The 43614-nt window shown below is 37.6% G+C and carries 42 protein-coding genes, 1 tRNA gene and 1 pseudogene (1 of these 44 cut by a window edge); 33 read left to right on the plus strand and 11 right to left on the minus strand.

From position 1 onward, the window contains the following. The 4 genes in view from R3F25_05430 to R3F25_05445 are tightly spaced (at most 16 nt apart) and all read left to right on the plus strand, a layout consistent with a single transcriptional unit that may run on beyond the window. On the plus strand, positions 1–2479 hold the 3' portion of the coding sequence (locus R3F25_05430; protein ID MEZ5496256.1) for a right-handed parallel beta-helix repeat-containing protein. Its footprint begins 110 nt before the window's first position; only the last 2479 of its 2589 coding nucleotides appear in the window; its start codon lies off the left edge, out of view; its stop codon occupies positions 2477–2479. Further along, positions 2469–3224, plus strand: a complete 756-nt coding sequence (locus R3F25_05435; GenBank protein ID MEZ5496257.1) for a polyphosphate polymerase domain-containing protein — start codon at positions 2469–2471, stop codon at positions 3222–3224. The genes R3F25_05430 and R3F25_05435 overlap by 11 nt, the downstream gene beginning before the upstream one ends. 16 nt (positions 3225–3240) lie before the next feature. Beyond that, positions 3241–3924, plus strand: a complete 684-nt coding sequence (locus tag R3F25_05440) for a DUF4956 domain-containing protein (GenBank protein ID MEZ5496258.1) — start codon at positions 3241–3243, stop codon at positions 3922–3924. Continuing rightward, positions 3908–4633 carry an inorganic diphosphatase gene (locus tag R3F25_05445; protein MEZ5496259.1) on the plus strand — a complete coding sequence of 242 codons (726 nt, stop codon included), beginning with the start codon at positions 3908–3910 and terminating at the stop codon, positions 4631–4633. Before R3F25_05440 ends, R3F25_05445 begins: the two co-directional genes overlap by 17 nt. A gap of 6 nt (positions 4634–4639) precedes the next feature. On the opposite strand, the gene R3F25_05450 is transcribed toward R3F25_05445, so the two are convergent. From R3F25_05450 to R3F25_05460, 3 genes are read right to left on the minus strand one after another with little or no spacing between them, the layout of a single operon-like run. Further along, complete coding sequence (locus R3F25_05450) at positions 4640–5755, minus strand: hypothetical protein (GenBank protein MEZ5496260.1); 1116 nt, start codon at positions 5753–5755, stop codon at positions 4640–4642. Positions 5756–5814: 59 nt separating this feature from the next. Continuing rightward, a complete protein-coding gene (locus R3F25_05455; protein ID MEZ5496261.1) occupies positions 5815–7221 on the minus strand; it encodes an MBOAT family O-acyltransferase in 1407 nt (468 codons plus the stop codon). Between the two features lies 1 nt (position 7222). Continuing rightward, positions 7223–8053: a glycerophosphodiester phosphodiesterase family protein gene (locus R3F25_05460; GenBank protein ID MEZ5496262.1), complete on the minus strand. Its 831-nt coding sequence runs from the start codon at positions 8051–8053 to the stop codon at positions 7223–7225. A 134-nt stretch (positions 8054–8187) separates the two neighbouring features. On the opposite strand from R3F25_05460, the gene R3F25_05465 reads away from it, so the two are divergent. After that, positions 8188–9681, plus strand: coding sequence for an exopolyphosphatase (locus R3F25_05465; GenBank protein ID MEZ5496263.1), 1494 nt, complete (start codon positions 8188–8190; stop codon positions 9679–9681). Here the strand turns inward: R3F25_05465 and R3F25_05470 are convergent. Next, the gene (locus tag R3F25_05470) at positions 9670–10551 is read right to left on the minus strand and encodes a hypothetical protein (GenBank protein MEZ5496264.1); all 882 of its coding nucleotides are present in this window, start codon (positions 10549–10551) and stop codon (positions 9670–9672) included. The two genes, R3F25_05465 and R3F25_05470, sit on opposite strands and share 12 nt — an antisense overlap. A gap of 155 nt (positions 10552–10706) precedes the next feature. Here R3F25_05470 and R3F25_05475 point away from each other — a divergent pair, with 155 nt between their 5' ends. From R3F25_05475 to R3F25_05500, 6 genes are all read left to right on the plus strand, one after another. Beyond that, positions 10707–11279 carry a TIGR00730 family Rossman fold protein gene (locus R3F25_05475; protein MEZ5496265.1) on the plus strand — a complete coding sequence of 191 codons (573 nt, stop codon included), beginning with the start codon at positions 10707–10709 and terminating at the stop codon, positions 11277–11279. A gap of 147 nt (positions 11280–11426) precedes the next feature. Next, positions 11427–12104, plus strand: a complete 678-nt coding sequence (locus R3F25_05480; GenBank protein ID MEZ5496266.1) for a TIGR00153 family protein — start codon at positions 11427–11429, stop codon at positions 12102–12104. A 66-nt stretch (positions 12105–12170) separates the two neighbouring features. Beyond that, on the plus strand, positions 12171–13373 hold the full coding sequence (locus tag R3F25_05485; protein ID MEZ5496267.1) for an anion permease: 1203 nt from the start codon (positions 12171–12173) through the stop codon (positions 13371–13373). Positions 13374–13486: 113 nt separating this feature from the next. Continuing rightward, on the plus strand, positions 13487–14431 hold the full coding sequence (locus R3F25_05490) for a hypothetical protein (protein MEZ5496268.1): 945 nt from the start codon (positions 13487–13489) through the stop codon (positions 14429–14431). Position 14432: 1 nt separating this feature from the next. Then, positions 14433–14909: a histidine phosphatase family protein gene (locus R3F25_05495; protein MEZ5496269.1), complete on the plus strand. Its 477-nt coding sequence runs from the start codon at positions 14433–14435 to the stop codon at positions 14907–14909. Continuing rightward, positions 14902–15525 carry a rhomboid family intramembrane serine protease gene (locus tag R3F25_05500; protein MEZ5496270.1) on the plus strand — a complete coding sequence of 208 codons (624 nt, stop codon included), beginning with the start codon at positions 14902–14904 and terminating at the stop codon, positions 15523–15525. Before R3F25_05495 ends, R3F25_05500 begins: the two co-directional genes overlap by 8 nt. 54 nt (positions 15526–15579) lie before the next feature. Here the strand turns inward: R3F25_05500 and R3F25_05505 are convergent, their stop codons facing one another. Next, positions 15580–16770, minus strand: a complete 1191-nt coding sequence (locus tag R3F25_05505; protein ID MEZ5496271.1) for a hypothetical protein — start codon at positions 16768–16770, stop codon at positions 15580–15582. 250 nt (positions 16771–17020) lie between these two features. On the opposite strand from R3F25_05505, the gene R3F25_05510 reads away from it, so the two are divergent. From R3F25_05510 to truB, 15 genes are all read left to right on the plus strand, one after another. Continuing rightward, positions 17021–17401 carry an ATP synthase subunit I gene (locus tag R3F25_05510; protein ID MEZ5496272.1) on the plus strand — a complete coding sequence of 127 codons (381 nt, stop codon included), beginning with the start codon at positions 17021–17023 and terminating at the stop codon, positions 17399–17401. A 12-nt stretch (positions 17402–17413) separates the two neighbouring features. Continuing rightward, positions 17414–18265 (plus strand): F0F1 ATP synthase subunit A, encoded by an 852-nt coding sequence (gene atpB, locus R3F25_05515; GenBank protein MEZ5496273.1) that lies wholly within the window; start codon positions 17414–17416, stop codon positions 18263–18265. A gap of 59 nt (positions 18266–18324) precedes the next feature. Then, a complete protein-coding gene (gene atpE, locus R3F25_05520) occupies positions 18325–18603 on the plus strand; it encodes a F0F1 ATP synthase subunit C (GenBank protein ID MEZ5496274.1) in 279 nt (92 codons plus the stop codon). 49 nt (positions 18604–18652) lie between these two features. Next, on the plus strand, positions 18653–19123 hold the full coding sequence (locus R3F25_05525; GenBank protein ID MEZ5496275.1) for a F0F1 ATP synthase subunit B: 471 nt from the start codon (positions 18653–18655) through the stop codon (positions 19121–19123). Between the two features lies 1 nt (position 19124). Next, entirely contained in the window at positions 19125–19652 is a 528-nt protein-coding gene (locus R3F25_05530) for a F0F1 ATP synthase subunit delta (protein ID MEZ5496276.1), read from the plus strand. A 55-nt stretch (positions 19653–19707) separates the two neighbouring features. Next, on the plus strand, positions 19708–21255 hold the full coding sequence (gene atpA / locus R3F25_05535) for a F0F1 ATP synthase subunit alpha (GenBank protein MEZ5496277.1): 1548 nt from the start codon (positions 19708–19710) through the stop codon (positions 21253–21255). Between the two features lie 48 nt (positions 21256–21303). Next, positions 21304–22164, plus strand: a complete 861-nt coding sequence (gene atpG / locus R3F25_05540; GenBank protein MEZ5496278.1) for a F0F1 ATP synthase subunit gamma — start codon at positions 21304–21306, stop codon at positions 22162–22164. Between the two features lie 17 nt (positions 22165–22181). Continuing rightward, positions 22182–23573, plus strand: a complete 1392-nt coding sequence (gene atpD / locus R3F25_05545; protein MEZ5496279.1) for a F0F1 ATP synthase subunit beta — start codon at positions 22182–22184, stop codon at positions 23571–23573. A gap of 16 nt (positions 23574–23589) precedes the next feature. Then, positions 23590–24018 carry a F0F1 ATP synthase subunit epsilon gene (locus R3F25_05550; GenBank protein ID MEZ5496280.1) on the plus strand — a complete coding sequence of 143 codons (429 nt, stop codon included), beginning with the start codon at positions 23590–23592 and terminating at the stop codon, positions 24016–24018. Positions 24019–24173: 155 nt separating this feature from the next. Further along, positions 24174–24250 (plus strand) — tRNA-Met (locus R3F25_05555). A 79-nt stretch (positions 24251–24329) separates the two neighbouring features. Continuing rightward, positions 24330–24785: a ribosome maturation factor RimP gene (gene rimP, locus R3F25_05560; protein ID MEZ5496281.1), complete on the plus strand. Its 456-nt coding sequence runs from the start codon at positions 24330–24332 to the stop codon at positions 24783–24785. Positions 24786–24797: 12 nt separating this feature from the next. Then, entirely contained in the window at positions 24798–26288 is a 1491-nt protein-coding gene (gene nusA / locus R3F25_05565) for a transcription termination factor NusA (protein MEZ5496282.1), read from the plus strand. Positions 26289–26308: 20 nt separating this feature from the next. Next, the gene (gene infB / locus R3F25_05570; GenBank protein MEZ5496283.1) at positions 26309–28957 is read left to right on the plus strand and encodes a translation initiation factor IF-2; all 2649 of its coding nucleotides are present in this window, start codon (positions 26309–26311) and stop codon (positions 28955–28957) included. Positions 28958–28962: 5 nt separating this feature from the next. Further along, a complete protein-coding gene (gene rbfA / locus R3F25_05575; protein ID MEZ5496284.1) occupies positions 28963–29340 on the plus strand; it encodes a 30S ribosome-binding factor RbfA in 378 nt (125 codons plus the stop codon). A gap of 35 nt (positions 29341–29375) precedes the next feature. After that, positions 29376–30293: a tRNA pseudouridine(55) synthase TruB gene (truB, locus tag R3F25_05580; GenBank protein MEZ5496285.1), complete on the plus strand. Its 918-nt coding sequence runs from the start codon at positions 29376–29378 to the stop codon at positions 30291–30293. A gap of 1 nt (position 30294) precedes the next feature. On the opposite strand, the gene R3F25_05585 is transcribed toward truB, so the two are convergent. Then, on the minus strand, positions 30295–30546 hold the full coding sequence (locus R3F25_05585) for a hypothetical protein (protein MEZ5496286.1): 252 nt from the start codon (positions 30544–30546) through the stop codon (positions 30295–30297). Between the two features lie 248 nt (positions 30547–30794). Here R3F25_05585 and R3F25_05590 point away from each other — a divergent pair. Then, positions 30795–32046 (plus strand): annotated as a pseudogene (locus tag R3F25_05590) (amino acid permease). Here R3F25_05590 and R3F25_05595 read toward each other — a convergent pair. Beyond that, a complete protein-coding gene (locus R3F25_05595) occupies positions 32043–32882 on the minus strand; it encodes a hypothetical protein (GenBank protein ID MEZ5496287.1) in 840 nt (279 codons plus the stop codon). The pseudogene R3F25_05590 and the gene R3F25_05595 overlap by 4 nt on opposite strands. Before the next feature lie 139 nt (positions 32883–33021). Here R3F25_05595 and R3F25_05600 point away from each other — a divergent pair, with 139 nt between their 5' ends. From R3F25_05600 to R3F25_05625, 6 genes are all read left to right on the plus strand, one after another. Further along, positions 33022–33759 carry a pyridoxine 5'-phosphate synthase gene (locus tag R3F25_05600; protein MEZ5496288.1) on the plus strand — a complete coding sequence of 246 codons (738 nt, stop codon included), beginning with the start codon at positions 33022–33024 and terminating at the stop codon, positions 33757–33759. A gap of 390 nt (positions 33760–34149) precedes the next feature. Beyond that, on the plus strand, positions 34150–34902 hold the full coding sequence (locus R3F25_05605; protein ID MEZ5496289.1) for an endonuclease/exonuclease/phosphatase family protein: 753 nt from the start codon (positions 34150–34152) through the stop codon (positions 34900–34902). Positions 34903–34960: 58 nt separating this feature from the next. Further along, on the plus strand, positions 34961–35497 hold the full coding sequence (locus R3F25_05610) for an NUDIX hydrolase (protein ID MEZ5496290.1): 537 nt from the start codon (positions 34961–34963) through the stop codon (positions 35495–35497). Then, positions 35494–36348: a GNAT family N-acetyltransferase gene (locus R3F25_05615; GenBank protein ID MEZ5496291.1), complete on the plus strand. Its 855-nt coding sequence runs from the start codon at positions 35494–35496 to the stop codon at positions 36346–36348. Before R3F25_05610 ends, R3F25_05615 begins: the two co-directional genes overlap by 4 nt. Before the next feature lie 99 nt (positions 36349–36447). Continuing rightward, the gene (locus tag R3F25_05620; GenBank protein MEZ5496292.1) at positions 36448–37242 is read left to right on the plus strand and encodes a class III extradiol ring-cleavage dioxygenase; all 795 of its coding nucleotides are present in this window, start codon (positions 36448–36450) and stop codon (positions 37240–37242) included. A 106-nt stretch (positions 37243–37348) separates the two neighbouring features. Then, positions 37349–37675: a hypothetical protein gene (locus R3F25_05625; GenBank protein MEZ5496293.1), complete on the plus strand. Its 327-nt coding sequence runs from the start codon at positions 37349–37351 to the stop codon at positions 37673–37675. 31 nt (positions 37676–37706) lie between these two features. Here R3F25_05625 and R3F25_05630 read toward each other — a convergent pair whose 3' ends face one another. The 4 genes from R3F25_05630 to R3F25_05645 form a co-directional block, all read right to left on the minus strand. Then, positions 37707–39305, minus strand: a complete 1599-nt coding sequence (locus tag R3F25_05630; protein MEZ5496294.1) for a GDYXXLXY domain-containing protein — start codon at positions 39303–39305, stop codon at positions 37707–37709. Beyond that, on the minus strand, positions 39298–40290 hold the full coding sequence (locus R3F25_05635; GenBank protein ID MEZ5496295.1) for a DUF2157 domain-containing protein: 993 nt from the start codon (positions 40288–40290) through the stop codon (positions 39298–39300). Before R3F25_05635 ends, R3F25_05630 begins: the two co-directional genes overlap by 8 nt. 96 nt (positions 40291–40386) lie before the next feature. Next, entirely contained in the window at positions 40387–40878 is a 492-nt protein-coding gene (locus R3F25_05640; protein ID MEZ5496296.1) for a GAF domain-containing protein, read from the minus strand. A gap of 3 nt (positions 40879–40881) precedes the next feature. Further along, complete coding sequence (locus R3F25_05645; GenBank protein MEZ5496297.1) at positions 40882–43401, minus strand: M14 family zinc carboxypeptidase; 2520 nt, start codon at positions 43399–43401, stop codon at positions 40882–40884. Between the last annotated feature and the right edge of the window lie 213 nt (positions 43402–43614).

Genomic DNA, 43614 nt, shown 5'->3' on the forward strand with positions numbered 1-43614 from the left:
AATCAATCAAAAAGATTTACATGCTTTATTTTCAGATTTACCAAAATCAGGTTTTGATGATAAAGACGATACCTATTTGATAATGGATAATGTTGTACTTAAAGGAAAAACCAGGCTTAGAGGCGATCATATTTATCACTGGGGTCTTGCTGATAAATCATGGCGATTTAAAACCTCGAAAAAAAGTGTTCACAACGGTATCAATAAATTTAATTTTGTTATACCAAAATCATTGGATTTATTATCAAACCATATGTCCTATGCTCTAGCAAAATCATTAGATCTTCTGGCGCCAGAAAGTAAGTTAGTCAGCTTTGCTGTTAATGGTAAAGAAAGAAGAAGCAAGTTGATGGTAGAGCAAATTGATGAAAGCTTTCTTCGAAAAAACCGTCGTATGCCAAACGACATCTACAAAGGCGATAATATCGGACAAAGTAAATACTTTGGCGTTGATGTCAGGTTATTTAATAATCCGGGTATTTGGGATAAGGCATCTTATAACAATCATTTTGATTCTGATAATAAAAAACCACTGCAAACAATGCTCCAAAACCTTTCGATGGGTGACTACAAAACTATGGATTTAAAGAGTTTTGCAGCATTTTCCGCCTTTATTGATTTGGCATCATCTTATCATCATGATCAAACTCACAACTGGATTCTTTATTATGATGGATATTTTGAAAAAATGTTTCCTATCGTATGGGATTCAACAGGTTGGAATAATCAACCAATTGATAAAGTCCACTTGAATATTATGTCATCGGATTTGTTAATAAAATTATTTGAAAACTATCAATTCATAGCGGAAAAATATCGGGTACTTGAGAGATTTTATTCTTCTGAGAAAGAGAGTTTTTTAGAGTCCTTGAAAATAGAAACAGCAAATTCTGAAGAACAGATACGAAGAAACGATAGCTCAATTTCTCTTTACAGTGATAAATTAGAGAGATCAAAAAAATATCTCGCGAAATTCAATTCGAAAATCATCCAAAAACTAGATGAGGTAGAAGCTTATTTTCTCGGCAAAGTGAGCATATCAGATTATAAATATTCTCTACCAGATGATTTATATACAGTCAGATTGCTTGTTGGAGGAAGCAAATTAATTACAAATATCCGGTTCCGGTTTAACGAATCAATTAATGAGCGGCCTCAAAGTGTACATGTTGAATATAAAAAAGGCAATCTCCTGCATACAGTTAATCTGGCGAACCAAACGAAATATGAAAATAACCAATTGAATATAAATATAGATTTGTTACCGAGAACTGAAAAGGATGATGCTTTTTTAGGAATTAAAACTATTTTTACAGAAGCAACTTATGATTTTATTTTTGAAGGAGTTAACACAAAATATATTGATTCGGTTGAACTTACATTTCTAAATTTGGATAAACAAACGATTCAGGTTGAAAAGGTTGAAAATATCGGCTCTATCAGTTTTAGACCGTCAAGTAAAAATATCATCAATAATACCGCTTTTAATCAACAAACCTGGACTGTCGAAAAACACTTTAGCGGATTTACAGAAATCAAAGACGATGTGGTTATTGAGCCGGGAACGCAGTTGGTTTTTGATGAAGCTGCCAGTTTAAGAGTTTTAGGAAAAGTTACAGCGATAGGCACAGCAGAGAACCCGATTGTATTTGATGCCAAGGACTCTTCAAAGCCGTGGGGAGCTTTTGCCTTGAAAGGGAAAAGAGCCGATGAGTCTGTTTTTAAACATGTCATATTCAAGAATGGCAGCGGAGATAAGGGTAGTTTACACGAATACACTGCTATGTTTTCAGTTCATGATGCGGATCGAATCTTAGTTGAAGACTCGGAGTTTTATGACAGCAAGTTAACTGATGACATGGTTCATGTTATCTACTCTGACATCATATTTAGAAACAGCAAATTTGTCCGTTCATTATCCGATGCTGTTGATATTGATATTTCTTCAGCAGTTCTCGACAATTGTGAATTTGTTGGTTCAGGGAATGACTCTATTGATTTGATGACTTCTGATGCTGTTGTGTTAAATACAAAATTTTATAATTCTGGTGATAAGGGAATTTCAATTGGCGAAGGTAGTAATTTACTGGCGATTAACAACTATATAGAAAACAGCGAAATTGGTATGCAGTCTAAGGATACATCGAAGGCATTTATCTATAACACATCATTTATCGGCAACAAAAAAGCCATTGATGCGTATCATAAGAACTGGCGTTATTCTAGTGGTGGCACTATTAATGTCGAAAATTGTGTCATGCAAAACAACTCTGAAAATGCAACCGTAGGCAAGAAATCAAAAGTTGTCATCAATAACTGTGAAATTGACACTCCTCAGAATTTTATAGCAAAAGATATCAAGAATAAAAAAATCACTGTTGGTAATGAGCAAACCATCCAGTTTGATTTTGATAGCGAGTTTTTTCAGAAGTACAGAAATTTAATTAAAGCAGAAGGCAAAGGGTATAATGGCAAATAGTACGAATAAACCCATCAAGGAAAACTTTCTTCGCTATGAGTTTAAGTATATTCTGAGGGATGAATTGAAAGATGCTGTTGAGACAGAGCTGTGTCATTTTATGCAATTGGATCCATTTGTTGAAAGGTTTGAAGATAAGAAATACTTGGTTAGAAGTTTATACTTTGATGATCCGGTTTACAGCTTTTATTATGAAAAAACTGACGGACTGATGCACAGACAAAAGTTTCGTATTCGCACATACTCAGTGCAACATGATGAAAACATACCGATAATGCTTGAGTTAAAAGGGCGGTATAATAATTTTGTTTACAAGAACCGAACAGAAATTTCCCATGATGAAAAGATTGCTAATGATGTCTTTAAATTAACGGAAAACATTATAAAAAAAGATAACAATAATGTTCTTAATCAATTCATCTACGACCGATACAGAAAAAAAATTGCTCCGGTGATGCTGATTGATTACCAAAGAAGAGCCTATCAAAGTAAATATGATTATGAGTTTCGAATCACCTTTGACGGCGAGTTATATGGCACACAGACCAGGCAGCTTTTTCCTAAAGATGATGTGAATAAACGTAAATTGATTGATGGGTTTACCATCATGGAAGTGAAGTTCAGAAAGCATGTTCCGCCATGGTTTCACCGTATAATGATTAAATATCAATTAACCAGGGTTTCTATTTCAAAGTACTGTACAGGAATGGAAGCGACAAATTTAATAAAAAACTTAGAAGATTAAACTAGAAGAGAGAACAATGGAAAATCAGATATTAGATGCCTTGAGTGGCAGTTTTAACTACTCAATTATAGAAGTGATGATTAATTCACTGGTTGCTTTTATTTTAAGTATGTTCATAGCTTACACCTACAAGAAAACACATCAGGGACTGTCATATTCCCAATCATTTGTTTTGACGATTATTTTTATCACAATCATCATTGGATTTGTAATGATGGTTATTGGTAACTCGTTAACACGTGCTTTTGCCTTGGTTGGAGCTTTGAGTATTATCCGCTTCCGAACTGTAGTTAAAGATACCAAAGACACTGCATATATCTTTTTGGCATTAGGCGTGGGAATGGCTGCCGGAACCGGTAATTATTTTATAGCCTTGTATGCGACATTATTCATGTGTTTAATTGCCTGGATATTATATAAATTTAATTTTGGTGTTCAAAGCTCCAGTGATTTTATATTGAGGTTTTATTTTGATAAAACTTCCAAAGAAGACAATTATGTGGAATATATCAATAAACACTCAGAAAACAATGCGCTATTGCATATGGAGCCATCCGGTGATGACAAGCACTTGTACATGACGTTTGATGTATCCTTAAAAGAAGATATCGAAATGAATGATTTTATTGCAGGATTCTCAAAACTTAGCGGCATCAGCGAAGTTGTATTGGTTAGTGCTAAAAATGATATCACTTATTAACAAAAAAACCATTGGTTCGTTCTTCCCGCGCAAGCAGGAACCAACCTCATCGTCATTCCAGCGCAGGCGGGAATCTATATCAGTATTACTTCTGTTGTTCTTCTGCCTAAGTATTTCGGCAAAAGACAACAATATCAGCTACAAGCAGGATGGTCCGTATCGAATTGTTACTGATAAGCATCTAATTAATGATATTCCACTGAAAAATAAGGGTGGCTACCAAATGGTCGTGGAAATTCCCACAGGAACTCGCCAAAAGTGGGAAGTGAATCATAAATCCGGACAAATAGAGTGGGAATTCAAGGATGGAAAACCCAGAGAGGTTAAGTTTTTAGCTTATCCAGGAAATTACGGCTTTCTTCCACAAACACTGAGTGGTGATAATGATCCGCTGGATATCATTGTGTTGAGTGAAGCATTTAATCGTGGTGATATCATCGAAGTAAAAGTCCTGGGAATGCTTAAATTAAGTGACGGAGGAGAAAGCGATAATAAAGTCATTGCTATAACTGAAGGTTCCGGGTTTAAAAAAATAGACTCGTTATCTGAAATGCTCGTCAAAGAACCCAACGTTATTCCAATCATCCGACAATGGTTTGAAGGTTACAAAACTCCCGGGAAAATGGTTTTTTTGGGTTACGAAGATAAAAAGCAAACCATTGAATATATTGAAAAGGCTCATAAAAGATGGAAACTGGAAAAAAATTAAACACCTCTAAACCTTTTCAATCTCTTTCATCAATCTCTCAAGCTTAATTGTACGACCATAGATGCCTCCATCGTGCATTAGATGTAATAAATGTGTTGGCTTAACTTCTTTCACAATCCACTCATAGAACTTGAACTGTTCATCAAGGGATAAGTTGTTAATATTAATGACTATTACCTCAGGGAATCCTAGAATAAAATTTTTCGCAATATATTGTCCAAATGAATCTGCTAATACTACCAGTTTAGTATCGGAATTTATCAAAGGGTTGGAGTATACATAACTAATATTATTTTTATAGACACTTTGAATTCCATTAATACAGTTTTTTCCCTCACAAATAACTATATTAAATTCATCAAAATTATATTTTACAGAAGAATCATAAAGTTTTAACCCAAGCGTATGAGTTCTCAAGTCCGTACTTACATTAACTTTCTCACTTTCAATATTCTGTATTGAATCAATACTCCATAAAGACTTCATAATATCTTTAGCAATTATATTAGGTAGAATGCCATGCCAATGAAAGTGTTTTGGCAAATATACTTGAACCGAAGATTTTAAATCCAGCATTTTTTTCAGAGGGTAATAAATTCTGTAATGTTTTTCATTCATAAAGAGTGATTCCCACCATGCTGGTGAGTTTCTGGTACACCAACTTTTTTGTGGCTCTGGTAAGTTCTCTGGGTATATCTTTCCTTTGGTAGGGATAATAGCAATATCCGAAATAATATCTAGCCGTTTTGAATAATTTAATAATCCTTTAAAAAGACTGATAGTTTTTTGTTGAAACGTTTTTGGCAGTGATTGCACATTGCACACCGATTTAATGAGTAAGTTGGGGTTATCAGCAATGTGTGAATTGAAGTAAATAAAACCATTGTTTCCAACGGTTATTTGTTTTGATGAAATCTCATTGAACAATTGATATCGAAGTTTATTGGAACTACGAATAAAAATTTTTCGGAACCCAAATTGATCAGATAGATAATTATCAATTTGGTTTGTATACCCTTTAATATCATCTATTTTTTTCGGAAAAGAAGGTTTTTGAACTAACACTCTATTTTCATCACTTTTCAGTTTGTCTTTAGTAAATATATGTTTAACTGCTGGCATAGATATGACTAACATGAAAAGTGCTATGAATATTATCTGGTATATCTTTTTAAGCATGTTCAAAATCTGAAATAAATAAATGGGTTGTAGCTACCACTGGCGATATTTAACAATGATAAAAGAAAAATTGATATATAATACATTTCAAACATGATTTTTAAGATTGTAACTTTGATATCAATTTGTAAATATTCTTTCATGTTCATCTGCCTGAATAAAAAATGATAGATTGGCATTGAAAAAACTGTAGCAAATATAAGCGTTACAGATAACGAACTAGTTAAGTATAGAGAGGGTACAAACTCAATCGTTTGACCTTGTCCTAATCCAAACATTGTCTTGAGGAAATAAACCAAGTGATTGAAGTCCTCTGCTCTAAATATAACCCAACCTATTACTACTACGAACAATGTATAGGTATGGCTAAACAACCGCCAACTGGTATCAAGAAGTTTTTTAAATCCCAATCGTTCGAGTATTAAAAAAAATCCATGATATGCCCCCCAAATTATAAAAGTCCACGCAGCACCATGCCATAATCCGCACAACAAGAAAACTACCATTAAGTTGATATAAGTGCGAAAAGGTGAAACCCTGTTACCTCCAAGAGGGATGTATAAATAATCTCTAAACCATGATGACAAACTCATGTGCCATCTACGCCAAAACTCAGTAATTGATTTTGAAATGTAAGGATAATTAAAGTTTTGAGGAAAACTAAAACCCATGATTAAACCTAAGCCAATCGCCATGTTTGAATATCCGGCAAAGTCGAAATAGATTTGTAATGAATAACTAAAAGCACCCAACCAAGCAGTTGAGGTTGTAAGGCTTGCTTGATTTAATGCAAAAATAGCATCTGCTGATACAGCAACAGTATTGGCAATCAGTGCTTTTTGAGCCAGTCCTATAATAAATATCCGGACTCCTTTAGAAATGTTATCGAGGGTGTGAAACCTTGTATGAATTTGTTCAGCAACAGTTTTAAATCGTACGATAGGACCGGCAATTAACTGAGGAAACATCGAAATATAAAGTGCCAGATTAAAAATGTTTTTCTCAACCCGAGCCTCCTTACGATAAACATCAAACAAATAGGATATCGCCTGAAAGGTAAAAAAAGAAATTCCTAATGGTAAATGCACCTGTGATTCTGCTTTGAAAAAACTGATGTTTTCACCCAAAAAATTAAAATACTTGTAGTACCCAAGTAACACTAAATTAATTACAATCCCGGAAACAAGAACGGTCTTTTTAGTGAGATTAAAATTTTTATCAATCAATATTCCAAAAAGATAGTTGAGTCCAATAGATACCAATAAAAGAAGAACATACCCGGCTTCGCCCCAAGCATAAAACAACAAACTGGCGATTAACAAAACCGTATTTTTAAAAGGAGTAATAAAATATAAAACCAAAAACAGCGGGAGAAAATAGAATAAAAATGTAATTGAACTAAAAACCATATTAATTTAGAACCTGATTTCTATGAGATAGAATTTTATTGTCAGACAAATACATATAATCCGTAACCGTGCCATCAACACCTTCATTTACAAGTTTTTGAAATTCTTCCGGGTTATTAAGAGTCAGAGTATAGATAGTTAAATCCCTAAATCCAAATTGTTTTAACAAAGTCTCAAAATATTCTTTTTTGGGCTGGACAGAAATTGCATAAAGTTCTTTAGTTTTTAAAAATTCAACGATATCAGAGTTCAACTCCAAAGTTTTATACATAGCAAACATTATGTTTTTCTTGTTAAATCCCAGATTAATAATTTGTTGATATTCTTCCAGTTTGTACATTTGCGGGATGATTCTTTGATATGGATTTTTAATTGTTTTTATGATTTTTTTTAATCCCTCGAGATTATTTTTTTTTATATCAGCAACCAATATCGCATCAGGATGATTTTCCATCCAGTTGGCAAACTGATTGAGCGAAAGTTGAGTTTGGCTAAAACTCATTTCAAATGTCATAAACTCCTTTAAAGTAGGAGGTTCTTTAGAACTCTTACCAAACAATCGTTGATATGTACGACTCCAGTCATGAATTAATACGAGCTCATTATCACTGGTCCAGTTGAAATCCATTTCAAAATATCGAAGTCCAAATTCATAGTTATGATTTATGGCTTCCAGTGAGTTGAGATAGATCAGACCATTAATGCCACCACCTGCGTGGGCTATAAAAAGGGGTTTTCTTATTGGTTTGACATCAAAAAACCTATTGAAAATAATAAATGCTAACAAGAAAATGATTATTGAAACAATTATGATTCTCGTAGGTTTTTTCATTATTTCTTGAAGTTAATTTAAACTCTTATTATGTTGAGGCAAAAAAAGGCCTAATTATAAACATTTATCCAGACTAAACAAGAAATTGGCTATAATGTAGGGACTCGGGAAAATAGCATATCAGTTTTTAAAAAATGTCTGAACAATTAAAAAATTATTACGCAGCTGTGGATTTGGGTTCCAACTCCTTTCATATGATTGTAGCTGAGATGATTGATAACCAGATGCATGTTATTGATAGTCATAAGGATATGGTTCGGTTGGCTGACGGTTTGGATGCCAAAGGGAATCTTAGTGAAGAGAAAATGAAGTTTGCCATCCAATCACTGCGAAAAATTGGTCAAAGAATAAAACACATTCCCAAATCACATGTTCGGATTGTCGGAACGAACACACTTCGATTGGCAAAAAATGCCAAGGTTTTTATGAAAAGAGCTCAAAAAGCTTTGGGCAAGTCTATTGAGGTGATCTCAGGCCGTGAAGAAGCAAGAATTTTGTATCTGGGCGTGGCTCATAGTATTCAAAATGATGAACACAATCGATTGGTGATTGACATTGGTGGTGGTTCGACAGAGTTAATTATTGGCAATGATTTTACTCCGATATTACGAGAAAGTTTACACATGGGATGTGTGAGCTATACCAACAAATTTTTTTCTGATGGTTTAATTACGCCTGAAAACTGGAATAAGGCTGTGTTGCATGCTCACAGACAGGTAGTTCCGATTGCTTTGGAGTATAAACAATTGGGTTGGGACTTGGCAGTTGGCGCGTCAGGAACTCTGAGAGCGACTGTGAGTGTTCTTACAGAGAATGGACTAACAAATGAGGGAATTGATCCGCAAAGTTTAAATCAGTTGATTGAAAAATGCTTGCAACTTGGAAGTATTAAGAAACTAAGTCGAATAAAAGGATTAAGTCTGCAACGAATGCCGGTGTTTATTGGTGGATTGGCAATTATCAAGGGTTTATTTGATGCTTTGGACATCAAGCGTATGATTGGTTGTAACGGAGCCTTGCGAGAAGGTTTGATTTATGATTTGAGTGGTCGCCTCAATCACAATGATATTCGCAAAAGAACAATCGAAAAGTTATGCAAACAGTTTGAGGTTAATATCTTTCAATCTGAGCTTGTGCGAGCGAGCTTGAATAAAATGCTAGATATCCTTAATCTAAAGTTAAGCGACAAACAAAAAAGATTGTTAAGGTGGGCGACAAAACTCCATGAGCTTGGTCTGAAAATATCCCATTCGCACTTTGAAGAACATGCTGCATATATTTTGAATCATGCGGATATGCCGGGATTTGCTCAACACGAACAAGATAAACTGGCAGCAATTATTGCATCACAAAGACGAAAAATTAAGACAGAGTGGTTACAGAGACTTTCACGAGAGCAAAAAGAAAAAGTGATTCCTTTGATAGTACTGTTTCGTTTGGCGGTTTTATTGAATCGTTCCCGTGTTGAAATTGAGTTTGGACTCGAGAGAATTGAAATAGATAACAAGAATGTTTCCGTCTATTTCAACCAAAACTGGCTGGAGGAACATCCTCTCACCCAAGAAGATATGTATGCTGAAATAAATTATATGAAAGCACTGAATATAAATTATAAATTATTCAGTTAAGTCCCATGCATTAACCCAGTCAGTTTTCACCGGTTTGAAATTAAAGTCGGTAATAAGCAGTTCTTCCATTTCAGGCATGTGTGCAGCGCCATAGAAAATAGCGAGCTTTTTATGGCCTTTATCCAATTGTTCTCTTAATACTTTTAATGCTTTCAGGTTTCTTGTTGTTAGAATGGTTGAGCCTTCCTTGCCCTCTAGAGCATTCATTACCGGATCCATCTCAATAAACTGAACAGCCACTAATTGCTTTAGCTTAGCTTCTCTGTTGTTTGAAAACATGGCAAATATCAAATCCATATCGTTAATTGCATTTGGGTTTGTCGCTTGCTGTTGCATACCAACTAGCCACATACGCAAAAACATGGATAAAAACGATTCTCCTTTTTCATCCATGCTTTTGACAAAATCGTCCGGTGAAATGTCTGCATGGACAAAGTTTTCAGCATCATAATCCACCTCATCCAGCTGAAAAGTCAAACCAAGAACATTTTTCATACCATGCTGAAGCGCTGACAACATGCTTTTGCCCTCACCTGCACTTTTATCGCTAACTTTTGTACCCTCAGGAGCTACTAATTCATAGAGCACAGCATCATAGTTTTTAAATAAGGAGTTGAGAGACTCATAATATGACTTATCACCAACATGAACAGCACTGATTAAGTCCACATAAACATTTGAGGGGTAATTGTTGGCTGGAGCGTATCTCACATTAGCCAATTGTAGATACTGAGGGGCATTGTTTTCATTATACTGAATTCGTAAAAACTGAGTTTTATCATTTTCGACTTGTGAAGAAACGTTAGTTTGCTCCTGAGAGTTGACAATGAGTGCTGTTAACAGGGAGTAAAATAAAACAAATAATTTCATGTGGTTAATAGATACAAACAGAACACCAATTCTAAGGTCTTATGATTAGACTTCAAGGTTTATCTGTTGATTCTTTGTATATCAATGAGTTATTGGTAAAGTTTTTCGATTGTAAAAATGTTGTTATAATGCTCTTTTTTTCAAATTCGAATATTATGAAATCATTAGCCGTTTATTGTTCGTCCAGCAATATCATTCACCAAGACTACTTCGAGGCTGCGAGAATGCTTGGAAAAGCGATGGCTGAGAAAAGTTTTCAATTGGTTTATGGCGGAGGAATGGTTGGATTGATGGGAGAAGTTGCCCGTAGTGTCAAACAACACGGTGGTAAAACTCTGGGCGTGGTCCCTGAAGCTCTCAATTTAGATAATGTTGTTAACGATATTGATGACGAGCTCATTATTACAACAGGAATGAGGGAAAGAAAAGCCATTATGGATGACAGGGCTGATGCTTTTCTGGGCTTGCCCGGTGGTTTTGGAACTTTTGAAGAAATGTTTGAAGTTTTGACCTTGAAGCAACTTGGCTATCATAATAAACCGATTGTGTTTCTTAATATCAGAGGATATTACGATAAATTGCTCGATATGTTTGATCATATTTATTCAGAACAGTTTGCGAAACCGGAATACCGACAGCTTTATCATGTTTCAGAAAATGTGTTGGATGTGATTGATTATTTGTCAGAATATCAACCTCCTCAACTGCCTGATAAATGGTTTGTATAGGCTTTCTAAAATCAAATATGACATTTATGTTACAAAATTGAAGTATTTGTTATATTTGTAATAAGTCTCGAAATTATTGTTTCCAAATAAAAATGCCTGAAGGTCGTTTTGAGGTAAAATGAACTATTCATTTTATCGAGAGAAACAATGGTCAAAAATATTATTTCTGAAATGTTGGGAAAATCACCTGTTTTTCCAATTCAGGGGCATATAAAAACAGCTTATAAAAGTGCTGAGTTATTGCCGGATTTATTTCGTGCTGCCAATTTGAATGACTGGAGCAAAGTTGAATCTATCAATGCAGAGATTCGCAAATTAGAAAATGAGGCGGATGAGCAAAAATTGAAAATTCGCTCCAATCTTCCGAAAAGTCTTTTTATGCCGGTTCCGAGACAAGATTTGCTTGAGCTCGTTTTGGTACAAGATCGAATTGCTAATTTGTCTAAAAGCATATCCGCTATGGTCAAACAAAGAAAAATCCAGATTCCCGCAGAATTCTTTGATGAGTTTATGGAGTTTGTTGAGCTTTGTGTGAATGCAGCGAAATCAGCACGTAAAAGTGTCAATGAATTGGATGAGTTGTATGAAACTGGTTTCAGAGGTGCAGAAGTCGACCTCGTTCAAAAGTTGATTGATAAACTTGATGTGCTCGAAACAGAAACAGATAACAAACAAGACTCTGTGCAACAAGCTTTATTTAAAATTGAAAAGCAGTTGGATGCAGTTGAAGTTATGTTTTTATACAAATTAATTGACAAGGTTGGCGGAATCGCTGATCAATCGGAAAGAGTGGGTCGTCGCTTAGAAATCTTATTGGCGAAGTAATCAAGAGGAAATATTGTGGATTATCAAACTGTTTTTATCACCCTTGCAGGTGTTTTTGGGCTTTTTATGGCCTGGGGTATTGGAGCAAACGATGTTGCAAATGCGATGGCAACTTCAGTTGGTTCAAAAGCAATTAGTATTAAAACAGCAATTATTATTGCGGCAATTTTTGAATTTGGCGGAGCAGTTCTTGCCGGCGGAGAAGTAACATCAACCATTCGTAAAGGAATTGTTGACTCAGCAACTTTTGAAGGGGCACCTGAGCTATTAATATACGGAATGCTGGCATCATTACTGGCGGCCGGTATCTGGTTGTTGATTGCGTCCAAAAAAGGTTGGCCGGTTTCTACAACTCACTCAATCGTCGGAGCAGTTGTAGGTTTTGCCGCAATTGGCGTCGGAATGGATGCTGTGAATTGGGGTCAGGTGGGAAGTATTGTAATGAGCTGGGTAGTCTCTCCACTTACTTCCGGAGTTATTGCTTTCTTGTTATTCCAAAGCGTTCAGGTTTTGATTCTTCGTACTGATGATCCTTTAACAAAAGCAAAAAGATATGTGCCGTTTTATATCTTTTTAACAGCTTTTTTTATGACATTAGTAACAATCAAAAAGGGTTTGAAACACGTTTCAGATATTAGTTTTAGTTCACAAGAAGCCTATCTCTATGCAGCATTGATTGGCGTGGTAGTGGCTGTAATCGGTGCAATTTTCATTAGTAAAATTCAACCCAACAAGAAGAAAGAAAAAGATTTCCACTTTTACACTGTAGAAAAAGTTTTCGCAGTACTCATGGTCATTACCGCGAGTGGTTTGGCGTTTGCACATGGCTCAAATGATGTGGCTAATGCGGTAGGTCCTCTTGCAGCGGTTGTATCAACAGCAAAAACCGGAATGATTACAGGGAAATCAGCATTGGATTCATGGATATTGCTGGTTGGTGGTATCGGTATCGTTATCGGTCTGGCTACTTATGGTAGAAAAGTGATTGCCACTGTTGGTAAAAAAATCACCCATCTGACTCCTTCAAGGGGATTTGCTGCAGAGTTGGGTGCTTCAATGACGATTGTTGTGGCATCATCAACAGGAATGCCAATTTCAACAACTCACACTTTGGTTGGAGCCGTTCTGGGTGTCGGTTTAGCGAAAGGAATTAGTGCAATTAATCTGACAGTTGTTCGAGGAATTTTTGCATCTTGGTTGATAACAATTCCAGCCGGTGCTGTATTGTCGATTATTTTCTTCTTCATCTTTAAATCCATTTTCGGATAAAATGAACCGTAAGGACTCCTGTGCATTCGTTGCAGGAGTCTTTCTTTGCTTGCATAATTATTATCGCAAGTTAAAATAGTTGGCTATGATTTTAAAAGCCGACTATTTCAACAATGTTTCCACCTGATTTGATAGAGGAAAGAATTGCCTCAATGGCTCAGGCTGAGGCATTATTGCATGATCAGGCGACTGCCACGGATAATTCGTTACGATTGTGGTATCAGTGGTATGAACCAAGAGTTGGTGACAAACATGTACGAAAATTGACAAAAAAAATTGTCACTATTGCTTATGCTAGAATGGCATTACGAAATGGCTCTTTAAGCCTTAATCCTAGAAGTTATCATAGCGAAAAGCATATTGATGACCTATTCAAACGCCTTATAAAAATCTCAGCATTGCAAGAGGGTTCAGAAATTCCAGATTATGGTTGGACATTATTGTCTCTTTTTGTCAGTTGCCATGATTTAAGACAATCCGAGACTCCAAATGTGAGTGATTGCGTCGGTTCAAATGAGCAAGCTAGTTTTCAGGAATTATTAAGACTTTTGGAAAAATATGATACAAAAGATTTAATAACAAAAGAACATAGAAATGTACTCAAACTCATGATTCACGGTAGTACATTTGGACGTAGCGAAGACAACAGAGGCAATATTTATAATGGAAAACTGTTGAAATATCTTCTGGTTGATAATACTGAATTTTCTGATACAGATATAGAATTGGCATATATTGCTTGTGACATTGATACTGCGAATGTTGCTGCGGATCTGAAAGATTATGCCCGATCCAGTATCAATGTTTACAATGAAATTCAAAATGTATCTCCATCAATGATTAGTGCCAGAAAATTTTTTGGCGAACAACAGGAGCAATTTTTCTTTGAACTACAGAAGTTTGACTCTAAACTTTGCGGATTGGCATTTGAAATGGGTAAAGAGAAAAATGCACCTCTGGTCAAACAAATTAGTCAGAAAATCAAGCAGCTTGATAATACCTTAACTAATGACGAGGTGGTAAAGCGATATGTTTCCTTGGTTAAATCGTTAGCTTAAAATGATAAGAAAAACCATTTTTGTAGTCAGACATGGGTATGCAAACTCACATGCGGAAACAGACTTTGCCAGGACTTTAACAGAAAAAGGAATTCAAGCAGTGAAACAAACTGCCGATTTTATAAAAAGCTTTTCAGAAAACTTGTCACAAAAAATACAAGCTTGTATATGTTCGGCTGCGGAGAGAACCTCGCAAACTGCAAAAATAATTTGCAGCCATTGCGTGATTGATTGTGTTGAGACAAAAAAAGAACTCTATTCAACGTATTCCGGAGAGTGGCTCAAACAAGTTGAGAACTCGCCATTTGAAACATTGTTATTGGTTGGGCACAATCCTACATTGAGCGAATTAGTCACCCACCTTTCTGGACAAAGAATCTATATGAGCCCATCGGACTGTGCGGTTGTCTCTCTTGAAATTAAAGAAGATGGCATTATTTATCCAGCTGAACTAATCGCTTTTCACAGCAATGAATAAATATCAAATCGAAAGATTTTTACGAAACGCCAAAAACAATTTCAACTATCACTTAAGAAATATACCGGTGGTTACCCGTTATTTGTTAATTTCTATCATTGTGGTTTTCATTCTGCAACATGTGGTGAATTTATATTTTTTCGTATTACAAAGTTTTAATTACGGATTTAACCCGGTTCAATTGATTAGTTATGCTTTTTTGCATGGTAATTTTGCCCATTTGCTTTTCAATGGTTTAGCATTGTGGATGTTTGGTTCTCAGATTGAGCGATACTGGGGAGCTAAAAGATATTTAACTTTTGTATTTGTTTGTATTGTTGGTGCTGCAATCACTCACATGATATTTGTTAATGCGAATGTAATAGGAATTTCAGGTTTGGTATTTGGCTTGTTGTTGGCTTATGGAATGATGTGGCCGGAACGCGAAATCTTTTTACTTTTACCACCGATGCCGGTAAAGGCTAAATATTTGGTTATTGGATATGGGGTGCTATTATTGCTCAATATTCTAACATCAAGAAACGATGGTATCGCGCACTTTGCCCATTTAGGCGGAGCGCTGAGTGGGTTTTTGTTGATTCAGTATTGGCGAAAAAAACCACCATTTCACAGATAAAAAAACGAACCCCGAAGAGTTCGTTTAGAATTCCAAATAACGTTCACATTGAAACTATCTTATTCCCTTAATTTCAGAACGAGCTCTTGAAGAAGAGTTTCTCTCTGATGATGAGGGTTTGTTATTTCGACTGGATGAGCGATCCGTGTTTGATCGTGTTGGCCTGACAGCAGGTTTGCTATTGTCATTCACAACTGGTTTCGATTGATTTGGTGAGGACGGTTGAACTCTTTGTCCTTGATTCTGAGGAGTTGATATTGTGCTTCTGTAAGTTGGTTTTACAACAGGGCGATTGCTAATCTGAGGTTTAGTTTGTATGTTTCTGTTATAACTACCTTGGTTCTGTTGATTGTTTATGGTTCTGTGGTTATTAGAGTAACTACTACCCCTGCGAATTTCTCTGACCTGATTGTAGCTTGTACTTGAATTTTGGCGCATTTGCTCCTGTGGGCGAGGTTGGTTTTGTGTATATGGCCTATTGCTTGTATTGCCCCTGTACGATGTCTGTGAATTCGAAGAGTTTTGATATCGGTTGTTGTTATATCGGTTATTTGACTCTGTGAAAGGTTGGCGAGTTGTCGGTTGTCTTTGGCTGGAGTATCCCTCAGTTGTTCTTTGCCTGCTGTTGGGTCTGGGCGTGTTTGGTGAAACACGGTTATTCACACTTACACGACTGTTAGGTTCGGTGCTTCTGTATGTGTGTCTTGGGTTGTTGGTGTATCTATTGCTATAGCCATGATTGTTTCTTGCAGCTATACGAGCCACTTCTGAGCGAGCTGAGATGTGTCTGTCGTTGCGATAGCTTCTCCAGTAGTTATCCCAATAACTGGAATAGTAATAGCTGTTATAAGGATTGTAGTAATGATTGTGATGTCTTCTGCTCGGAGAATCCCAAAAAGAATTCCAAAAATAGTCGATTCCAAAACTCCATCCATAATAATCATTGTAGGAAACATATCCCCACGGAGAATAACTTCCCCAGTAGCTATAAGGGCTATAGTAGTAATGGTTATAAAAGCCGACTCTCGGATAACGATATGGGCTGTAATAGACATTGCTGTAGTTGACACCCCAACGATCGGGATAGTAATTGTATGAATAATAGTCATCATAACCGTAATAATCATCGTATCCGTAGTAGTCGTCTTCATAGTAAATATCATCGTAATCACTGTAACGATAATAGTCTGAGACACAGCCTTGTAGCATAAAAATGATAGCTAGAATGGAGAGGATTCTTTTCATGATCATATAACAATATCTTAAAGTATTGAGATTATAGTTTATGGAGAATGAATTTTAACTGAATGTCATCAACTTGTAAAAGATAAGAGTGATACAAAGGTTGGGACTATTTAGTGGCTATTTCATTATATTATTATCTGCTAATGTTGCTTTGTATCCTCTAAACCTATATAATTCACCCGCTTTTAACAGGGGCTAAAAATCGGAAGTAAAATGAATCCGGTTTTTCATGAGAGAAAAAACCAATAGTATGAGTGATAATTTATCTTTCACGCAGGTCAAAAAGAAGGTTTTTCTCATACCGATTTGGCAGTTGCTGGTAGGTCTGATTGTTTTTGCAATTTTGTTTGTTGTTTCTGATTTCACATCAGCAATCGCAGGGTTGTACGGGTCTTTAGTGGGTGTGGTTGGAAGTCTGGTATTTGCCGGAATGGTTTTTGGATTTGGAATTCGTTCAGGGCAATTAACTACCGGAAGAATATTTAAAGCAGAAGCAATAAAATTCCTTGTGGTTGCAATATTGTTTTACTTGGCTTTTGCTGAATTAGCACTTCCTTTTCTCTCAGTGATTGTGGGGTTTTTTGCTACTTTAATAGTATTTATTTTAGCATTGTTAATGTTATTTAGGTGAAGAGTATAAATAATGAGTGATGGCGCAAGCGATATTGGCGGTTATATAGAACACCACCTTAAGAACAATACACTAGAATTAGTGGAAGGTTCGTCATTTTGGTCAATACACATGGATAGTTTGGTCTATACATTAATAACGGCAGTTGTTTACCTATTGTTTTTTGGCATGGTTGCCAAAAAAGTTAAGTCAGGTGTCCCTTCTAAAACACAAAACTTTGTAGAGATGGTGGTTGGTTTTGTTAATGAACAAGTCAAAGATTTGTTTCATTATAAAAGCAAAGTGGTTGCGCCATTGGCTTTAAGTATATTTATATGGGTCTTCCTAATGAATTTCATGGACTTAGTTCCAGTTGATTTGTTACCGGCAACAGGTCAGGTTGTTGGGATAGAATATATGCGGGTAGTTCCCTCTACGGATCCAAATATTACACTTGGCATGTCTTCAGCAGTTATATTGTTAGTAATGTTCTATAATTTTACTAAAAAAGGACTTGGTGGATATGCAAGAGAATACTTTGGCCACCCTTTTGAATCAAAAAACATTGTTGGAAAAATAGTTTTGTTTATACCCAACATGTTACTAAATACAGTTGAAACAGTCGCAAAGCCAATATCTCTTGGTTTGCGTTTGTTTGGAAATTTATATGCAGGCGAGTTGATTTTTATGTTAATCGCTGTGTTTACTTTAGGGTATGGGCTTGAGCAGTTGTTATCATTTGGCGGGGTTATAATGGTAGTTGCACAATTCATCCTAGGTTTAATATGGACATTGTTTCATATAATAATTATTACATTACAAGCGTTTATTTTCATGATGTTGAGTGTGGTATATCTGGCTCAGTCTCATGATACTGGACACTAGTAAAAATTTAATCATTTAACTTTTTTAATTTCGTCAAAATAATATAATCGGAGAAAACGATGGAAAACATGGCATTAATCGCTGACATTCAAGGTATGACAGTAATCGCAGTAGCAATGATAATCGGCATGGCTGCATTAGGAACAGCAATTGGTTTTGCAATATTAGGTGGTAAACTATTAGAATCGTCTGCCAGACAACCAGAATTGGCACCAATGCTACAAGGAAAAATGTTCTTAATCGCTGGTTTGCTAGATGCAATCTCAATGATTGGTATTGGTTTGGCACTGTTCTTCACGTTTGCTAACCCGTTTTTGGGGCCTTTAACTGCAAGCTAATATAAATCTATAGCAAAGTTGTTAATTAGATTTATTTAGGAGTATCGCAATGAGTATAAATGTCACACTACTAATTCAAATGGTTGTTTTCTTTGTTGTTGTTTTAATAACAATGAAATACATCTGGCCGATCATTCTTGGTGCGATGGAAGAGCGCGAAAAGCAGATTGCAGACGGTTTGGCTGCAACCAATAAAGCAGAAGCTGAATTGAAAAAGGCTCAAGAAGAAGCGGAAAGCATTCTGAATGAAGCAAAAGATCAGGCGAGTACAGTTAGGGAATCAGCCAACAAAATGGCAACCAAGATAAAAGATCAGGCAAAAGCGGAAGCTTTGGCAGAAAAAGACCGTCAAATGGCTGCCGCAGTTGCTGAGATTGAGCAAGAGGCAAATCGTGCAAAAGAAAATTTGAGAAAACAAGTTTCAGCTTTGGCATTGGCCGGAACTGAAAAACTGTTAAACAAAGAAGTTGACTCAAAAGTTCACGCCGATTTATTGAATGATTTGGTAAAAGAGATATAACATGGCTGAACTCATTACTCTGGCAAGACCTTATGCTAAAGCAGCTTTTGATTACGCAAAAGGAGAAGGCTTGGTTGAGTCTTGGTTGAAACAATTATCCGTTTCGGCAGGATTGGCTTCTGTTGATGAGGTTATTGATGCTTTTTCATCACCAAACAAAGATTTAGCAAGTTTGGTTGATATGCTATCTGGTTCTGGCGCAGATGAGGGTTATAAAAACTTTATCCAGTTGCTGGCAGACAACAACAGATTGGTGTTATTACCCGATGTTGTCAGTGTTTTTAAAACTATCAGTGAAAATGATGCTAAAACATTGAGTGCCGATGTTTATACAGCAGAAGAAATCAGCAAAGAACAGGTTGAGGCGATAACCGCATCTCTATCAAAAAGAACCGGAAAAACCGTTAAAGTGACTCAGCACATTGATGCTTCATTATTGAGTGGCGCAAGAGTGGTTGCGGGTGATTTGGTGATTGATGGTTCTTTAAAAGCCAAATTAGAAAAGCTGAAAACAGAATTGTTGAATTAATTTAAGATAATCACGAGTGGAAACAAGCCACTCTTAATTGCAAAGAGGACATACAATGCAAACGACATTGAATCCATCAGAAATTAGCGAACTGATTAAAGAGCGCATTAAGAATTTCAAAGTACAATCAGAAGCAAGAACAGAAGGTACAGTTGTTTCTGTATCAGACGGTATTGCCAGAATTCACGGACTTGCAGATGTAATGCAAGGTGAGATGATTGAATTACCTAATAACACTTATGCATTGGCGTTGAACCTTGAGCGTGATTCAGTGGGTGTGGTCATCATGGGTGATTACACAAACATCTCAGAAGGCGATAAAGCGAAATGTACCGGTAAAATTCTTGAAGTGCCGGTTGGACCTGAATTGGTTGGACGTGTTGTGGATGCTTTGGGTAATCCAATTGACGGAAATGGTCCGATTGAAGCTAAAGAAACATCACCAGTGGAGCGTATTGCTCCGGGTGTTATTGAGCGTCAATCAGTTGACCAACCTGTTCAAACGGGCTTGAAGTCTATTGACTCTATGGTTCCAATCGGAAGAGGACAACGTGAGTTGATTATTGGTGATCGACAAACCGGTAAAACAGCAGTTGCAATTGATGCGATTATTAATCAAAAAGGAAAAGGTGTTACCTGTATTTACGTTGCGATTGGTCAAAAACGCTCATCAGTAACAGCGATTGTTCGTAAACTGGAAGAGTTTGGTGCGATGGATCACACAATTATTGTTGCGGCCACAGCTTCTGATTCAGCTGCGATGCAATATATTGCTCCTTATGCCGGTTGTGCGATGGGTGAGTACTTCCGTGACCGCGGTCAGGATGCTTTGATTGTTTATGATGATTTGACAAAACAAGCATGGGCTTACAGACAAGTTTCCCTGTTGTTGAAAAGACCTCCTGGACGTGAGGCTTATCCTGGTGATGTTTTCTACTTGCACTCAAGATTATTAGAGAGAGCGGCTCGTGTGAATGCGGATTACGTTGAAGAATTCACAAAGGGTGAAGTTAAAGGTCAAACAGGTTCATTGACGGCATTGCCAATCATTGAAACCCAAGCCGGTGACGTATCAGCATTCGTACCAACAAACGTAATTTCGATTACTGACGGACAAATTTTCTTGGAAACTGATTTATTTAATGCTGGTATTCGTCCGGCGATTAATGCGGGTCTTTCTGTGTCACGTGTTGGTGGTGCAGCCCAAACTAAAGTAATTAAGAAATTAGGTGGTGGTGTTCGTTTAGCACTGGCTCAATATCGTGAGTTGGCAGCGTTTGCTCAGTTTGCTTCAGATTTGGATGAAGTGACCAGAAGACAGCTTGAGCGTGGTCAAAAAGTAACAGAATTGATGAAGCAAGCACAATACTCTCCTATGAGTGTTGCAGAGATGGCAGTCACTTTGTATGCGGTCGATAAAGGTTACATGGATGACATCGAGCTCAACAAAATCGGAGATTTTGAATCGGCGTTGTTAGATCACATGAATGGATCTCAAGAAGAGTTTATGAATAAACTCAGTGCATCCGGCGATTATAATGATGAAGTTGAAGGAACTATCAAAGCCGGAATTGAAGGGTTCAAAAAAACTGGTACATGGTAGAAAGAAGGTTACTTTAAAAAGTAAAAATTGATTTAAAGAGCAAGTAATATGGCAGTCGGAAGTGAAATTGTAACCAAAATTAAAAGTGTTCAGTCCACCAAAAAGGTGACTTCAGCACTTGAAATGGTTTCGGCAAGTAAAATTAAACGAGCCAAAGACCAAATGATGGAGGCAAGACCTTATGCAACACAGATGAAAAAAATCATCGGGCATATGGCTCATGCTTCTCCTGAATACAGACACCCTTTCATGAAAGAGCGTGAAGTTAAAAGAATTGGTTACATTATTATCTCTACCGACAGAGGTCTTTGTGGTGGCTTGAATACAAACCTTTTCAAAAAAACCGTTGCTGATATGAAACAATGGAAAGATAAAGGTGTTGATATAGACGCTGTGACAATTGGTAACAAGGCATCAACTTTTTTCAAAAGTGTTGATGTTTCGCTGAAAGCGAGCATTAGCTCATTGGGAGACAACCCTGAGTTAACTAAACTGGTTGGCGTTGTTAAGGTTATGTTGGATTTGTTCACAGAAGAAAAAATTGATCGCATAAATTTAGTATTTAATGACTTTGTTAATTCGATTGTTCAAAAGCCAACAGTTCAGCAACTTTTGCCACTTGAAGCAACAGATGATGATGGAGTCAAAAACAACTTTGACTACCTCTATGAGCCGGAAGCACAAGATGTTTTAGAGTTCGTATTAGGTCGTTATGTTGAATCATTGGTGTTTCAGGGGATTTTGGAAAACTTAGCTAGCGAACATGCTGCAAGAATGATAGCGATGAAAAACGCCACAGATAATGCGAGTGAGCTGATTAAAGACTTGCGACTAGTATATAACAAGGCACGTCAAGCTGCCATTACACAAGAAATTTCAGAGATTGTTGGCGGAGCCGCCGCAGTTTAAGTATTGAGGATTTTAAAATGAGTTCAGGTAAAATAGTACAAATTATTGGTGCGGTTGTTGACGTAGAATTCGATCGTAAAGACGTTCCTAAAGTCTATGAGGCTTTGACAATTGCGGAAACAAACACAACTCTTGAAGTTCAACAACAGTTAGGTGACGGAATTGTGAGAACAATTGCGTTGGGTTCAACAGATGGTCTGAAAAGAAATTTAAATGTTGAATCAACCGGTGCTCCTATTAAAGTTCCTGTTGGTAAGAAAACACTTGGTCGTATCATGGATGTATTAGGTAACCCAATTGATCATGCCGGAGAAATTGGCGAAGAAGAGCGATGGGAAATTCACCGTCAAGCTCCAAGTTATGAAGAGCAAGCAGCCAGTAATGACGTGTTGGAAACCGGTATTAAAGTTATCGATTTGGTATGCCCGTTTAACAAAGGTGGTAAAGTTGGATTGTTCGGTGGTGCCGGTGTTGGTAAAACTGTAAACATGATGGAATTGATTCGTAACATTGCGATTGAGCATAGTGGTTATTCCGTTTTCGCCGGTGTGGGAGAGCGTACTCGTGAAGGAAATGACTTCTATCACGAAATGAAAGACTCAAACGTACTTGATAAAGTATCTTTGGTTTACGGTCAGATGAACGAGCCTCCGGGAAACAGATTGCGTGTGGCATTAACTGGGTTGACAATTGCTGAACAGTTCCGTGATGAAGGTCGTGACGTTTTATTGTTTATTGATAATATTTATCGTTATACATTGGCAGGTACTGAAGTTTCAGCTTTGTTGGGTCGTATGCCATCTGCTGTAGGTTACCAACCAACCCTGGCTGAAGAAATGGGTATGTTGCAAGAACGTATTACTTCAACTAAGAAAGGTTCTATTACATCGATTCAAGCGGTTTATGTACCAGCTGATGACTTGACTGACCCTTCTCCTGCAACAACATTTGCTCACTTGGATGCAACTGTTGTATTATCAAGAAATATTGCAGAATTAGGCATTTACCCAGCGGTTGATCCACTAGATTCAACATCACGTCAATTGGATCCAAACATTGTTGGTGAAGAGCACTATAATGTGGCGCGTGCGGTTCAAGGAACATTACAAAGATATAAAGAGCTTAAAGATATTATTGCTATCTTGGGTATGGATGAGTTATCTGAAGAAGATAAACAAGTTGTTTATCGCGCTCGTAAAGTAGAGAGATTCTTCTCTCAACCATTCTTCGTGGCAGAAGTATTTACAGGTTCCCCAGGTAAATATGTTTCATTAGCTGAAACAATCAGAGGGTTCAAAGGAATTATTGAAGGTGAGTATGACGATTTACCGGAACAAGCATTCTATATGGCTGGATCAATTGATGAAGTGATTGAAAAAGCGAAAGCCATGGAGTCTAAAGCAGCATAATCCTGCGGAGTGAAAGATGAGTACAATTCAATGTAACATAGTCAGTGCAGAGAATGAGATTTTTTCAGGTGAAGTGGCAATGGTTTTTGCTACAGGGATAGCTGGCGAACTCGGTATCGCACCTCGACATGCACCGCTGATAACATTACTGAAGCCAGGTGAAGTCAGACTTGAAAAAGCTGATGGCTCCCGCCAGAACTATTATGTTTCAGGTGGAATTTTAGAAGTTCAACCTCATATAGTAACTGTTTTGGCGGATACAGCAACCCGTGCTGAAGACATTGATGAGGCTGCTGCTATAAGAGCCAAAGAAGAAGCTGAAAGATTATTGAAAGACTCAGATAAACGTCAGGATTTGGCAAGAGTTCAGGCTGATTTAGCGAAAGCAGTTGCTCAAATTCAAGCACTTAGTCGTATTAAGAAAAAGCTACAAAAGAAAAGGTAAGTTAACCTTTTACATAATAACAAAGGTTGGCACTTTAGCTAATGCCAACCTTTTTATTTTGTCTGATTTAATAAATTATTAAAATTATCAGCAACTAACAAAAGGAATATGTTGAAATTTATCAAGTTAATGTTAAAATTCAACTCCTTTAATGATGCGGGGTGGAGCAGTCAGGCAGCTCGTCGGGCTCATAACCCGAAGGTCGTAGGTTCGAATCCTGCCCCCGCTACCAAATTTTATGAGACAATTTAATTTGTTTCTACTACTAAAGGCTCCATAGGGAGCCTTTTTTGATTGTTAAAAATGTTAATCTGAATATGAAGCAAAAAGTTCTAACAGAGTTATTGGAACCTGTAATTACAGCAATGGGTTATGTATTTTGGGGAATTGAATACCAAATTCGTAAAGCTGATGCTCTATTAAGAGTTTATATAGACAGTCCGGAAGGAATCTCAGTGGACGATTGTGCAGATGTCAGTTATGAAATTTCAGGGGTGTTGGATGTTGAAGAGCCAATATCAATGGCTTATGTTCTTGAAGTTTCGTCACCAGGCTTAGATAGAATTCTATTCACACCACAACAATTTGAACAATTTATTGGTGAAGAAGCAAAGATAAATTTGAATCATAAAATTGATAATAGAAGAAAAATTAAAGGTAAAATTATCACTGTTGAGGGTGACAAAATAACAATAGAATCAGAAGGTGAACAAATCATTGTTGATTTTGATACGATTATGAAAGCAAGAATTGTTCCTGGTTTTTGATGGAGTTTAAAAATGAGTAAAGAGATTTTATACGTTGCAGAAGCATTATCTAATGAAAAAAATGTTACTAAAGAAGTCATTTATGAAGCTATTGAGTTAGCTTTGGCATCTGCAACACGAAAAAAACATCGTAAAGATATGGATGTTAAAGTGATAATTAACCCACAAACTGGTAACTACCGTAGTTTTAGACGTTGGGAAGTGGTCGCTGATGAAGATTTGGAATTTGAAGATAAGCAAGTTGCGTTATCAGAAGCACAGTCAGACAACCCGGAAGTAGAAATCGGTGATGTTTTAGAAGAAGAAATGGAATCTATTGAGTTTGGCCGAATTGCAGCACAAACGGCTAAACAAGTTATCTTGCAAAAAGTTCGCGAAGCAGAAAGAATGCAAGTAGTCGATAAATATGAAGATCGAGTCGGCGAAGTTTTGAATGGCACAGTGAAGAGAGTAGACAGAGGACATATTTTCCTGGATTTAGGAAATAAAGTGGAAGCTATCATTCCTAAGGATCAGTCAATTCCAAGAGAAATGACTCGTAGAGGAGATCGTTTACGTGGATTACTTATTGAAGTCAACAAGGATAATCGTGGGCCACTATTGACTCTTTCAAGAAGTGCTTCTGAGTTTTTAATTGAGTTATTTAAAGTAGAGGTTCCTGAGATTGATCAAGGTTTGATTAAAATTAAAGGAGCTGCTAGAGACCCGGGATTTCGTGCTAAAATAGCGGTTCACTCAACAGACCCAAAACTAGATCCGATTGGAGCTTGTGTGGGTATGCGAGGATCTCGTGTAATGTCAGTTTCAAACGAACTAGGCGGTGAGAGAATTGATATCGTATTATGGGATGAAGATCCAGCTCATTTTGTCATTAATGCAATGGCGCCTGCGGAAATTGAATCCATAGTCGTTGATGAAGACAGAAATAGCATTGATGTCGCCGTTGCCGAAGATAAATTATCACAAGCCATTGGACGTGGCGGACAAAATGTTCGTTTGGCAAGTGAGTTAACAGGCTGGAATATTAATGTCATGACATCCGAACAAGCGGATGAGAAGAATCAGTCTGAAGCGATGGAATTTGTTGAGAAATTCATGGATCAATTGGATATTGATGAAGACATGGCAGTTATACTCGTACAAGAAGGCTTCAGTTCAATTGATGAAATCGCTTACGTCGATAAATCCGAATTATTAGCAGTTGAAGGATTTGATGAAGATGTTGTGAGTGAGTTGAGACAAAGAGCCAGAGATGCGCTTTTGACGCAATTAATCTCAAAAGAAGAAAAACTGGAAGAAACAAAACCAGCAGATGATTTACTGAATTTAGAAGGAATGGATAGTAAATTAGCATATACATTAGCGTCAAAACAAATTACAACCAGGGATGATTTAGCAGATTTATCAACAGATGAATTGATGGAAATTTCCGAATTATCAGAAGAACAAGCATCACAATTAATCGTAGAAGCTCGTAAACACTGGTTTGAAGAGGAAGAATAAATAAAACAAAGAGGTTCAGAATGTCTGAAGTAACAGTAAAACAATTAGCAGAAGTCCTTGGAATATCGCTTGAACAACTGATGGATCAGTTGTCAGGAGCTGGTATATCCGTTAAAAGTGCAGATGACACAATTAGTAATGAAGACAAAAGACAATTGTTAGCATACTTACGTTCTGCTCATGGAAAAGAAAATAAGGATGAAACACCTAAAAAGAAAGTTGTCTTAAAGCGGAAATCCACCGGGACACTGAAAATCTCCAGTGGTACAGGCGTACGTGCAAAAACAAAAACAGTTAACATTGAAGTTCGTAAAAAAAGGATTGTCAATAAACTGAACAAAGATGAAATGGACGAAATTGCACGAGATCGACAAGAAGCATTAAAAGCTTTAGAAGAAAGAAAAAAACAACTTGCTGCTGAAGAAACAAAAAGAATAGAAGAGGAAAAACTTAGAAAGCAAGAGGAAGAGGAAGCCAGAAAAGCAGAAGAAAGTATAAAACAGCAAGAGCAGGAAGAAGAGCTCGTTGAGGTTGAAGAAACTGAACAGGAAGAAGTTGAAGAGGATAATGATGATTCTTCAGATACTCAAGAAGAACTGACTGAAGAAGAACAAGCCAAAGCCAAAGAGTTGCAAGAGATTGAAGATCAGGTGCAAAGACAAGTTATGGCAGCGGTTGAGAAGAAAAAAAGAGAAAAGGAAAACCTCAAGAAAGGAAAGCATGCGAAGAAAAAAGATGATGAAGAAGAAGATGACGATTTTTCTAAGTCTCGAAATAGAAAGAAACAAGGAAAGTATGGTAGAGAAGAGCTACATGTAAAAGGTGGCAAGAAAGGAGCTTTCGCAAAAGACTTCAAAAAACCTGAAAAACATGGTTTTACCAAACCGGTTGCTGATCAGGTTAAAACAGTCAAAATCTCTAGCGATGGAATTACATTGTCTGAGTTGGCGAAGGATCTGGCAATCAAAGCCGGAGATATTATCAAGGAGCTTATGAAAGAAGGAATGATGGTGACTATTAACCACATTCTTGATCAGGATACAGCTGTATTGGTTGTCGAGGAGCTGGGTCATCAGGCAGAAATCGTTGCAGAGCAAACTCTTGCAGAGGAGCTTTTCTCTGAAGCTGAAGAAAAAGAGGATGAAAGCCTAGCAGAAACTCGTCCACCGGTTGTGACGGTTATGGGTCACGTTGATCATGGTAAAACATCTTTACTTGATTATATTCGTGAAACCAAAGTCACCGATAAAGAAGCCGGTGGAATCACTCAGCATATTGGTGCTTATCACGTCAAAACTGACCATGGTGTGATTTCATTTATAGACACACCGGGACATGCTGCATTTACAGCTATGAGACAACGTGGTGCTCAGGCAACTGATATTGTCATTCTTGTTGTAGCGGCAAATGACGGTGTGATGCCGCAAACTGTCGAAGCAGTTAAACACGCAAAAGCAGCAGGTGTTCCGATTATCGTTGCAGTCAATAAGATGGATCTACAAGGAGCATCAGTTGATAAGGCAAAGAAAGATCTAACCAATTACGAAATCGTCCCGGAAGATTGGGGTGGAGACACTCAATTTGTGCCTGTGTCTGCAAAAACTGGAATGGGAATTGAAGAGTTATTGGAGGCAATAAGCTTACAAGCAGAGGTAATGGAGCTTAAAGCGATAGTCAACAAACCTGCAAAAGGGATTGTAGTTGAGTCCAGTTTAGATAAAGGAAAAGGTCCGGTAGCAACTGTTTTAGTTAAATCAGGTACCTTGAAAAAAGGTGATATGGTACTGAGTGGAGAGCAATTTGGTCGTGCCAGACGTATGCTCAATGAATTGGGCCAAGAAGTTGAAGAAGCAGGTCCTTCTATTCCGGTGGTTATTCAAGGTTTGTCAGGCGTGCCGATAGCCGGTGAAGAGTTTTTGGTCGTTCAAAATGAAAAACTGGCAAAATCAGCAGCCGCGGAACGTAAAGCTCATGAACGAGATGTGCGCCTAAAAGCTCAGCAGGTCGCTAAACTCGAAGAAATGATGTCCAGCATGGGTCAAACTAAAGAAAAACTAATTGTGAATCTGTTGATTAAAGCAGATGTACAAGGTTCGGTTGAAGCCCTTAAAGAGTCATTAACCTCATTAGGTAATGACGATGTTGAAGTTCGTGCAATTTCCACCGGTGTGGGCGGAATCACTAATGCTGATGCACAACTGGCTTTATCTGCGAATGCTATGATTATTGGTTTTAATGTTCGTGCAGATAAACCGGCTCGTGAAGTCATCAAACAAAATGATTTGGACTTGCATTATTACAGCATCATTTATGAAGCCATTGATAATGTAAAGGCAGCCATCACAGGCTTCTTAGGTACAGAAACTAAAGAAGTTATTATTGGTAATGCGGAAGTTAAAGATGTATTCCGTTCATCCAAATTTGGAGCAATTGCCGGTTGTATTGTGCTTGAGGGTTCTGTTAAACGAGATAACCCAATTCGTGTTCTTCGTGATAATGTTGTTATTTTCCAAGGTGAGCTGGAATCATTGCGTCGCCATAAAGATGACGTCAAAGAGGTTCGTGCAGGAACAGAATGCGGAATAGGTGTAAAAGGATACGATGATATTCAACCCGGAGACGAGATTGAATGTTACGAGCGTGTCGAGGTTAAGAAAACTCTGGATTAATCATTATGGCATTCAGAGAATTCACCCGCTCCGATCGTATGGCTTCACAAATATTAAAAGTAATAGCCGTTGCGGTCAGGGAAAAGTTTGAATACGATAAAGAGTTAAAACATGTTGCAATTACTGATGTTGATGTCAGTCGTGACCTGTCAATTGCTAAAGTGTTCTTTAATACATTATTCCCGAAATATGAGCAAGAAGCACAACAAGCATTAAATGAAAATGCCGGCTTTTTGCGTTCGATTGTCGCAAAAAAAATTCACGCTAGAAAAGTTCCGGAACTAAGGTTTTATTATGATGCTTCTTTGGAAAGAGGAGCATCATTAGAATCTCTCATCAGCAAAGCCAGAGAATCTGATCCGGGATTTGATGAAGAGGAATAACCTCAATAATTAATGCAATAATGGAATTTTAAGTCTTGTCAAAGCCAAGAAGTAAAAATCAGCAGGAAGTTCATGGAATTTTGTTGCTGAATAAACCGCAAGGAATCAGTTCCAACGCAGCTCTGCAAAAAGCCAGAAATATATTTCGCGCAAAAAAAGCCGGTCATACAGGCAGTCTTGATCCAATGGCAACCGGATTATTACCTTGTTGTTTTGGCGATGCCACACGAATCGCCGGATTGATGTTGAGTTCTGACAAGGTTTACATTGCGGAATGTGAAATCGGCAGTGAAACAGATACCGGCGATGCCACAGGAATGATTACACAAGAATCTTCCAAACACTTCTTGCAGGATGAAGAAATAGAAAAAGGCATTCAAAACTTTAGCGGTGAAATCGAACAAATTCCTCCGATGTATTCGGCACTTTATCATAATGGTGTACGACTTTACAAATTGGCCCGCTCCGGTGTTGAAGTTGAAAGGCCGTCTCGTAAAATCACTATCCATGATTTTAAACTGTTAAACATCGACAACAGTTCAGATAGGCAAAAGCTTTCTTTTGAAATTCATGTTTCCAAAGGAACATACATCCGCACATTACTTGAGGACTTTGCAAAATATTGCGGAACTTATGCTCACATGACAAAATTGCACCGTATTCAAACCGGAGTATTGAAAGGCAATATGGTGACATTGGAACAACTCCAAGAAACGGAAAACCCATTTGAATTACTTAATGGTATAGATTATGCTTTAACAGAATATACACAAGTGACTCTGACAAAAGAGCAAATCCAGACCCTTATTCATGGACTTAGATTTGAAAGCAAAATGGTAGAAGGAATTTACCGGATTTATGACGAACAAGACCAATTTATTGGACTTGGAGAGGCTCAATCTAACGGACAGTTCAAAGTCAAAAAGCTGTTTTTGAAGTCATACTTAGGTTAATTTACTTTTTATAGTAGAAATAGTCCATAAAGATATTCGTTTTACCTTTCTTTTGGTGGTCATCAATAAAAACATAACCGGACTTTATCACATCATGTGTTTTAAGTTTGCAGATATAATTGTCAGCCATATCATTTTTTTCACAACTATCAACAAACTCACTCTTTTTGTAAAAGTCCAGAATATCTTCAGGTGCTGCCGTAGAACCGAGTTCAACTTGTTTCATTAAAATATCGGGATTACTACTGTCCATTTCTTCGCTAAAAGTAATTTCAGAACTCGGAAAAGGGGGGAACTTCAGGAGGTGTTTCAGATAATACCCAATGCGAAAAAAGAACTATGCAAAAGAATAAAAGTTTTTTCATAATTGAAACCAAGAAGAAAATTTAATTATAAAAATCAAACTTACAATGTACAATAAATTTTTTTATAGAAAATGTTCAATTGCATTCCGATAAAAAATACAGCACTCGTTCGGCGACAGCAGTCATTGTTGCGAATATGATTGGCACCAGTGTTTTTGCATCTTTGGGTTATCAGTTGCTAGATATTCAATCAGGTTTTGTTGTATTACTTCTATGGGCAGTAGGAGGGTTAACAGCTCCTTTTCGGAGCGTTGAGTTATGCGGAATTAGGTCTGCATTGCCACGTTCCGGTGGCGAGTATCATTTTCTCAGCAAAATATATGGTCATCCGGCTGCCGGCTTTGTGACCGGATGGGTTTCTATTACAATTGGATTTGCAGCGCCAACGGCAATGGTTGCCATATTATTTGGTGGGTACTTTTCATCGGTTTTTACAAGCCTGGAATGAAACAATTTTAGCCGCTGGGTTGATTATTGTATTAACAGCCATTCATATCACCAACCACAGACAAAGTGGCGGATTTCATCAAATCATGACATTGGTTAAATTGATTTTAATCATCCTGTTTTGTGTTGCTGGATTTGCAGCTGAACCGATAAAGGGGATTGAATTTGTACCGCATCAAGAAGATTTATCAATTATCTTTAGCAGTAGTTTTGCAGTTTCACTGATCTATGTCAACTATGCATATATGGGTTGGAACTCTGCAACATATATTTCCAGTGAATTGGACAACCCACAAAAAAGCCTGCCTCGAATTTTATTGAGTGGCACGTTATTAGTCGCCATACTTTACGTTTTGATAAACGCTGTATTTTTATATGTTGCACCAATTGAGGAAATGAAAGGAGTTAAGGAGATTGGATTTATAGCTGCGAAGTATATATTTGGCGACAGCGGTTCGGTTATTTTTAGTATCTGTCTTTCAATCGTGTTGATTTCAACTGTTAGTGCCATGACAATTGCCGGGCCAAGAGCATTTCAGTCGATTGGACAGGATTATCCTTTGTTTAGAATTCTTGCCAAGACCAATAACAACAATATTCCGGTTTATGCCATTTTATTGCAGTCAATATTGAGTTTGATTTTTATCTTTACCTCATCGTTTCAAAGCATTCTGATTTTTGCAGGGTTTACCCTGGGTCTCAGTAATTTCGCGACTGTATTAGGAGTTTTTGTTCTGCGTTATAAGCAGCCGGAATTGGTTCGTCCGTATAAAACATGGTTATATCCAATCACACCAATGCTTTATTTATTGTTGATGGGATGGACTTTATGGCACATTACTATCGAAAAACCCAACGAAGCATTGATGAGTTTGACAGTTATTGTTGCGGGAATTTTAATGTATCTGGCATCAATCACTATTAGACCCGGAAGAACTTAACCCAGTTTGCTTTTCAAATATTTTATTAACTCAACTTCGTTTTCCGGTAATAACAATTCAGTAAATTGATTTTCAGCATCTTTCCAGATTTGCTCACCATTCTCGACAGCCATGTAATGAGGTTTGTTATTTTTCTCGCCGGAATAGCTACTGGTTGAATAATGTTTCGCGGCTGCGGCAACGCCACTTCGTCCTCTGTGTAGAATATAACCACCGGAATTACTTCTGAAATCATAAAGCTGATATTTGTTTTTCCACAGGCTTTTTTGCAAGGGATAAGCCGGTGAACCATGATTCACAAAAGGTGAGATTTTTTTGTGACTATAAATATCTCGACGAAGACACAAAAAAGACGCTTGAGCCTGCGGACAAATATTGGAGCTGTAACGAAGTTCTCCGGCAAAAGCGTATTTTTTGGAATTGAAAATTTCTGCAAGCTCAGTTATGGTGTTGGGGTTTCTGAAAATAATATCGGTATCGCAAATCATCAAGACATTGCTTTGCAATTGTCTTTCTAAAGAGCTTTCCAGTTTGTTGAGATAATAAATCCCCTTCCTGAGCCCGCGAGCATGCGTACGTATCCAGCGATTTTCGACTAACTCAATCCGAAAAATACTTTTACTTAAATTTCTTAAAAAATCCAAACCGCCATCTTTGGAATCGTTATCCACAATTACAATCCGAGTTATTTTTTGACGGTTATTTTGCTGGCATAATGTCAAAAGCATTAACTTGAGAAAGTGCGTAGTTGAAAAATTGACCGTTAACAACGCAAATCGGCAATCACCATCAAAATCAGGAATTTTGGCAACAGGAAATATTTTTTTCTGAATCACAGAAAAAATCTGATCCAGACGCTGACCAATTTTTCGTTGTAAATTAGCAAACAAAGACATACAAGGCGAATAACAAATTTGAACCTAAAAGATAAAAGATTTAAAATTAAAACATAACTTTAACGAGCATCATTTTAACATGACAAAACTCAGTGTAAATGTAAACAAAATTGCGTTGCTTAGAAACTCCCGAGGCAGAGACTTTCCCAATGTGATTGATTTTGCGCAAAGATATATCAATCTTGGTGTGCATGGAATCACCGTTCATCCCCGACAGGACGAGCGCCACATCACAGTTCGGGACACTTTCGAACTGTCAGAGTTTTTGCAGGATTTCCCCGATGTGGAGTTCAATGTGGAAGGTTATCCCTCAGATCATTTCCTTAAAATTATCAAAGACACTCGCCCGGATCAATGCACACTGGTTCCCGATGGCGTCAATCAACTCACCTCCGACCACGGCTGGGATATGCGATACAATCAGGACAGAATCAATCAACTAGGGAAACAGTTAGCCGATTATGGAGTGCGTAGCTCTGTTTTTCTAGATCCTGAAATTGAGCAGGTGGAATTGGTTGCTAAAACAGCAGTGGATCGTATCGAACTTTATACCGAAGAATACGCCTCGGCTTACGGTAGAGATAATCAACAAAAAATCTGGCAGAAATACGCGGATGCCTCCAAACTCGCCCAAGAACTCGGTTTAGGAGTCAACGCCGGACATGACTTGGATTCTCAGAATCTTGGAAAATTTCTGGAAATTCCAAAAATCCTCGAAGTCTCCATTGGCCATGTTCTCACCATAGAATGTTTGTTGGAAGGAATGCCAACGGTGATTAAAAGATATTTGGATATTTGTAAAGGAAGCAATGAGTAATTAATAATGTGTAATTAATAATTATTACTAATCTCTCGCAGAGATGCAGAGGCACGGCGAAATCTAAGTGAGTACAAAAGAACTCTGTCATGCTGAGCGAAGTCGAAGCATCTCCTCAATCCACCGTGATTCTTTTTAAAATTAGATGTTGTCTCCCCTTTTGAAAGGGGATTAGGGGGTATGTTACTAAACACAATTGATAACCGCAGTTCATTTGACTCGTATAATGAAGTGCAATAAACTTAAAACAACAAAATCAAAACAGAGCAAATTTTGACAATCAGTATCAAATCGGCTGGCCAGCTGTCAAAAAGAAGAACTCAAACAAGCCTTATCACGGTCAATCCTGACCATGATAAGACTAGTAGGTTAGCTTTGAGTTAACTGCCTATGAAGATAGTCACATGGAACTGCAATGGAGCATTAAGAAAGAAGCTTGAACAAGCTAATTCTTTTGATGCAGATGTGCTTATCATTCAAGAATGTGAAGATCCTTCTCAATCAACTAAAACCTACCAAGAATGGGCAGGCGATTACCTTTGGGTAGGCACAAATAAAAATAAAGGTATTGGTGTTTTCCCCAAATCTGGTAATACGGTACAGCAACTTAATTGGTCAGGTAAGTTTCAAATTAGTGGCTTACAAACTGAAAGCTCGTCTACTACATGGACCACCAAAGATTTACTTTTGTTCTTACCGTTCAAGCTAAACAATCAATACATTGTATTGGCTTGTTGGACTAAAGGTAGTGATTCGCAAATCTTTGGTTACATGGGGCAGTTCTGGAAATATCTTCAAATACACAGAAAAGACTTAAATGAAAAAAACACTATCATACTTGGTGACTTTAATAGCAATGCAATATGGGATAAGAAAGATAGGTGGTGGAGTCATACTGATACCATAAATGAATTGGCTTCTATCAAAATAAAGAGTCTTTATCACTATCAAACAGGCGAGTTACAAGGGCAAGAAACTCAGCCTACTTTTTATCTTCACAGAAAAGAAGCTAAGCCTTACCATATTGATTATGTTTTTATGTCTCATAACCTTTTGCAACACAGCAAAATTGAGCTAGGCAAAATTAATAACTGGCTGGCTTTTAGCGATCACATGCCTCTATGTACAACACTCAGCAGTTAACAAGTGCGTCATTTAGGACGTTTACTAATTTGTGCCTATTACGAAGGTGTTAAAACCAATGCAAAACTCCATAAAATCTGAAATCAATTCAATCACGCCATTGGATGCAAAAGAAAAGAAAACCCAAGAAGAAATAATTGAGTGGATAGACTCAGGAGCTGAGCTTTTTCGAATAAAAAAGCCGGATGTTCCAACCAAACATTTGGTGTCCTATTTTGTTGTTGTTGACGGTGATTATATTTTGCTCGTGGATCATAAAAAGGCTCACTTATGGTTGCCAACTGGTGGTCATGTCGAGCCAAATGAGCGCCCTCGTGACACCGTTGTTCGTGAAGTAAAGGAAGAGTTGAATATCGAAGGACAGTTTTTGATTGAAAAGCCAATCTTTTTAACCAGCACTCAAACAGTCGGGACAACAGCCGGACACACGGATGTTTGTATCTGGTATGTTCTGAAAGGTGACAGAAATATCAAATACGATTATGATACTTCTGAATTTAATCAAATCAGATGGTTTCATCGAGATGAAATACCTTTTAATCAAACCGACCCGGAGCTACCAAGATTTCTTGATAAGCTATATTCAAAGATATGACGATTAAACAAAACTACACCATACACACAATGACTCGTGAGCAACTGGATATTGCAGTTGAATGGGCTGCGGCGGAAGGCTGGAATCCGGGCTTGCACGATGCCGATTGTTATTATGCTGCTGACCCTAATGGATTTCTCATGGGGTTTCTGGATGAGGAACCGATTGCAAGTATTTCGGTTGTGAAATATGACGACAGTTTTGGCTTTCTGGGCTTTTATATTGTTAAACCCGAATATCGTGGTCAGGGTTATGGCATCCAAATTTGGAACGCTGGTTTGCAGTATCTAAACGGCTGTAATATTGGGCTTGATGGAGTGGTCGATCAACAACCAAATTACAAAAAAGCCGGTTTTAAATTGGCATACAGAAACATTCGTTTTGAGGGAAAAGCCGGTGGTGATTTTCCGCAAAACTCCGAGTTGAAAGAGCTTTCATCTTTGCAATTTTCAAAGATTGAAAAGTATGAACAACCGTTCTTCCCTACGAACCGTAGTGAATTTGTTGAATGCTGGATCAATCAGCCCGGAAGTTTCGCTTTTGGAGTTGTTAAAAACAATCAGCTTCTTGGTTACGGAGTCATTCGTCCTTGTCGAAATGGTTATAAAATTGGTCCATTGCAGGCGGATTCGCCGGAACAAGCAGAGCTTCTTTTTTGTGCGTTAAAGTCTAAGGTTAAAGCAGGTGTTGCCATTTTTCTGGATGTTCCTGAAGTTAATGAACAAGCCATTCTTATGGCGAGAAAGTACAATATGAAACTATCTTTTGAAACTGCAAGAATGTACACCGGTAGCTTTCCTGAATTGCCGATACATAAAATATTTGGAGTGACTTCTTTTGAGGTTGGCTAAATCCTCAGCAGTTAATACAAAATCATTTTTAATCAATATACAGCTTGTTGGTGGTCAAAGTAGCAAAGGAATAATACAACTTATACAAAATAATAAACTATGAACAAAAAAATCTTTTTCCTCTCTCATGGCGGCGGTCCTCTTCCGGTTCTTGGTGAAAAATCTCATAAAGAACTTGTTGAGAACTTAGAACGAATAGCACAAGAAATCAGAAAACCCTCAGCAATTTTAGTGATAAGTGCTCATTGGGAGGAAAACGAGGCAACCGTAACATCCGCAATAAACCCGGATTTAATTTATGATTATTACGGTTTTCCGCAAGAATCCTATAGCATAAAATATCCTTGTCCGGGTAATCCTGAATTGGCGAAACAGGTGTGGCAGAAATTAAAAGATCTAGATATTCAATCAGAATTAGACGAACAAAGAGGGTTTGATCATGGTTTGTTTATTCCTTTAAAAATCATGTTCCCGGAAGCTGATATTCCCTGCGTACAGCTTTCATTATTGAATAACCTCAATCCTCAACAACATATTGCCATCGGCAAGGCGCTATCATCTATCGAATATGAAAATTTGCTTATCATCGGCTCAGGATTTTCTTTTCATAATATGGCTGCATTTTTCGCAAAAGAAACAGAAGAGACAAAAGACAAGAATAATCAATTTGAAGGATGGCTTATAGACACCTGTTCCAACCATAATATTAATGAAACAGAAAGAGAAAACAGGTTAAGTAACTGGAGTTCAGCACCTCATGCCCGATATTGCCATCCCAGAGAAGAACATTTGTTACCTTTACATGTTTGTTATGGGTTTGCACAAAGAGCCTGCGACCTGTATTATGAGTTGCATATTTTAAACAAGAAAGCCAGTATGTATCTTTGGAAGTAGTTATTGATTTTAAGTCAAGGGTTACAGTAGTTGTCAGAATTTTAAATCATAGTGTATTTGAGCAAAATCGGAATAGCGACAATATCATAAGGAATATAATTTCATCATGAATAGTAAACAAATTCTTAGTAAAAAACTGTCAGAAATTAGATTGGCGATAGAGGAAATGTTGGAAGATAAAGCCATCAAACATAAAGTTTGGAATTTTGGAGCTTATGACATAGATCCAAAATATCTGGTTATTGTTGGTACGGAAACGGAAATACAAAAACAAGAACTTCATTCAGATAAAAGTTTTAATGAGTCGCTTAAAAATTTATTAGAACAGTTTGATTGGCCAGAAGCTGCAAGAGAGCATGTTGTTTTCAGTATAGAATCACAAGAGGCTGTTGATAAACAATCCAATGGGAACTGGTGGTATCACTATAAATGATTTTCTTCCAATCCCATTGAACGAATTACCTTTATAAGATACTAAACCCCTTATCCACCATATTCATCAATATCATTTCTCCACTCTTATTGGCTCTGAATAATCCGTATTCCGACTGCTGATATTGCTCAGCTTTGCCTTCCTGAAAGTAAAAAGCATCGGTAGTGAAATAAACCTGGTAGTTTCGGTATTTATACGGAATTATGTATTGATTGACGGTGAGTTCTTGATTGTTATACAAACCCACAAAGCTGACGACATTATTGCTGTCTTTTTCAACAACTGCGAAACCGTTTTGAACTTGAACCGGTTTATTCGGGTTGAGCAGAGAGATGCGATCACGAATATCGTTGGATAAAGCAAACCGCAACCTCATGTAATCCCCTTGCATCAACGAACGCGGGTCAACCGGAGCGAGTTTGAATAACAACACGTCGCCATTTTCGATCAAATCCTGCTTTTTGGAAATGTTCAAATTGATTGAAACCAGAACAGCCAAAGCAGTAATTGCAGCAACGATATGTGATGCACCCGGTTTGTGAACAGCCAATTTTTTGCTTTGTTTTTCAGTATTGGTTTGTTGATAAACCTTGCTTAGAAATACTGCTGAGGCCAACATAACAACACCCAAAATCATCAACACCACCGATTTAAACATCAGCGTATGAGCGAGATTGTAATAATACCAGGAGAAGAAACTCACTACAGAAAGCCAGCCAAAAACGATAAGAACAATTCTTTGACGAGAAAAACCCAGAAGAGCAACCAGCAAGCCGGTGCTGATACCACCAATTTTGAAACTAATCAGAACCAAAAGAACAGATGCACATAAGCTGAGAATACCGGTTTTGGAGTTCCACTCAATTTTGTTTTCTTTCAATAGAATCAACACCAGATTCAGAAAAATTAAAGCGATTAAAATGCTGTTTATCAATCCGGCATGTTCAAACAACCAGCCGGTTTTATGGTGGATGGTTTCCCTGAGAATAAATTTCCCGAACAATAAAAAGCCACTACTGACGATGATGACAAGTCCGACTCCATATCCAACGGGTTCCCAAAGTTCATGTTTTTTACCCCAGGATGTTTCGCGTAGCCAGATGAAACTAAAAACCACAGCTAAAAAAGCACTTCCCAAACCGTGAAAACCAGAGCTGTTTAAAGCAAATAAGACAGCCAATAAACCAAAAGCGGTTGTCAGTAAACGATGAGCGTATTGCGGAATCAAATACGCCAGGATGAGTTGATAAACACCGAGCACAAATGCGGCGGTAGTGAATTCGAATTTCAAAAAGAAAAGTCCGATACCAAACATCAGTTGACCACATAAGCTGAAAGCCATTCCAACTTGATCAAAAAAGTCGTTCTTCTGCATACGAATCACCGCATAAGCAGCGACGGAACATAAAATTCCGACAGTCAGCATGATATCTGCTGTTGGATATCGGAACATGAAATTAAAAGCGACTCCAAAGAATCCGAGGAAGAATAAAGCCGCTATCCAACCGGCAAAGCCTTGAATAAAGCGAATATACCAAGGGATATGTTCCGCATCAGCTTCCGGTTTATTTCCGGAAACCAGATTATTTTGCAAAAGAGTGTTCCAGATTTGTTGAGGATTATTATTCATGGCTGTTCTCCTCTGTCGCTCTGGACTCTCTGAGCAGGTATATCAACCATTTGATGATTGCCGTTGATGCGCCGATAATCAATAAACCGAAAAGCAAAAATGCTAATCCGTCCAAATCATCGTTAATAGCTTTCGCAATCAAACCGAGTGCAAACACGGCAGTGGCAACCGCCCAAGATGCCATAATTAACACATCAAGTGTTTTGACTCTGTAAAAATAATAAATTGCCGGCATCCACAGTAGGAATAATAAAAACTCCTGATAATATCTTTTCGGATAACCGATGAAATAAAGACTAAGAAAACTGAAACAAACCATCGCCGTAACTAAAGCGGTTTGCGCGGCAATTCGGTTGAAAAGGAGAGGTGCTTTGCTTTTGTGTAAAAACTCGAAAAAGAGGCCGGCTGTCATGTTTAACAAAGCAAAAACAAACATCAAATGTTCTCTGCTAAATAACCAAAATCCCCAAAAGGTTCGGTGAACATCCGAATAAAGCGATAAAGTTAAATTCGCTAAACCCAACCAAATCAACCACATCCCGCTACTTCGGGAAGCAAACGCCAAAGGCGTTGTAAACAAAGTCCAGATAAGGAAAAGTTGCCACGGATCTTTGCCGGTTTGATAAGTTTGTCCAAATAATGCAAATAATGCACCAAACAACATCGTCATAAAAAATAGTGTCGAGGTACTGGCAATTGAAAATCTTCTGGTTTGGGTGTAGGCAATAAAAGCAACAACAATCAAGCCTTGCACAATGGCAAATTTGGTGAAATCCGAAATATCATCCCAGTTATAGGCAAAAAAGAAAATAATTCCGCTGGCAAGAGCTAAAACACCAAACCACAACATCATGGTTTTGATGTAGGTAAACCATTGTGCAGAAGTGTTTTTGCCACCTCCGAGTTCCAGAGCTTGTTCGATGTTGGAGTTATCTATCAGCCCCTGTTCTTGCCACTTGAGCATTTGTTGTCTGGCTTCATTCATGTTTTCTTCTCTCTAAAAGATTGCATTCAGCTTAAGATAAAAGCCGAATTATTACCAGACGACTCACACAACGGTTCATTATCAAAACCGAAAGTATTAAATTTTAATACTGTTCATGTAAATTTGTGCTAATTTTTCACAACCTTTGCGGTCGTCTTCATCAAAACGATTGAGAACCGGACTGTCAATATCCAGAACTCCGATTATCTTTTCGCCATTAAATAACGGCACAACAATTTCCGAAGCACTTGCCATATCACAAAAAATATGTCCGGGAAACTGATGAACATCTTTCACCACCTGAGTTTGTCCTTGAGCAAACGCAGTTCCACAAACGCCTTTGCCGATTTCTATGCGAGTGCAGGCAACTTGTCCCTGAAAGGGGCCGAGAACCAACTCGCCATTATTTTCAAAATAAAAACCCAGCCAATTCACTTGCTCCATAGCGTGATACATGAGGCTGGAGAGGTTGGCGGCATTAGCAATCGGGTTGGTTTCAACAGAAAGTAAACCGTCTGCTTGTTTGGCTAACAAATGATAGAACTCTGATTTATTATTTGTTGTTATTTTTTCTATTTCAAAAGCCATTGTTTAATCCTCTATTTCAGTTTTTTGAATCAACGAGCTTAAATAAACCGAGTTTATCAACCACTTTTGAGTGCCTTTCCAGAATCCTCGGAAGTTTGGATTGAAAGCAAATTTGATTAAATTACCTTTTCCATGTTTTTCAGCAATGAGCAAACTGCTGTCATTCACCAAGTTTTTCATCTGTTCTGATAAATAGCCCGCTGCAAGAGCATTTTTTGGTGCTTTTAAAGTCGTGACATAAGGGTTTTTCGATGGTTCAAGCATCGCTTTGCCTTGTAACATAACATATTGATCTTGCTGATGCATTCCAAAACCCAGAGGATGAGATAAATCGGCTGTCGCTGCAACAATCGCTCCGCCAATAATGTTTTCAGCATTGTCTTTTTCAAAGTCAGCATAAGATTTTCTGACTTTTTCAGAATCATCTTTTTCAGCTTCCTTCACAAATTTTTGAATGTTTTTTTCAACCCAGAGCGATGATTTTTGCAAGCTAATGAGAGTGCCGCCTTGTTTAACCCATTGGTTCATCTTCTCAATGGATTTTTCATCAAGCATTTTATAATTACCGCTTGGCATTATCAGATGCGAGTATTCATCAAGGTCGATTTTTGCAAAACGACTGGTATCAACTTTGGTCAGTGCTAATCCGATTTCAGCATCAAATAAGTGCCAAATGCTACCGGCCTGATACGAATTAACTCCTTCACCGATAACAAGCAAAGCTTTGGGAGATTTTAATGTTGTAAATGATGGCGAACCTAAATCCACACCGTTTGAGTTCAAGCCGCTTGTGATGGCGAACGCTGAAACTTTAAAAAATTCAGCCAAATTGGATAACAAAGTTAACAACTCATCTTCTTTGATATCATTGGTCGGAATAATTATTGCACCCGGTTTGAAAATAACTGTGTGACCATTGCTCTTGATAGTGAACTCTTTTGCCAGAGCTTTGGTGGTGACTTTTTTCTGTTGCAAGTAATTCAATGCTCCTGCAGAATTGCCTTCATCCCAGTTGAAAGCGTAAGCCAAAGCATTTTTTCGATAAGAATTGTGAGGTTTTTTCCAGTTGGCATCTTCGGTTTCAGGAGTTGTTTTGAGCTTGGCGGAATTCAATCCCCACGCCATTACCAGATTCCATGCCGACACATCATAAAAAGTGTTGTCCGTAAACTTTTTCTGCTCGCTAAACAAGGCTTGAATCAAAGTGTATTGAGGCTGCTGAACTGGAATAAAAATTGATTTCTCAGCAGGAAAGTCTTTATTGTCGGCAGAAACATCAACTTTCAATTTTGAATATTGAATATTGTGGGAGCTTAGAAAATTGGACAGTTTTTCTGCGTTATACACATTATCCGCACTCAAGATATAACCTTTGAAATTTTCTTTGTCAGCTTGTTTCAGAGCATTGTTGTAAAACTGTTTTTTATAATTGATTAATTCGGATTTCAGAGCATAAGCTCCTTGTAAAGTTGAAACAGCGGTGCGGAATTGATTGTCAATTCCCTGCCAGAGCAATCGTTTGCCTTCTGAGGTTTGTAAGTTGCCACCACGAGCACTCGCCTGTTCAAACAAAATTCCAATACTTCCGTGTAAATCAGGATAGGTTGAGCCTTTGCCCGGATAAAAGTCATCGTAATCTTCGCGGCTGTAATATAAAGCCTGCTTTTCATCCAGAGTTTTGGAGTGAAATTGTGCCAACTTATTTGTCAGTTCAATATTTTTCTGTGGAATCAATGGGTTGGTTCTTTGCGGAACTCCGGGCTGAAAGAAAAAGGTTTTATCACTGCCCATTTCATGATGATCATCTAATACATGCGGCTGCCACTTTTGAAATTGTTGAATACGATGTTGTGATTCTGTTTGTGTCAACAACAACCAGTCACGGTTCAAATCAAACCAGTAATGATTGGTTCGTCCGTTCGGTGTTTGTTCATGATGCGAAGCATCATTGCTGTCCGGGTTGTCAATCATTCCTCGCATGGAATTTACATCTGTGATGAAACGATCATAGCCATCGGGATTGATAACCGGATCGATAATAATCAAAGTCTCATTCAATAATTGATTGAGTTCGTCGCTGTATCCGGCAATCAAATGATAAGCATAAATCACGCTGGCATTGGCTCCGCTGGTTTCATTGCCATGTACGCTGAAACCATTCCAGACTTTTAAAATAGAGTCATCATTGGGCAATTGTTCCAGATTTTTGATGTTTTCTTCCGAACTGATAAACAATAAAACCAATCTGCGCCCCTCATTGGTTCGTCCGTACTCAACCAGTTTAGCTCTTGGTGAAGAAGCAGCTAAAACACTCATATATTGAACAATCTGATCATGTCGATAATGTCTTTCTCCAACCTCAACACCGGTAACCGCTTTGGGAGTCGGAATCGCTGTCTGATAACGAAAATCATCAGGAAGGTAATCCTCCAACACAATTGCATTTGCATTAAAAGTAAAAAAGGCTATCAAACAGAGCAATCTAAACATAAGAACATCATCGAATAAAAGTGAATCTATCATAAATGAAGTCACTTGGTTTTTGAAGATGTTTATTCAACGACTTTAATACAATAGATTTCTAAAGTAGTTTTTTGTCATCTTTGGGCTTGCCCTGGAGATCTAGAATTACTTTAAAAAAGTAATATAAACTCTGTCATACTGAGTGAAAGCGAAGTATCTCAACAAAGATATCGTCATGCTGAATTTATTTCCACTAGTGTCCGGTTAAAATAT

This window comes from Gammaproteobacteria bacterium (genome assembly GCA_041395445.1).
Taxonomy (GTDB): Bacteria; Pseudomonadota; Gammaproteobacteria; order Xanthomonadales; family Marinicellaceae; genus NORP309.

Bases quoted from the DNA above. Each gene is read 5' to 3' on its own strand.
- R3F25_05625 (MEZ5496293.1), top strand. From the start codon at position 37,349: ATGAATAGTAAACAAATTCTTAGTAAAAAACTGTCAGAAATTAGATTG.
- R3F25_05455 (MEZ5496261.1), bottom strand. From the start codon at position 7,221: ATGGTTTTTAGTTCAATTACATTTTTATTCTATTTTCTCCCGCTGTTT.
- R3F25_05465 (MEZ5496263.1), top strand. From the start codon at position 8,188: ATGTCTGAACAATTAAAAAATTATTACGCAGCTGTGGATTTGGGTTCC.
- infB (MEZ5496283.1), top strand. From the start codon at position 26,309: ATGTCTGAAGTAACAGTAAAACAATTAGCAGAAGTCCTTGGAATATCG.
- rbfA (MEZ5496284.1), top strand. From the start codon at position 28,963: ATGGCATTCAGAGAATTCACCCGCTCCGATCGTATGGCTTCACAAATA.
- R3F25_05605 (MEZ5496289.1), top strand. From the start codon at position 34,150: ATGAAGATAGTCACATGGAACTGCAATGGAGCATTAAGAAAGAAGCTT.
- nusA (MEZ5496282.1), top strand. From the start codon at position 24,798: ATGAGTAAAGAGATTTTATACGTTGCAGAAGCATTATCTAATGAAAAA.
- R3F25_05550 (MEZ5496280.1), top strand. From the start codon at position 23,590: ATGAGTACAATTCAATGTAACATAGTCAGTGCAGAGAATGAGATTTTT.
- R3F25_05495 (MEZ5496269.1), top strand. From the start codon at position 14,433: ATGATAAGAAAAACCATTTTTGTAGTCAGACATGGGTATGCAAACTCA.
- R3F25_05585 (MEZ5496286.1), bottom strand. From the start codon at position 30,546: ATGGACAGTAGTAATCCCGATATTTTAATGAAACAAGTTGAACTCGGT.
- R3F25_05615 (MEZ5496291.1), top strand. From the start codon at position 35,494: ATGACGATTAAACAAAACTACACCATACACACAATGACTCGTGAGCAA.
- atpB (MEZ5496273.1), top strand. From the start codon at position 17,414: ATGAGTGATGGCGCAAGCGATATTGGCGGTTATATAGAACACCACCTT.
- atpE (MEZ5496274.1), top strand. From the start codon at position 18,325: ATGGAAAACATGGCATTAATCGCTGACATTCAAGGTATGACAGTAATC.
- R3F25_05480 (MEZ5496266.1), top strand. From the start codon at position 11,427: ATGGTCAAAAATATTATTTCTGAAATGTTGGGAAAATCACCTGTTTTT.
- R3F25_05485 (MEZ5496267.1), top strand. From the start codon at position 12,171: ATGGCCTGGGGTATTGGAGCAAACGATGTTGCAAATGCGATGGCAACT.
- atpD (MEZ5496279.1), top strand. From the start codon at position 22,182: ATGAGTTCAGGTAAAATAGTACAAATTATTGGTGCGGTTGTTGACGTA.
- R3F25_05640 (MEZ5496296.1), bottom strand. From the start codon at position 40,878: ATGGCTTTTGAAATAGAAAAAATAACAACAAATAATAAATCAGAGTTC.
- R3F25_05600 (MEZ5496288.1), top strand. From the start codon at position 33,022: ATGACAAAACTCAGTGTAAATGTAAACAAAATTGCGTTGCTTAGAAAC.
- R3F25_05645 (MEZ5496297.1), bottom strand. From the start codon at position 43,401: ATGATAGATTCACTTTTATTCGATGATGTTCTTATGTTTAGATTGCTC.
- R3F25_05435 (MEZ5496257.1), top strand. From the start codon at position 2,469: ATGGCAAATAGTACGAATAAACCCATCAAGGAAAACTTTCTTCGCTAT.
- R3F25_05500 (MEZ5496270.1), top strand. From the start codon at position 14,902: ATGAATAAATATCAAATCGAAAGATTTTTACGAAACGCCAAAAACAAT.
- atpA (MEZ5496277.1), top strand. From the start codon at position 19,708: ATGCAAACGACATTGAATCCATCAGAAATTAGCGAACTGATTAAAGAG.
- R3F25_05460 (MEZ5496262.1), bottom strand. From the start codon at position 8,053: ATGAAAAAACCTACGAGAATCATAATTGTTTCAATAATCATTTTCTTG.
- R3F25_05490 (MEZ5496268.1), top strand. From the start codon at position 13,487: ATGTTTCCACCTGATTTGATAGAGGAAAGAATTGCCTCAATGGCTCAG.
- R3F25_05510 (MEZ5496272.1), top strand. From the start codon at position 17,021: ATGAGTGATAATTTATCTTTCACGCAGGTCAAAAAGAAGGTTTTTCTC.
- R3F25_05505 (MEZ5496271.1), bottom strand. From the start codon at position 16,770: ATGAAAAGAATCCTCTCCATTCTAGCTATCATTTTTATGCTACAAGGC.
- R3F25_05530 (MEZ5496276.1), top strand. From the start codon at position 19,125: ATGGCTGAACTCATTACTCTGGCAAGACCTTATGCTAAAGCAGCTTTT.
- R3F25_05635 (MEZ5496295.1), bottom strand. From the start codon at position 40,290: ATGAATGAAGCCAGACAACAAATGCTCAAGTGGCAAGAACAGGGGCTG.
- R3F25_05630 (MEZ5496294.1), bottom strand. From the start codon at position 39,305: ATGAATAATAATCCTCAACAAATCTGGAACACTCTTTTGCAAAATAAT.
- R3F25_05620 (MEZ5496292.1), top strand. From the start codon at position 36,448: ATGAACAAAAAAATCTTTTTCCTCTCTCATGGCGGCGGTCCTCTTCCG.
- R3F25_05450 (MEZ5496260.1), bottom strand. From the start codon at position 5,755: ATGCCAGCAGTTAAACATATATTTACTAAAGACAAACTGAAAAGTGAT.
- R3F25_05610 (MEZ5496290.1), top strand. From the start codon at position 34,961: ATGCAAAACTCCATAAAATCTGAAATCAATTCAATCACGCCATTGGAT.
- atpG (MEZ5496278.1), top strand. From the start codon at position 21,304: ATGGCAGTCGGAAGTGAAATTGTAACCAAAATTAAAAGTGTTCAGTCC.
- R3F25_05475 (MEZ5496265.1), top strand. From the start codon at position 10,707: ATGAAATCATTAGCCGTTTATTGTTCGTCCAGCAATATCATTCACCAA.
- R3F25_05470 (MEZ5496264.1), bottom strand. From the start codon at position 10,551: ATGAAATTATTTGTTTTATTTTACTCCCTGTTAACAGCACTCATTGTC.
- R3F25_05445 (MEZ5496259.1), top strand. From the start codon at position 3,908: ATGATATCACTTATTAACAAAAAAACCATTGGTTCGTTCTTCCCGCGC.
- R3F25_05525 (MEZ5496275.1), top strand. From the start codon at position 18,653: ATGAGTATAAATGTCACACTACTAATTCAAATGGTTGTTTTCTTTGTT.
- R3F25_05440 (MEZ5496258.1), top strand. From the start codon at position 3,241: ATGGAAAATCAGATATTAGATGCCTTGAGTGGCAGTTTTAACTACTCA.